47 protein-coding genes (2 of these 47 cut by a window edge) are annotated in these 57,671 nt (G+C 49.9%); 30 read left to right on the top strand and 17 right to left on the bottom strand.

All coding sequences use genetic code 11. The features are described from left to right. A protein-coding gene (locus tag P2W70_RS29160; RefSeq protein ID WP_276485108.1) for a hypothetical protein crosses the window boundary here: on the bottom strand, positions 1-440 show its 5' end (the start). The gene continues 1,183 nt to the left of window position 1, outside the view; only the first 440 of its 1,623 coding nucleotides appear in the window; its start codon is at positions 438-440; the stop codon falls past the left edge of the window. A 252-nt stretch (positions 441-692) separates the two neighbouring features. Here P2W70_RS29160 and P2W70_RS29155 point away from each other — a divergent pair, with 252 nt between their 5' ends. From P2W70_RS29155 to P2W70_RS29135, 5 genes are all read left to right on the top strand, one after another. Continuing rightward, positions 693-1,595: a decaprenyl-phosphate phosphoribosyltransferase gene (locus P2W70_RS29155; protein ID WP_276485107.1), complete on the top strand. Its 903-nt coding sequence runs from the start codon at positions 693-695 to the stop codon at positions 1,593-1,595. A 15-nt stretch (positions 1,596-1,610) separates the two neighbouring features. Then, positions 1,611-2,948 carry an FAD-binding oxidoreductase gene (locus P2W70_RS29150; RefSeq protein ID WP_276485106.1) on the top strand — a complete coding sequence of 446 codons (1,338 nt, stop codon included), beginning with the start codon at positions 1,611-1,613 and terminating at the stop codon, positions 2,946-2,948. Between the two features lie 10 nt (positions 2,949-2,958). Then, complete coding sequence (locus P2W70_RS29145) at positions 2,959-3,690, top strand: SDR family oxidoreductase (RefSeq protein WP_276485105.1); 732 nt, start codon at positions 2,959-2,961, stop codon at positions 3,688-3,690. After that, entirely contained in the window at positions 3,687-4,280 is a 594-nt protein-coding gene (locus tag P2W70_RS29140) for an HAD family hydrolase (RefSeq protein WP_276485104.1), read from the top strand. Before P2W70_RS29145 ends, P2W70_RS29140 begins: the two co-directional genes overlap by 4 nt. A 166-nt stretch (positions 4,281-4,446) precedes the next feature. Continuing rightward, complete coding sequence (locus tag P2W70_RS29135) at positions 4,447-5,589, top strand: hypothetical protein (protein ID WP_276485103.1); 1,143 nt, start codon at positions 4,447-4,449, stop codon at positions 5,587-5,589. A gap of 138 nt (positions 5,590-5,727) precedes the next feature. Here the strand turns inward: P2W70_RS29135 and P2W70_RS29130 are convergent, their stop codons facing one another. Further along, positions 5,728-7,638: a PKD domain-containing protein gene (locus P2W70_RS29130; protein ID WP_276485102.1), complete on the bottom strand. Its 1,911-nt coding sequence runs from the start codon at positions 7,636-7,638 to the stop codon at positions 5,728-5,730. Between the two features lie 472 nt (positions 7,639-8,110). Between P2W70_RS29130 and P2W70_RS29125 the strand changes: the two genes are divergently transcribed. The 3 genes from P2W70_RS29125 (at position 8,111) to P2W70_RS29115 (ending at position 10,758) form a co-directional block, all read left to right on the top strand. Then, a complete protein-coding gene (locus P2W70_RS29125) occupies positions 8,111-9,247 on the top strand; it encodes an MFS transporter (RefSeq protein WP_276485101.1) in 1,137 nt (378 codons plus the stop codon). A gap of 228 nt (positions 9,248-9,475) precedes the next feature. Next, the gene (locus P2W70_RS29120; protein WP_276485100.1) at positions 9,476-10,111 is read left to right on the top strand and encodes a DUF4136 domain-containing protein; all 636 of its coding nucleotides are present in this window, start codon (positions 9,476-9,478) and stop codon (positions 10,109-10,111) included. Positions 10,112-10,137: 26 nt separating this feature from the next. Then, the gene (locus P2W70_RS29115; protein ID WP_276485099.1) at positions 10,138-10,758 is read left to right on the top strand and encodes an outer membrane beta-barrel protein; all 621 of its coding nucleotides are present in this window, start codon (positions 10,138-10,140) and stop codon (positions 10,756-10,758) included. A gap of 196 nt (positions 10,759-10,954) precedes the next feature. Here the strand turns inward: P2W70_RS29115 and P2W70_RS29110 are convergent, their stop codons facing one another. After that, a complete protein-coding gene (locus P2W70_RS29110; RefSeq protein WP_276485098.1) occupies positions 10,955-11,506 on the bottom strand; it encodes a YqgE/AlgH family protein in 552 nt (183 codons plus the stop codon). Between the two features lie 300 nt (positions 11,507-11,806). On the opposite strand from P2W70_RS29110, the gene P2W70_RS29105 reads away from it, so the two are divergent. Beyond that, a complete protein-coding gene (locus tag P2W70_RS29105) occupies positions 11,807-13,204 on the top strand; it encodes a sensor histidine kinase (RefSeq protein WP_276485097.1) in 1,398 nt (465 codons plus the stop codon). Here P2W70_RS29105 and P2W70_RS29100 read toward each other — a convergent pair. Both P2W70_RS29100 and P2W70_RS29095 read right to left on the bottom strand, forming a co-directional pair. Further along, on the bottom strand, positions 13,155-14,396 hold the full coding sequence (locus tag P2W70_RS29100) for an S-adenosylmethionine:tRNA ribosyltransferase-isomerase (RefSeq protein WP_276485096.1): 1,242 nt from the start codon (positions 14,394-14,396) through the stop codon (positions 13,155-13,157). The genes P2W70_RS29105 and P2W70_RS29100 overlap by 50 nt on opposite strands. 32 nt (positions 14,397-14,428) lie before the next feature. Beyond that, positions 14,429-14,839: a hypothetical protein gene (locus P2W70_RS29095; protein WP_276485095.1), complete on the bottom strand. Its 411-nt coding sequence runs from the start codon at positions 14,837-14,839 to the stop codon at positions 14,429-14,431. 526 nt (positions 14,840-15,365) lie between these two features. On the opposite strand from P2W70_RS29095, the gene mraZ reads away from it, so the two are divergent. The 14 genes from mraZ (at position 15,366) to P2W70_RS29025 (ending at position 34,115) form a co-directional block, all read left to right on the top strand. Then, complete coding sequence (gene mraZ / locus P2W70_RS29090) at positions 15,366-15,836, top strand: division/cell wall cluster transcriptional repressor MraZ (RefSeq protein WP_276485094.1); 471 nt, start codon at positions 15,366-15,368, stop codon at positions 15,834-15,836. Between the two features lie 4 nt (positions 15,837-15,840). Beyond that, positions 15,841-16,797: a 16S rRNA (cytosine(1402)-N(4))-methyltransferase RsmH gene (gene rsmH, locus P2W70_RS29085; RefSeq protein WP_276485093.1), complete on the top strand. Its 957-nt coding sequence runs from the start codon at positions 15,841-15,843 to the stop codon at positions 16,795-16,797. A 147-nt stretch (positions 16,798-16,944) separates the two neighbouring features. Next, the gene (locus tag P2W70_RS29080) at positions 16,945-17,304 is read left to right on the top strand and encodes an FtsL-like putative cell division protein (RefSeq protein WP_276485092.1); all 360 of its coding nucleotides are present in this window, start codon (positions 16,945-16,947) and stop codon (positions 17,302-17,304) included. A gap of 116 nt (positions 17,305-17,420) precedes the next feature. After that, complete coding sequence (locus tag P2W70_RS29075) at positions 17,421-19,529, top strand: penicillin-binding protein (RefSeq protein WP_276485091.1); 2,109 nt, start codon at positions 17,421-17,423, stop codon at positions 19,527-19,529. A gap of 42 nt (positions 19,530-19,571) precedes the next feature. Then, positions 19,572-21,038 (top strand): UDP-N-acetylmuramoyl-L-alanyl-D-glutamate--2,6-diaminopimelate ligase, encoded by a 1,467-nt coding sequence (locus P2W70_RS29070; protein WP_276485090.1) that lies wholly within the window; start codon positions 19,572-19,574, stop codon positions 21,036-21,038. Positions 21,039-21,208: 170 nt separating this feature from the next. Next, on the top strand, positions 21,209-22,486 hold the full coding sequence (mraY, locus tag P2W70_RS29065; RefSeq protein WP_276485089.1) for a phospho-N-acetylmuramoyl-pentapeptide-transferase: 1,278 nt from the start codon (positions 21,209-21,211) through the stop codon (positions 22,484-22,486). A 200-nt stretch (positions 22,487-22,686) separates the two neighbouring features. Continuing rightward, positions 22,687-24,027 (top strand): UDP-N-acetylmuramoyl-L-alanine--D-glutamate ligase, encoded by a 1,341-nt coding sequence (murD, locus tag P2W70_RS29060; RefSeq protein WP_276485088.1) that lies wholly within the window; start codon positions 22,687-22,689, stop codon positions 24,025-24,027. 215 nt (positions 24,028-24,242) lie between these two features. Then, positions 24,243-25,448: an FtsW/RodA/SpoVE family cell cycle protein gene (locus tag P2W70_RS29055; RefSeq protein WP_276485087.1), complete on the top strand. Its 1,206-nt coding sequence runs from the start codon at positions 24,243-24,245 to the stop codon at positions 25,446-25,448. A gap of 54 nt (positions 25,449-25,502) precedes the next feature. Beyond that, positions 25,503-26,618: an undecaprenyldiphospho-muramoylpentapeptide beta-N-acetylglucosaminyltransferase gene (murG, locus tag P2W70_RS29050; protein ID WP_276485086.1), complete on the top strand. Its 1,116-nt coding sequence runs from the start codon at positions 25,503-25,505 to the stop codon at positions 26,616-26,618. 70 nt (positions 26,619-26,688) lie between these two features. After that, positions 26,689-28,113: a UDP-N-acetylmuramate--L-alanine ligase gene (gene murC, locus P2W70_RS29045; RefSeq protein WP_276485085.1), complete on the top strand. Its 1,425-nt coding sequence runs from the start codon at positions 26,689-26,691 to the stop codon at positions 28,111-28,113. 99 nt (positions 28,114-28,212) lie between these two features. Continuing rightward, positions 28,213-29,298, top strand: coding sequence for a cell division protein FtsQ/DivIB (locus tag P2W70_RS29040; protein ID WP_276485084.1), 1,086 nt, complete (start codon positions 28,213-28,215; stop codon positions 29,296-29,298). 215 nt (positions 29,299-29,513) lie between these two features. Beyond that, a complete protein-coding gene (gene ftsA, locus P2W70_RS29035) occupies positions 29,514-30,908 on the top strand; it encodes a cell division protein FtsA (RefSeq protein WP_276485083.1) in 1,395 nt (464 codons plus the stop codon). 200 nt (positions 30,909-31,108) lie between these two features. Continuing rightward, positions 31,109-33,010, top strand: coding sequence for a cell division protein FtsZ (gene ftsZ, locus P2W70_RS29030; protein ID WP_276485082.1), 1,902 nt, complete (start codon positions 31,109-31,111; stop codon positions 33,008-33,010). Positions 33,011-33,182: 172 nt separating this feature from the next. Continuing rightward, positions 33,183-34,115, top strand: coding sequence for a TIGR01777 family oxidoreductase (locus tag P2W70_RS29025; protein ID WP_276485081.1), 933 nt, complete (start codon positions 33,183-33,185; stop codon positions 34,113-34,115). A 72-nt stretch (positions 34,116-34,187) separates the two neighbouring features. Here the strand turns inward: P2W70_RS29025 and P2W70_RS29020 are convergent, their stop codons facing one another. The 9 genes from P2W70_RS29020 to P2W70_RS28980 all read right to left on the bottom strand — a co-directional run bounded on the left by P2W70_RS29020 (position 34,188) and on the right by P2W70_RS28980 (position 46,479). Then, positions 34,188-34,985: an ABC transporter permease gene (locus P2W70_RS29020; protein WP_276485080.1), complete on the bottom strand. Its 798-nt coding sequence runs from the start codon at positions 34,983-34,985 to the stop codon at positions 34,188-34,190. Between the two features lie 2 nt (positions 34,986-34,987). Next, positions 34,988-35,881 carry an ABC transporter ATP-binding protein gene (locus P2W70_RS29015; protein ID WP_276485079.1) on the bottom strand — a complete coding sequence of 298 codons (894 nt, stop codon included), beginning with the start codon at positions 35,879-35,881 and terminating at the stop codon, positions 34,988-34,990. Positions 35,882-35,923: 42 nt separating this feature from the next. After that, positions 35,924-36,586 (bottom strand): zinc metalloprotease, encoded by a 663-nt coding sequence (locus P2W70_RS29010; protein WP_276485078.1) that lies wholly within the window; start codon positions 36,584-36,586, stop codon positions 35,924-35,926. 276 nt (positions 36,587-36,862) lie between these two features. Continuing rightward, the gene (locus tag P2W70_RS29005) at positions 36,863-39,268 is read right to left on the bottom strand and encodes a 3-hydroxyacyl-CoA dehydrogenase/enoyl-CoA hydratase family protein (protein ID WP_276485077.1); all 2,406 of its coding nucleotides are present in this window, start codon (positions 39,266-39,268) and stop codon (positions 36,863-36,865) included. 353 nt (positions 39,269-39,621) lie between these two features. After that, positions 39,622-40,500, bottom strand: a complete 879-nt coding sequence (locus P2W70_RS29000) for an NAD(P)-dependent oxidoreductase (protein WP_476704114.1) — start codon at positions 40,498-40,500, stop codon at positions 39,622-39,624. 113 nt (positions 40,501-40,613) lie between these two features. Beyond that, positions 40,614-42,773: a methionine--tRNA ligase gene (gene metG / locus P2W70_RS28995; RefSeq protein WP_276485076.1), complete on the bottom strand. Its 2,160-nt coding sequence runs from the start codon at positions 42,771-42,773 to the stop codon at positions 40,614-40,616. A 128-nt stretch (positions 42,774-42,901) separates the two neighbouring features. Next, a complete protein-coding gene (locus P2W70_RS28990) occupies positions 42,902-44,878 on the bottom strand; it encodes a hypothetical protein (RefSeq protein WP_276485075.1) in 1,977 nt (658 codons plus the stop codon). Further along, positions 44,868-45,428 carry an RNA polymerase sigma factor gene (locus tag P2W70_RS28985; protein ID WP_276485074.1) on the bottom strand — a complete coding sequence of 187 codons (561 nt, stop codon included), beginning with the start codon at positions 45,426-45,428 and terminating at the stop codon, positions 44,868-44,870. The genes P2W70_RS28990 and P2W70_RS28985 overlap by 11 nt, the downstream gene beginning before the upstream one ends. A 184-nt stretch (positions 45,429-45,612) precedes the next feature. Then, the gene (locus P2W70_RS28980; RefSeq protein WP_276485073.1) at positions 45,613-46,479 is read right to left on the bottom strand and encodes a hypothetical protein; all 867 of its coding nucleotides are present in this window, start codon (positions 46,477-46,479) and stop codon (positions 45,613-45,615) included. 257 nt (positions 46,480-46,736) lie between these two features. Here P2W70_RS28980 and P2W70_RS28975 point away from each other — a divergent pair, with 257 nt between their 5' ends. From P2W70_RS28975 to P2W70_RS28965, 3 genes are all read left to right on the top strand, one after another. Next, positions 46,737-47,777, top strand: coding sequence for a S66 peptidase family protein (locus tag P2W70_RS28975; protein WP_276485072.1), 1,041 nt, complete (start codon positions 46,737-46,739; stop codon positions 47,775-47,777). A gap of 67 nt (positions 47,778-47,844) precedes the next feature. Continuing rightward, the gene (locus P2W70_RS28970) at positions 47,845-48,753 is read left to right on the top strand and encodes a S66 peptidase family protein (protein WP_276485071.1); all 909 of its coding nucleotides are present in this window, start codon (positions 47,845-47,847) and stop codon (positions 48,751-48,753) included. Positions 48,754-48,907: 154 nt separating this feature from the next. After that, positions 48,908-49,843, top strand: a complete 936-nt coding sequence (locus tag P2W70_RS28965; RefSeq protein ID WP_276485070.1) for a hydrogen peroxide-inducible genes activator — start codon at positions 48,908-48,910, stop codon at positions 49,841-49,843. 60 nt (positions 49,844-49,903) lie between these two features. Here the strand turns inward: P2W70_RS28965 and P2W70_RS28960 are convergent, their stop codons facing one another. The 3 genes from P2W70_RS28960 to P2W70_RS28950 form a co-directional block, all read right to left on the bottom strand. Next, positions 49,904-50,716 carry an alpha/beta hydrolase gene (locus P2W70_RS28960; protein WP_276485069.1) on the bottom strand — a complete coding sequence of 271 codons (813 nt, stop codon included), beginning with the start codon at positions 50,714-50,716 and terminating at the stop codon, positions 49,904-49,906. Then, positions 50,717-51,505: an alpha/beta hydrolase gene (locus P2W70_RS28955; protein WP_276485068.1), complete on the bottom strand. Its 789-nt coding sequence runs from the start codon at positions 51,503-51,505 to the stop codon at positions 50,717-50,719. Positions 51,506-51,640: 135 nt separating this feature from the next. Next, positions 51,641-53,629, bottom strand: a complete 1,989-nt coding sequence (locus P2W70_RS28950; protein ID WP_276485067.1) for a KUP/HAK/KT family potassium transporter — start codon at positions 53,627-53,629, stop codon at positions 51,641-51,643. Between the two features lie 459 nt (positions 53,630-54,088). Between P2W70_RS28950 and P2W70_RS28945 the strand changes: the two genes are divergently transcribed. From P2W70_RS28945 to P2W70_RS28930, 4 genes are all read left to right on the top strand, one after another. Next, positions 54,089-55,627, top strand: a complete 1,539-nt coding sequence (locus tag P2W70_RS28945) for a hypothetical protein (protein WP_276485066.1) — start codon at positions 54,089-54,091, stop codon at positions 55,625-55,627. Between the two features lie 18 nt (positions 55,628-55,645). Beyond that, entirely contained in the window at positions 55,646-56,629 is a 984-nt protein-coding gene (locus tag P2W70_RS28940) for a DUF6427 family protein (protein WP_276485065.1), read from the top strand. A 261-nt stretch (positions 56,630-56,890) separates the two neighbouring features. Further along, positions 56,891-57,346, top strand: coding sequence for a protein-disulfide reductase DsbD domain-containing protein (locus P2W70_RS28935; RefSeq protein ID WP_276485064.1), 456 nt, complete (start codon positions 56,891-56,893; stop codon positions 57,344-57,346). Positions 57,347-57,358: 12 nt separating this feature from the next. Next, positions 57,359-57,671, top strand: the 5' portion of a protein-coding gene (locus P2W70_RS28930) for a protein-disulfide reductase DsbD domain-containing protein (RefSeq protein ID WP_276485063.1). Its footprint extends 137 nt past the window's final position; the window shows 313 of its 450 coding nt (coding positions 1-313); the start codon lies at positions 57,359-57,361; its stop codon lies off the right edge, out of view.

Genomic DNA, 57,671 nt, shown 5'->3' with positions numbered 1-57,671 from the left:
GAGAAAATGTATTTCATCAGGAAGGCGAGGCCTACCAGCTCATACATGATCACGGTATTGTTGTACCAGGGCCAGTAATTGAAGAAGGTATAAGAGAGACAGAATACCAGTACCGCCGAAAACCGCACCGCGGGCTGCACGCCCATGCTCTTGAAAATGGAGCGAACGGCCAGGCCCGAACAGATATTGATAAAGGCCTGCGCTTTGATCAGGGTGATCATCTGCGGCCCAAAAATCTTAAAGAACATGGCCGGGATCACCCAATACATATACCCCACGGGCATCCCGAAATCCTTGAAAGGCGTTTGCCCCAGGTAGAGGCGGTAAGCACCCTCCCAGGATAAAAAGATGTTGATACGGTAGGGGAAACTGGCGAAAATGGGGATCAGGGCAACAATGACGATGATCAGGATCTCTCCAGTGGATAAAAGTCTTTTCATGTCGGTAGAATATATTGAGGCGTTACCGGCAGGCCGGGTTAAGGTTCTGCGAAAGTAGCCCATGCCCCACTAACTTGCAAAGTAATTGTACTTTGTTTTTGCGTATAAGCGATTGTTAGCGTGTTGCTAAGGGAGATTGGGTAAAAATCAGCCCAGGCAAATGAATTAATCGATAAATCATAGGCCCGGAATAGGGACGGGGCTTGCATGACAGGTTTTTGTGCAGTATCTTGTGCCCGGAATTGACTATCAATGCGGGATTATATTAAACTATTACGACCGAAAGATTGGGCAAAAAACGCTTTCCTGTTCATCCCCTCTTTCTTTGCAGGTAAACTGTTTGACCCCCTGGAGCTTCAAGAGCAATTCTTATTGCTGATCGGCGGATTCGCCGCTTTTAGCTTCCTTGCCAGTAGTATCTATATTCTTAACGATTACAGGGACATCGAAGATGACCGCAAGCATCCCAAAAAGTGCAAGCGGCCTATGGCTTCCGGCAAAGTAAAGAAAGAAGTCGGACTGACTATTTGCATCTTCCTGGCCATCGCTGGCCTGGGGCTCAGCTATTTGCTCGACCCTACCTGTAAGTTCTTGCTGATCACCGGTATTTATTATGTGATCAACCTGGGGTATTGTTTTGGCCTCAAGAACATCTCCATCCTGGATATCATCCTGGTTTCCACGGGTTTTGTACTGCGGGTAAAGGGTGGCGCCATCCTGGGCGGTATCCATACCTCCGAGTGGCTGATCATCATGACCTTCCTGCTCGCCCTGTTCATGGCCATCGCAAAGCGCCGCGATGATGTTATGCTGAAAGTGGCTACCGGCGCCGACATGCGCAAATCGATCAAGGGCTACAGCCTCGAATTTCTCAATACCCTGCTCGGGTTGTTCTGTGCGATCCTGATCGTAGCTTATATTAATTATACCGTATCCGGCGACCTGTACAAGCAGTTTGGTCACCGTTTATATTATACCTCCCTATTCGTGATCGCCGGCATCATGCGTTATTTGCAGATCACTTTTGTGATGAACCAGGCCGGGTCACCTACCGAAATCCTTTACAAAGACCGTTTTATTCAGCTTACCCTCGTTCTATGGATGGCCAGTTTTTATTTTATCCTTTATATGAAGGATATCACGGTGTTCAAATAAAAAAGGTCTGTTCGCATGAAAAAAGAAATCGCCAACTGGGGAAATTACCCGGTCATGGAAAGCAATGAACAACAGTTCAGCTTCGATGATCAGTTGCAGCAAATGGTAAAAGAGGCCGCCCACTTTATCCCCCGGGGCAATGGCCGTTGTTATGGCGATGCTTCCCTCGGAGGGCAAACTATTTCCACCCTCAAATACGACAAGATCCTTTCTTTCGATACGCAGGCCGGTGTGTTTGAATGCCAGAGCGGCCTGATGCTGGACAAGATACTGGAGGTCATTGTGCCCAAAGGTTGGTTCCTGCCTGTAACACCGGGCACCAAATTCATCACCGTAGGCGGCGCCGTGGGCAGCGATGTACATGGCAAAAACCACCATGTAGATGGCTCTTTCTCCAACCACATCGTCGACATGGATGTAGTACTGTCGGATGGACGGATGCTCACCTGCTCGCCCACCCAATACGGCGACCTGTTTGAGGCTACCTGCGGTGGTATGGGATTGACCGGCCTAATCAGTCGCGTGAAGTTCCGCCTCAAGAAAATTGAAACCTCGTACATCAAACAAAAGCAGATCAAAGCCGATAACCTCGAGCACGTGCTGCAATTGTTTGAGGAGTACAAACACTATACTTACTCCGTAGCCTGGATCGATTGCCTTAAGAAAGGCAAGGGCTTTGGCCGCAGCATCCTGATCCTGGGTGAGCACGCCAAAGTAACCGACCTCGATGCCCTGCAGGAGCGGGAACCGCTGAAGTTGCCCAAAAAGAAGCAGATCACCTTTCCCTTCAACCTGCCCTCCTGGGTGTTGAACACCTTCACGGTAAAAGCCTTCAACTTCCTGTACTACGGTAAGAACTTCAAAAAGGAGATCAACAACGTAGTAGGGTACGAACCTTTCTTTTACCCGCTCGACGCCATCCTGCACTGGAACCGGGGTTATGGTAAGAAGGGCTTTATTCAATACCAGTTTGTAGTGCCGATGCATGCCAAGCAGGGACTGATCGAGATCCTGCAGCGCATCAGCGACAAGGGCATCGGTTCCTTCCTGGCGGTACTCAAAGTGTTTGGTGAACAGGACAGCCTGATCTCCTTCCCCGAAGAAGGATACACGCTGGCCCTGGACATACCGGTACGCCAAGGGCTCTTCGAATTCCTCGACGAGCTGGACCAGATCGTGCTGCAGCATGGCGGTCGTTTGTACATGAGTAAAGATGCCCGTATGAAGCCCGGGGTGCTGGAAGCCGGCTACCCCAGGTTGTCTGCTTTTAAAGAGATCGTAAAGAAATATAACCCGGACGGTAAGATACGTTCTACCCAATCGGATCGCTTATTATTGACCACCAACAATTGAAACGTATCGAATGTCGACCGTATTGATCTTAGGCGCTGCGTCGGATATGGCTGTGGCCATCGCTAAAAAGTATGCTTCAGCAGGGCATGCGATACAACTGGCTGCCCGCAACGTACAAAGGCTGAAAGCCCTCGAATCGGATATCGCTATCCGCTACAATACCACCTGCACGGCCTATGAGTTCGATGCCCTGCAGTTTACCAGTCACCAGGCTTTCTTCGATAGCCTGCCTGTAAAGCCCGATATCACCATCTGTGTATTTGGCTACCTGGGCGAAAACGAAACGGCCCGTGCCAACTGGTCCGAAAGCGAAAAGATCATCCACACCAATTATACCGGCGCTGTATCGATCCTCAACGTGGTGAGCAACTACTATGCTGCCCAAAAGAAAGGAGTGATCGCAGGCATTAGTTCTGTAGCCGGAGAACGGGGACGTCAAAGCAATTATATCTACGGCAGCGCCAAAGCAGGTTTTACCGCCTACTTATCGGGCCTGCGCAACCGTATGTTTCACGAGCAGGTACATGTAGTGACGGTGCAGCCGGGTTTCGTGTACACCCGTATGACAGAAAATTTGACCCTGCCACCCTTGCTGACGGCGCAGCCCGAAGCAGTGGCCAATACGGTGTTCAAGGCAGTGGATAAGAAAAAGAACGTGGTGTATGTGAAATGGTTCTGGCGATGGATCATGCTGATCATTAAGTCGATCCCCGAATTCCTGTTCAAAAAACTGAAGCTTTGAGTAAGCCTATCGCCTTTTTCGATTTCGATGGTACCATTACCACCAAGGATACCCTGCTGGAGATCATCAAATTCCGGCATGGGAATGCTAAGTTCTACATGGGCTTTCTGTTGCACAGCCCTTACCTGGTGATGATGAAACTGGGGCTCATGTCGAACCAGGCGGCCAAACAGAAGATTTGGCAATGGTTCTTTGGCGGTATGAAGGTAGAAGACTTCAAAACCTACTGTGAGCAGTTTGCGGCAGAGGCGCTGCCTGCGCTGATTCGCCCCAAGGCACTGACGGAGATCGACAAGCTGAAGCAGTCAGGTGCCGAGATCGTCGTGGTATCTGCTTCTGCCGAAGACTGGCTGCGCCCCTGGTGCGAAAAGATGCAGGTAGGGCTGATGGGTACGCGCCTGGAGGTCGTAAACGGAAAGGTAACCGGCAGGATCAACGGTACCAACTGCCACGGGGAAGAAAAGGTGCGTCGTATCCGGGAAGTATACGACCTCTCCCAGTACAAAGGCATCTATTGTTATGGCGATACCAGTGGCGACAAGCCCATGCTGGCATTGGCCGATCATGCATTTTACCAGCCCTTTCGTTAAGGCAACCGGCGGTTGGTGGTGCACAGCTTGTACGGAAGGATCTACACAGTAACGAGTGCTGGTTCAAGCATCCTGACTGAACCTAAGGGCACTGCAGTCATTATCATTTATCCCAGTCCATTTTCCTCCCTGAAAGCCATATTACCGGATTAAAACAACCGTAAATATGTTTCAACCCTTATTGGCTGTCTGGCGTGGCCCCTGGTACAAGAAGCTGGTGCTGATTGTCAGTATACTCATAGCATCCGTGTTTCCGGTGCACCGCAACTTCGACCATGGTTTGGGCATGTTTCAATACTCCCGCCATGAAGCTTTCATGGATGGTAAATCGCCATTTTTCAACCCCTGGCAATACCGCGTGTTTTGCCCCTATCTGGTCGAAGGCACCAGGTGGGTGTACGATCATACGGTCGACAAAGTGATTCCCCTGGAGTCTGTTCTTCACCTGGAAAGCCATGCCACCATAGAAGGGCCTTCCGATGCATTCAAGGAAGTGACTTCCAGTAAGGATGGATTGATCACCACCATGATCTATGCGGGGTACCGCGTGTTGTTCAATATATTCATTTACCTGTTTGCCTTTTGCATTTTTGCGTACTATACCCGCAACAAATGGCTCAATATGCTCGGCATTTTCCTGGTATCGCTGGCGATGGGCAATGGGGTGTACAATGCTGATCTCTCACTCAATACCTACGTCGATCTGACACTATTCTTATGGATGGCTTGCCTGGTTTTGTACAAGGGCAATGCCTGGTGGATATTGCCGATCACGATCATCGGCATACTCAACCGCGAAACGGCGTTGTTGATTCCTGGCCTGTATTTCGTGGCGGCGGCCGTATATCCTGCCAATAAAAAAGGGCTGCTGGGTATATCCTGGTTACATACTCCCGCCGTGCGCACCTGGGTCATTACGGCGGTATCACTGGTGGCGTTCTTTGCGATCTTCATCGCGATCCGTATGCACTACGGATTCAGGCCTACGGGCATGGTGGAAGAGACCGGTATGCATTTTGGCTGGGACCTAATCAAATTCAATACTACAGGACGGTACGGTGTGCAAACCATCATCGAGATGTATGGTGTGTTGGGTTTTCTGCCACTGGCATGGTTGTTCTGCTTCCGCCATCTCTCGATGTTGTTGCGGGTTTGGTCGGTGTTGTTGCTGCCTTGCTGGATCGGACTGCATTTTGTGAGTACCCAGGCCGGCGAAAGCCGTTATTACCTGGTGACGTTGATCCTGGTATTGATACCGATGGTGTTTGAAATGATCAACCGGTCGGAGAAGCGGTTGGCCACCACATAACAGGGAGCCTGCGGCTGGTCATAAAACAGGCCAGGCCGCTCGAAGCGGCCCGGCGATTTCAACATTCATGGAGATGTCATTGATCTAAAAAGTACTTTATGTATAGGCCCGGGAAGCACTGCTTACCGGGCTTTTGTTTTATTGCTTCACAAACTTCCTGATCTCATGCAACTGATCGCCCATCGATACCTCCAGCAGGTAGATGCCGGGCTTCAGTGATTTTGTTTCCAATTGTAGCGTGCTCAATCCTTCCTTACGGTACTGTTGTTGCTGGCGAATGAGCCGTCCATCGAGGCTCAATACCCTGACCTGTAATTGGCCCTTACCCGCATGGTTGAGTTGCAGGGTCAGTTGGTCTTTTACCGGGTTGGGGTAGTATTCCAGTACGGTGCTGGTTGGTGTCGCGGCAATCCTGATCACCGCGGAATATTGCCTGGTGACGCCCTGCGCATTCACCAGTTTGAGTCGATAATAGGTGGTGGTAACAGGCGATTGCTGATCGCTGAAGCTATAGGGTTGCAGGGTGCTGCTGCGACCGGCACCTGGTATTTTACCGATAGTCGTATACTGCTTACCATCCAGGCTGCGCTCGATATCGAAATGATCGTTGTCTTCCTCCTGCGCCGTGGCCCAGGTCAGTAAGGTATGACCATTGCCGGCAGTGCCTTTAAAGAAGCTGAGTTGTGTCGGCAATAGAACGGCCGATGAATTGATCGATACGAAGTCGGTGGTTTTGGCCCCCAGGGCATCGGTAGTTTCCAATTGCAATTGATACGTACCTACCAGCAGGTTGGTAATATCGGGATTAGCGACTGCATCATTGGAGAAGGTGATGGTGGCTGGTCCCGACAATTTCGTCCATTTATAACTGAGGGTGGTGCCGTCGGGGTCGTACGAGTCGCCGCCATGGAGGGTGGCGCTGCCATATTCGATGGTCTGGTTGTCGCCTGCCTCGGTAATGGGAGGGATATTGGGCGTAGTGCCGGCTACCACATTGATGTTGACGGTAGCCGTGACCCAATCGGCGCGGTCGTCGATCGCCGTCAGTTCGTAGGTATAGGTACCCGCGGTAGTAAGACGGTTGATACGCGTGTTGCCATGGGTGGATACCGGTGTTACAACGGTGCTGGTGATGGGGCCTGCAATTTGTTTCCAGACATATCTTTCAATATGACCGTCCGGGTCTGAAGACCGGGCGCCACTGAGGAAAGCATAACCGGTGCTGCTGGAGATGGTGATATTGCTGCCGGCAACGGCCCGTGGGCGTATGTTGATGGGTTTGCTTCTATCCTGTCCCAACAGCCATTCGTATACGTTGGGGTTGTGCTGGCTATTGTCGTAGCTGAAAGCCTTGTTCCAGGCATTGTGTGCGCTGCCCGTATACATGCTCATATAAGCTTTTACGGCGCCACCACAACTACCGTTGATGCTGTTGACAATGGCTTCTGTACAATTGGCTTGTGTCACCGGATCTCCTTTGGCATGCGAAGCCCAAAGGGGGAGATCGGCATTGGCCACCTTACAGTAATCGTTCGACTGACAGGTAGGAGCGCTGGTCGCAATGGCGTTGAGCATCCTGCCATTGGTCACGGAGCCGGCGGCAAAGTCCCACACACCGCCACCACCCTGGCTAAGGCCCATCAGGGAGATACGGTTGGTATCGACATTCAGGTTGGCTTTGGCGTATTTGATCATTTCTTCCGTATAGAAATTATACCAGAAACTGCTGTTGCTCAGTTGGGGTGAGAGGACGAGAAATGTTTGCCATTTACCATTCCAGTAAAAGCGCATGGTAAGACCCTCACTGATGTACCTGGGGATACTCTCTTCTTTTACCTTGGCGAGTTGGGTGGTGCCGTTACCGATTTGTCCTCTTCCATGCAGGAAGATGATCAATGGGTATTTGGGACCGCGGGGATTGTAATCAGTGGGTGTGTACTGCAGAAATCCGATACGTTGGCCGTTGGCCGCGATAAGACTTTTTTCTACTTGCTGTGCTGTGGCGTATAGGCACACGAAGAGGCAGACCATGAGTAAACTGGTTTTCATAGTGGTTCTTTTTTGGGTCAAAAAGCCAGGATTATTATTGCCATGCTGTGCCTTCACCTGCATGGTGATCCCGGTACGGATGATCAGGGACGTGCCTGAAAATTCGCAATTACTATACCATATGCCGTTTTCGGGGGGTATCATTGCCGGATACCTGCAAAATCGAGTGGTTTTGCAGGGCTGTCGTAGAATCCCTATGAAAGCGGTGGTAGATCTATGAACCGGGAATACTGCAGCAGGTGATCGTAAAAGGTGGATGGGCCATGGGATGATGGGAAAGCTATAGAGCTGGAGGCCATCGGGCATCATGGCCATACTGGCGGATATTTGGTCGTCAGCCTGTTTCTTTGCAGGGAGCGGGTCGCGGCAACAATATTGGAGGCTTTCTAGCCGGCCGCTTGTTCCATAGCAAGGACCGGGTATCAGCAACAATTCGTCGATCTCATCGCCAGGCGATCTATCTTTGCGCTACATGAGCAATCATAAACCCTTAACGCACCGCGTGGCGGCTTCCTGCTTCTTCTTTGTATGCGGGTTTATTTTTGCGACCTGGGCATCGCGTATACCGGCCGTGAAGGAGCAGTTTCACCTCAATGAGGCGGAGCTGGGGGCGGTATTGTTCATGTTGCCCCTGGGCTCTCTGGTGGGATTGCCGCTGGCAGGATGGGCCGTGACCGTGGTGGGTAGCCGGTTGATCAACTATCTCTCTGCCATCTTGTATGCTGCGGTATTGTTGTTTATAGGCTACAGCAACTCTGTGGTGTCCTTGTCGGTAGCCTTGTTTCTCTTCGGCTTTTGTGGTAATGTGCTCAACATCTCTATGAATACACAGGCCTTGCTGGTGCAGGAAGAGTTGTATGATAAGTCTCTGTTGTCTTTCTTTCATGGTTTATGGAGTGTAGGGGCCATGTCGGGTGCTGCGCTGGGCGGTTATACGATGAAGACCGGGGCGAGCACCCAACAGCATTTCGGTATGGTGACTATTATTGTTGCCGTAGTGACGACCGTTGCGGTCTTTTACCTGATCCGCAAAGGCAAGCCGGCTGGTAGTCAGAAGATCTTTGCATTGCCCGATAAAACACTTTGGTTGCTGGGCGCTATTTGCTTTTGTTGTGCCATTTGCGAAGGGGCGATGGCCGACTGGAGTTCGCTGTATTATAAGCAGGTGTTGAATGATGTGCAAAAAGTCAGCACGACAGGGTATATGATCTTCGCGTGTATGATGGCGTTGGCACGGCTGATCGGCGACCTGGTCATTGGGCGGTTGGGATATAAAGGAGCTTTGCTGCTGGATGGTGTGTTGATCACGATCGGTTTGCTGGTAGCCACCTTGCTGTCGTACCCGGCATCGGTGATCATCGGTTTTGGGCTGATTGGTTTTGGTGTGGCCACGGTGATCCCGATCGTGTATACGTTAAGTGCCAAAACGACTACAATGAGTACCAGTGCTGCGCTCGCGGCGGTGAGTACGGTGGGTTTCTCGGGTTTCCTGGTGGGCCCGCCAATGATCGGTTTTATTGCCCATCAAACCGGCTTGCGGATCGCGTTGCTGCTGTTGTCGTTGCTGGGGCTGGTGATCCTCTTTTTGTGTAGGAAAGTTAAATCGTAACGCTTGCCTTTATCCTTGTTTTCTTCGCTGCTTTATTGACTCTCTTCCCTCGCCTCGATGCCTTATTGCCCATTTGCCTTTCATCCCTTGCTGTCTTGTTGCCTTCTTTCCCCAATTGCATCGCCTTTTTAACCGCCTTTTAATGAATGTTATAGCGGTGTTAAGTATGTTCCCCTACTCAACCGTGGCACCTTATTTTTCGTCAATAGAGGAGTAAACATCAACACAATGAAAAACGTCCTATTAACGATCAGTGCAGTTGCCTCGCTTGGATTGTTGGGTAGTTGTACCAAAGAACCTTTGAATAATCTTACGGAAGGAGAGAGCAGGATTTATATCACCAACTATGATAGTACTGCTTCTTTTGCCAGTTATAAAACCTTCAGCATCGTAGATTCGGTAGCGGTGATTTCCAATAACCGCCTCGAAGGAAAAGCAGTGTCCGATTATGATATAGCTATCATCGCTGCGTTGAAAAGCAGGCTGCAGCAACAGGGCTATACGCTGGTGAACAAAAGTCAGCAACCCGATCTCGGTATCAACGTCAGCCGTATTTACAACACCTCGACCGGTGTCATTAGTTATCCGGATTATTGGGGCAGCTATTATGGTTTTTATGATCCCTTTTATTGGGGCTATCCCGGCATTGGTTATGGATTCCCGTCGTACTATGGCACTTACTCCGTTACGGAAGGTGCTCTGTCGATCGATGCGCTGGACCTGAAAGATGCGGGTGCCGACAAAAAGATCGAAGGTGTATGGATGGGCCTGGTGCGTGGGTCGGGGGTATTCCGTGCTGCGAATGCGCCGGGGCAGGTCAACACGCTGTTTGACCAATCAGGTTACTTCAAGACGAATCAATAATTCCTGCACACTAAACGCTATCAACAATGAAAACCTCTTATAAGATATTTGCGGTACTCGTGGTGGGTTTATTAGCTGCCGGTACTGCCAGCGCTCAATACGGTCGCTTGAACCTCAACATCAATTATTCGATCAATACGCCGGTAGGTGATTTCAAGGATGTGGTCAATAAAACGTCCTATCGCTCCTGGGCCGCCAGCCTGCTTTATGGTATCAACGATAAGATCTCCGTGGGCCTGGGAACAGGTTTCCAGGACTTCTATCAAAAATATCCCCGTCAGGTATACAAACTGGAAGATGGTGGTGATATCTCGGCAGTGTTGACCAATTCGGTACAAACTATTCCAATCCTGGCGCAGGCACAATACAATTTTACGCCTGGTGCGGTGGTGCAACCCTATGTCGGTGTGGGTGTGGGTGGTAACCTCATCCTGTATCGCCAATACCTCGGCGAGTTTGGCAGCAGCGCCACCAAGTTTGGTTTTGCGGCGCGTCCCGAAGCGGGGGTATTTATTCCGTTCCGAAAAGGCGGACCGGCAGGTATTACTGTACGGGCCGACTACAACTATATGCCGATCGACTACAACGAACTGCAAGGCGTGAGCAACTGGGGCGCCGGTGTGGGTGTCAAATTTCCCCTGCAGTAACAATATTTTTCTGGTGCTGAAAGTTTGATGAGAGAAGGCCTCGCCCTGGTGGCGGGGCCTCGTTTTTTGAAAAAGGCAGCAACTGGCAGTCTGGTAAATTCAGTCACGTGTTTCTACCATGGCACCAAATAAAAAGCGATTGTATCGCATCGATACAACCGCTTTGGGTATCTGAGAGCTGGTGATCAGGCCAGCATTAATTCAATTGTGGATCGATGGGGAAATTGGCCATCATTTCATAATCGCCTCCGAGCAGTTTGAGGGCGTCTTTCCAGATCTCGGCCGTATTGCGGTGGAAGACCAGCTTCTGGTTGGCTTCTGCCGTAAGCCAGGAATTCTCCTTGAGCTCATCATTGAGCTGGCCGCTGCCCCAGCCGGAATAGCCGATGAAAAAGCGGATCTTGCTGGTATCGATGGAACCTTCCCGGATGTGTTGGATGGCGGTTTCAAAATCGCCTCCCCAGTAAATACCATCCTGCACTTCGAAGCTACCAGGAATGAGCGTAGGGTATTGGTGAAGGAAATGAATGGTGTCCATCTGTACAGGACCACCATAGAAAACGGGCAACTTCAGTTCATCCAGGTTGTTCATTAACTCGTTCAGCGTGTGCTCGTAAGCGCGGTTGATGACAAAGCCGAAACTGCCTTCCTCCTGGTGGTCGCAGAGAAAAACCACCGTGCGCATGAAGTTGGGGTCTTTCAAAAAAGGCTCTGCGATCAACAACGTTCCAGGTCCCGGTTTTATCATATTCCTAAATTAAGACTTATTTGCTGCTGGCAAAATGATTGTTCAAAAAAAGGGAATCGTTACACAAAACTTCATAAGTTAGCAGCCCGGCGGCACGAAGCCGACGGATGAATCGGGGAATTATACCTCGGATCTTGATAAAAGTTAGTTAAATACAAACGCCCGAACCCTTACTGGCAGTGGTTCTGTAGCCTGTTTAGTACATTTGCCGATTGAAAATTGTCTGCTGAGAAAATTGACGATTAACGACGGCTCTCGAGGAATAGGCAGGTAATGGACGTGGCGTTAAAATCATATCAGTTGCAACTACGGAAAATATTTCCCATCATCATTGTACTGATCAGTCTGTCGCTGATCGGGACCATTTATGTTCAATACAACTGGCTGAACACCATGCTTGTCGACAAGCAGGAAGATTTCAAGTATAAAATGACCCGGGCTATGGATGCCGTGGGTAAAACCTTGATGGAGCAGAAAGGCACCTTGCCTTCCTTGAAGAACTACCGCACCAAGCCCAATTTCAACTGGCCTTCCGAGCAATTCCAGATGGAGCTGATGAAGCCGCCTACCATCGCTCAAAAGTTTACAGAATTTGAAGTAGAAGAGAAGTTGCGCAAAGCATTCGATGCCCAGCAACTGAATAAGCTAAAGTTTGAATTTGCCGTCAACTCCAATGTGAACCTCATGTCGTACGAGCTGAAGTCGAGGGGCTTTATGAAGGCAGCAGAAGACATCGATACAGCCACCGGCAAAAACCTGGTATTCGTCTATTATTTCTCTCCCCCCAGTGGCAGTGACCTCGAGAACCTGGTGCCGGAGGAAAATATGATCGTTATTGTGCCAGACATCCGCAAGATCATCCTGCAGCAGATGCAGTGGATGATCGTAGGAGCGGTATTCTTTACCATCATGATCATTGCGGCTTTCTATATTACCGTGGCGGCATTGTTGCGTCAGAAAAAGCTGAGTGAGATCAAGAATGATTTTATCAACAACATGACGCACGAGTTCAAAACGCCCCTGGCGACGATATCGTTGGCGGTGGATGCACTACGCAACGATAAGGTGTTGCAGGACCGCACCAAGATGGACTACTTCAGTGGTATCATCAAGGAAGAGAACAAGCGGATGAACAAACACGTGGAGACGATTCTGCAGGCCGCGGTGATGGACCGGCAGGAGTTGCAGCTGAACAAGCAGCCTATTCATGTGCATGACCTCATTCATGAGATCATCGACAATTATATTCTGCAACTGGCAGATAAGAACGGCGAGGCCGACCTGAACCTGAGTGCCCGCCAGGATGCGATCGAGGCCGATCCGGTGCATTTCCGCAACCTGATCTCCAACCTGATCGACAACGCGGTGAAATACTCCAAGGAGAATCTGATTCTCAAGATCACTACGCACAGTACCAGCAAGAACCTTGTGATCCGCATAGAGGATAATGGCATCGGTATGAGCAAGGAAACGGTGCGCCGCATCTTTGAAAAATTCTACCGGGCACATACCGGCAACATCCACAATGTAAAAGGCTTTGGCCTGGGGCTCAGTTATGTGAAAACCATCGTCGACGCCCACCATGGTAAGATCAAAGTAGAAAGCGTATTGGGTAAGGGCTCGGCCTTTACGCTCGAGTTGCCGCTACTCAAGAACCAGCCTGTTGCCGAAACAACAGACACCCATCTCCATAGCTAAGGAACCGGAATTCATGGTCCAGTGCATACTGGTATAAGCTTTTCCATTGCGGCCCCACAAAGGCGGCCACCAGCAACAACAGCGTTGATTGCGGTTGGTGAAAATTGGTGACCAGGGCGCGGGGTATGCGAATGGTATACCCGGGGGTGATTAGGAGGCGTGTTTTGGTTATCAGTCGTTCCCAGTCCTGTGCCTGCATATAGTGCAGGAGTGCGGTAAGCGATTCTTTCACGGTTATTTGATCTGCTTTCAATTCATAAGCATCCCATTGTTGTACATCGAGTTGTTCCGGTTGAATGCCGGGATGGAGCATGGTTTTTACACCCAGCCAGTAGAGGCTTTCGACTGTACGCATGGAGGTGGTGCCCACTACGGTAATATGTTTCTCCGAATAATCGATTAGTTGTTGGATGAGCGATTGGGGTACGTCGATGAACTCGGCGTGCATGGGATGTTCTTCCATGGTATCGCTTTTTACGGGCTGGAAGGTGCCGGCGCCTACGTGCAGGGTGACATAGGCACGCTGTATGTTACGGGCCTGCAACCGTTGGAACAGGCTGTCGGTAAAGTGTAATCCGGCAGTAGGAGCTGCCACGGAACCTTCGGCTGCTGCATAGATGGTCTGGTAACGTTCGGAATCTTCCTGGTCGGCTTTCCTTTTTATATAAGGTGGCAGGGGGATCATGCCGGCGATGTGCAATACTTCGGCAAAACTGAGCTCCGCAGCTGACCATGATAGTTCTATCGCAAAGCTGTCCTGAATCTTTTCTACGTACCGGGCCTGCAGCAACAGCTTGCCGTCGCCATAAGGCAGGTGTTTTTCAAGCAGCTGTCCAGCTTTCCATTTGGAGAACCCGCCTACCAGGCACATCCAGGTTACTTTTCCTTTTTGCGACATGGCGGTGGTAATATCAGCGTAGGTGGCGTGTGGTTCAAGGCAAAAGATCTCGATGGAAGCGCCGGTGGGTTTCTGAAATAGCAGGCGCGCTGCTACTACCCGGGTATTATTAAATATCAGGAGTGAGTCGGTGGGTAGGTATTGATCGATGTGGCGGTAAACATCTTCTGTAATGTTTCCCTGCTGGTAGATCATCAGTTTGGATCCATCCCTTTCGGGCAGGGGGTAATGGGCGATGCGTTCATCCGGGAGGTCGTACGTGAAATCTTTAATGGCTAAACTCTTGGGGTGCATAATGGGTACGGCTTACAGCCGTTATTTTTAAATTATCGCTTTGCTTTGGGTACTACCAGTTTCAATCCACTCCATTGCTCGCTCACCGCACAAACCTTTACATCGACCAGGTCATTTTTTAAAGCGTAGTCCCGGATGATGTCTTCCGTGACATCTGTAGGGATACCAGCGCTTTTCTTGTACCAGCTGACCCAGGTAATAACGGATGAGTTGCTTCGATATACCTCTTTCAACTGTTGCATTTCCGTCAGTAATTGTTTTTTATTGGCAACAAACAGGTGTATAAGGTTAGGAATCTCATTTTTGTTTACCAATTGCGGGCCCAGGTCGTATGATAGTAATGCTGCATAGTTGTCTGGCGGATGGATCAGCAGCACCTTCATGTGTTCCTGAATGCCCAGTTTTTTCAAAAGCGGGGTTCCTGAATATCCTGCAGTTGCCATCGAAAGTGGGATTTAGTGGAAGGAAATCCGGTTTTGACAAAGGTACTGGCCATTGTTTATTCCACCCAAATGCTCCGGTCGCCCGCGGGCGCCTAAACTTCCCCCACTTTTTACCACCATTTTGGGCCTTTTACCCCGATTTCAGGACGCCTTTACCCCACGAGCACCCAAACGAGACATCTTCAATACTTCTTATAGGGCTTTTTAGTCAAAATTGCTTTATAATATGCTCCTGCGATGTAGTCTGCCTGCCAGGAAAATGGAAAATAGAAAGGATATGCCACCAGGAAAATTGGCTGTGCACACCTGGTAGGACTTTATGCACAGGTTTTACGGGTAAATTCACAGGTAATGCACACCCGTAAAGGCTCCCACTATAGCTGTTGCCTCTGAAATGAAGTGCTATGGCTAATTGTAATAAAATCAAGACCTGTGGAAAAAATAAACTTTCCAAATCCTCGTTTAAAAGTGGGAAAAAGTGTTATTTTGTGGTAATTAGAAGCGGATATGAGTTAAGTGATTAGAAATGAATGGTTTTATCGGCGAATACGAAGCTACTTTGGACTCAAAAGGTCGCTTCCTTTTACCGGCAGGCTTTAAAAAGCAGCTGTCGGAAGAGGCCGGGAACCAGTTTGTTATCAACAGAGGGTTTGAAAAGTGCCTTACGCTGTACCCCATGAAAAGTTGGGAGCCCATATTCGCTGAATTAGGAAAGTTGAATGATTTTGACCCCAAAGTTCGGGAATTCAGGAGATACTTCATGAATGGGGCGACGGTTTTGGAGTTGGATAGTGCGGGAAGGTTATTGGTGCCCTCCAATTTGAAAGAACATGCCGGACTGGAGAAAGACATTGTGTTGGTGGCGGCTATGAACAAAATTGAAATTTGGGATAAGGATAAGTACCAAAAGTTCTTTGAATCTTTTTCACCCGAGGCTTTCAGTACGATCGCGCAACAGGTAATGTCGCCTGGAAGTGGTCCGGCAATTCAACTGTAACAAGATGAGTGACCAGGACAACCATAGTGCTGATCTTTCTGCTGCATCAGGTAACGATGCCGGCTATCATGTACCGGTATTGTTGCAGGAAACAGTAGATGGATTAAACGTTCTGCCGGATGGCATTTATGTGGATTGCACATTCGGTGGTGGCGGACATTCCCGCGAGATACTGAAAAGGCTTGGACCTAATGGACGATTATTTGGATTCGATCAGGATGCGGATGCGAAGCGTAATTTACCAGATGATGGACGCCTGGTATTTGTGCCGCATAATTTCCGGCATCTGCAAAGGTTTTTGCGGGTTCATAAAATAACACAGGTAAATGGAATTTTGGCTGATCTCGGCGTAAGTAGCCACCAGTTTGACGAAGCTGATCGCGGCTTTTCTATTCGTTTTGAAGGTGATATGGATATGCGAATGGATATGCGGCAGGAACTTACGGCTTACGAAGTGGTGGATACTTACGACGAGCAAAGGCTGCACAAATTGTTTGAGCAGTACGGCGAAGTCACCAACTCCAAAACCCTGGCAAAGACCATTGTGCAGGTACGAAAACACGTATCGCTCAAAACAATCTCCAATTTTAAGCAGGCCCTGCATTCGGTGGTGAAAGGGAATCCCAACAAGTACTTTGCTCAGGTATTTCAGGCTTTGCGCATTGAGGTGAATGATGAATTGGGGGCTTTGAAAGACATGCTGCAACAAATTCCTTCACTATTAGCTCCTGGTGGCCGTGCGGCCATTATCACCTTTCATTCACTGGAAGACAGGATCGTAAAAAACTATTTCCGAAAGGGTGATACGGAAGAGGCTGCCGAGGCCGATCCGTTTGGGCGCAATGTTCCGGAAGCGCCACTGAAAGTCATCACCAAAAAACCAATCACTGCTGGTCAGGACGAACTGAAACGCAACCCGCGTTCACGCAGCGCGAAACTACGGGTAGCGGAAAAGGCATAAGTGTATTGGTACCGTCAATGTTGTAGTTCTTATCATCAATATAAAGGGTATAATTTCCAATGTCTATGTGTGAACCGCGTAGAACATTCAGCAATCTTATTAGCGGTTGAGTGGTGAGTAACTGCTCAGCCGCTGATCTTAACCACCATGAGCGAAGAAAAAGAACAAGAAGCGGCAGGTAAGGAGCAAGAGCAAAAGCGTGAACGGAAAAGATTGTTCAGCTATCGCTGGATCGTCAAGAATATCCCGTTCTTCCTTTTTCTTTCGGCATTGGCAGTGGTGTATATCTATAATGGTCACTATGCAGATAAAACGATCCGGGACATCAACAAAGTAAGCCGGGAGTTGAAAGAATTGCAGTACGAGTTCAAGACCCTGAAGAGTGAAGTGATGTACCGCAGCAAGCAGAGCGAGATGGCCAAAGCAGTAGAGCCTTTGGGTTTGAAGGAGTTGATCACACCACCTGTCATCCTGAGCGATACGGCGGGAAACAAAAAGGAAGAGTAAGGCGGTGATGAGAAACGGGTAAAGCACCGAGCTCATTTAAACGACAAGTATTAAAACAATCGCAAACTATATAGACAGCCTGTCTCTTGGAAGTCAAACGCGACATATTATGGAGAGTGTACCTATGCTTTATCGGCATAGTTGTATTCAGTGTGGTGATCCTGGGACGTGCAGTGTATATCCAGCAGGTGCAAGGCACCTATTGGCTGGCGCAGGCCAAGGCCCAGGAGCAGCGGTTTGAAGAGATCGACGCCGAACGCGGTACGATCTACAGTGAAGATGGAAGCATGCTCAGCACTTCCATACCGTTCTTTAACATATACATCGATTTCATGGCCGAAGGGCTTCGTGAAAAAGATGGAAAGCGTTTCCGGAATAACGTCGATTCCCTGTCGATTGCACTGGCCGACCAGTTCAAAGACAAAACAGCTGCCGAATACCGGCAACTGTTGCAGAACGGCTACCGGAAGAAAGACAGGTATTTCCTCTTCAAAAGGAATATCTCCTTTCAACAGTTCAAAGCCTTGCGTTCGATGCCCCTCGTAAAACAGGGTCGCGACAAGAGCGGGTTCATTTATGAAGTAAAAGACAAGCGCCTGAACCCTTTCGGCTTACTGGCCAACAGAACGATCGGATTGTCGCGTGAGTATGTAGATAGTGAAGGAAAGATCAGGAATACCAATGTAGGATTGGAAAAGACCTACGATACGATCCTGAAAGGAGCGAGTGGAAAGCGCCTGATGCGCAAAGTGGCAGCTGGTGTGTTTGCACCGGTCGATGGGTCGGAGATAGAGCCACAGAATGGTAAGGACATCATCACCACGATCGATGTGAATATCCAGGATATCGCCGAGAATGCACTGATGAAGACACTGGTGGCGAACGAATGTGAATACGGAACGGCCCTGGTGATGGAAGTGAAGACCGGTAAGATCAAAGCGATCGCCAATCTCGGACGCAGAAGTGATGGCACGTATTGGGAAGACATGAACTACGCGATCCGTGCCTCTGAACCGGGATCAACTTTCAAGCTGGCCACCATGCTGGCCTTGCTCGAAGATAAAATGATCAACCTCAACCAACACGTGAACCTCGAGGGAGGTGCCTGGACGGTGAACGGAAGAACAGTATACGATAGTGAGAACCACGGTTATGACGTTACGATAAAAGAGGCTTTTGAGATGAGCTCGAATGTGGGTATGGCCAAAATGGTGATGACCCACTACAGCAAGAAGCCCACCCAGTTTGTGGATCATTTAAAGCGCATGCGCTTTCACAAGTACTCGGGGGTGGACCTGCTCGGCGAAACAACACCGATCATCAAAGTGCCGAAAGACAGAACCTGGAGCGCCACATCATTGCCCTGGATGAGTTTTGGATATGAAGTGCTGGTAAGTCCCCTACAAACCCTGATGCTGTATAATGCCATCGCCAACGATGGAAAGATGATGAAACCTTACCTGGTCAACGCCATTAAAGAGAATGGCCTGGTGGTAAAGGAGAATCAACCGGAGGTGTTGGAGCAAGCTGTTTGCAGTCCGCAAACGTTGACATTGTTGCAGGAATTGTTGAAAGGCGTCTGTAATGATCCGCATGGTACCGGATTCAGCCTTTTCAAAGGAGCCCCTTATTCCGTTTCGGGTAAAACGGGTACTTCTTTGATGGCGAATGGAAACCGTGGTTATGCCGATCATATCTATCAGTCGTCTTTTGCCGGATACTTTCCCGCCGATAACCCACAGTATAGCTGTATTGTGGTGGTGAGGAACAAGCCTTTTGCACCGGTGTACTATGGTGCCAGGATTGCTGGTCCGGTGTTTAAGGAATTGGCTGATAAGCTGTACGCCGTCAATGCCGACAAGGATAAAAAGAACAATCCCAACGGTGTTATCAAAAAAGACAGTTCTTCTTATTTATATGCAGGTGCCTCCGAAGACATGCAGCAGGTGATGAAAACACTTGACTGGAAATACCAGGATTCGGTGGGGACCTATGAATGGACCCGGATGTATGCGGTGAATTACAGTCCGGTACTCGATGGGCAGCCGGTGTCGAAAAAGATGGTGCCCGATGTGCGGGGGATGGGATTGAAGGATGCTTTGTATCTGCTCGAAAACATGCAGGCGAAAGTGGTGGTGAGGGGAAGGGGTAAAGTAAAGAACCAGAGTGTGGAACCCGGAACTGCTTTTGTGAAGAACCAGGTAATTACGATCGATCTGAATTAATCAGCAATAAACAGGATGGCCCTGTATAAAGGGCAAAACGATATGGCAGTTTTACAGGATATATTATATAAGGTAAGGATGCGCGCTGTACAGGGTAGTACCGATGTACCAGTGAGCGGCCTCCGGATAGATTCCCGTAAAGTGGGTGCAGGTGATCTGTTCATTGCAATCAAAGGGGTAGCAGCAGATGGCCATCAGTATATCGATACGGTGATTGAAAATGGAGCGGTAGCGATAGTCTGCGAAGTGATGCCTGCTACGCTGAAAGAAGGAGTAGCCTATGTGCAGGTAGAAAACAGTGGAGAAGCGGCTGGTTTGATTGCCCACAACTTCTACGGCCAGCCTTCCGAAAAAGTGAAGCTGGTAGGAGTGACCGGCACCAATGGCAAAACGACCATTGCCACCCTGTTGTTCAAATTGTTTAGTGGTCTTGGCTATACATGTGGATTGCTGAGTACGGTAGAGAATCATATTGGTGACCAGGTGATACCGGCTACCCATACCACGCCCGACGCGATCAGTCTGAATGAGTTGTTGCATAAGATGGTGGAAGCGGGTTGTACGCACGTATTCATGGAAACGAGTTCACACGCGATCCATCAACACCGTATTGCTGGTTTGAAGTATGCGGCAGGATTGTTCAGCAATATTACCCATGACCACCTGGATTACCACAAAACGTTCGACGAGTACATCCGGGTGAAGAAGGCTTTCTTCGATGGACTGTCGGCTGATGCCTATGCGATCTCCAATGCCGACGACAAGCGGGGAGCGGTGATGTTGCAGAATACTGCCGCACACAAGTACTTCTATAGCCTGCGTACCATGGCGGAGTTCAAAGGCAAGATACTGGAGAACGGACTGACCGGCCTGGTGATGACCGTCAACGACCAGGAAGTGCATTTCCGCCTGATCGGAGAATTCAATGCTTATAACCTGCTGGCCGTATATGGCGCAGCGGTTTGCCTGGGGGAAGACAAATTTGAAGTATTGCGGGTGCTGAGTGAACTGACAGGTGCAGAAGGCCGCTTTGATTATATCGTATCTCCCAACGACAAGGTGATCGGGATCGTTGACTACGCCCACACCCCGGATGCGTTGCTGAATGTGCTGGCCACCATCAAAGGTTTGCGCAAAGGACATGAGCAGATCATTTCGGTAGTAGGTTGTGGGGGAGATCGTGACAAAACCAAACGCCCTGAAATGGCGGAAGTGGCCTGTGAGTACAGCGACCGGGTAATCTTTACGTCCGATAATCCACGCAGCGAAGATCCCGAACAGATCTTACGTGATATGGAAGTGGGATTGAATACGGCGGCGAAACGGAAATACATCGCGATCATCGACAGGAAAGAAGCCATCAAGGCGGCCATCAGTATGGCAGCTCCCGGCGATATCCTGCTGATTGCGGGTAAAGGTCACGAGAAGTACCAGGAGATCAAGGGGGTTAAACATCCCTTCGACGACAAGCAAGTGCTGGCAGAGATGTTCCAGCTTTTTGAAAAATAGATTATCACGGACGGTTCACTATAAAACCAGGAGTAAAAAAGAGTAGGGGAAGATTGGAGCAGACCAATGAAGATGTTGATCGTAAGATTAGACCAATTTGAAACCCTGAACGAAAGAAGCTTACCTCTCTTTTCTTTTTCTGCTCTTTACTCTTGGTCAAACAAACCAACATGCTGTATTCTTTATTCGAGTGGTTCAAGGAAATGGGGGTTAAATTCCCGGGTAGTGCACTGTTTCAGTTCATTACTTCAAGGGTATTGATTGCAGTGATCCTTTCCCTGGTGATCTCGGCCGTGTTTGGTAAAAGGTTGATCAAGTACCTGCAGCGGAAGCAGGTGGGCGAATCGGTGCGTGACCTGGGCTTGCCCGGCGAACAGCAAAAGAAAGGTACACCGACCATGGGTGGTCTCATCATCATCCTGGCGATCCTGGTACCTACCTTGTTACTGGCCGACCTGCACAAAGCCTATATCCGGGTGATGATCTTTACGACGGTATGGCTTGGGATCGTTGGTTTTGTAGATGATTACCTGAAGTTGCGTGCCAAGAAGATTGCGCAAAAACAAGGTATACCTTATAAGAAAGGAGATAAAGACGGTTTGGCAGGCTGGTTCAAAGTGGCTGGCCAGGTGATACTGGGTATTGTGGTGGGAACCGTTCTGATGTTCAATGATAACACCAAGGTGTGGCGCGAGTATACCGGTGTGGTGAAGCCAGGCGATTCTTCCATCATTGAAAGAACGCTGGACGGAAAGAAAAAGTATTTCGTAGAGGCGAATGAACCGATTACCACGATCCCTTTTGTGAAATCGCATGAGTTCAACTACTCGAAGTTGTTGCCCGAGGCGATGCGTGGGCTTACCTGGGTGCTGTATGTGATCATTGTGATCTTTATCATTACGGCCGTGTCGAATGGAGCGAATATTACGGATGGTATCGATGGACTGGCAGGTGGGGTGAGTGCGATCATTGGTGCGTGTCTCGGCATATTTGCTTATGCGAGTGGTAACCTTCGGTTTGCGGAATACCTGAATATCATGTACATCCCCAACCTGGGCGAGCTGTCGATCTTCATCGGTGCCATGATCGGGGCCTGTGTGGGCTTCCTCTGGTACAATGCTTATCCAGCACAGGTGTTCATGGGTGATACAGGTAGTTTGACGCTGGGAGGTATCATTGCGGCGCTGGCCATTATAGTACGGAAAGAATTGTTGATCCCGATATTCTGCGGTGTGTTCCTGGTGGAAGTGTTGAGTGTGACGCTGCAGGTGAGTTATTTCAAATACACGAAAAAGAAGTATGGTGAGGGGCGAAGGATATTCCTGATGAGCCCGCTACACCATCACTACCAGAAATTGGGTTACCATGAGGCGAAGATCGTGACGAGGTTCTGGATCGTAACCATTCTGTGTATCGTGTTTGCGATCGTTACGTTGAAGATCAGGTAGTAGTTTATAATAGTAGTATGGTTAGTCTCTGATCAGTTTTTGTTATTCAGTTCCTCTTACGAAAAACCAACCAATAGTGTGTAGTTGGAGAAAGTTCAAACTACCGAAGAACCCCCTTAATCCGATTCGTTGACAAAACCAATGAGCTGGCGGATGTATTATTCCGGCTGGCGGCCTATTAAATGACTTAGGACGAAACCATGAGCAAACGTTTGGTAATACTGGGAGCAGGTGAAAGTGGAGTCGGCGCGGCCATCCTGGGCCAGCAGCGGGGTTACGACGTTTTCGTGTCCGATGGTCAGGCCATTAAAGACAATTATCGCGAAGAGCTGGAGTCATATCATATACCTTTTGAGGCAGGGCAGCATACGGAGTCGCTGATCCTGCATGCAGACGAAGTGATGAAAAGCCCGGGTATTCCCGAGAAGAATGAATTGGTGAAGAAGATCAGGAAGCAGGGTATACCGATCATCAGTGAGATTGAACTGGCTTACCGGTACAAAGGCGATAGCAAGATCATTGGCATCACGGGCAGCAATGGTAAAACGACCACGACGGCGCTGACCTATCATATCTGTAAAACAGGTGGTGTGGATGCGGCCCTGGTCGGAAATATCGGGTACTCTTTTGCCAAACAGGTGGCGGTAGATCCCAAGCCTGTGTATGTAGCCGAGATCAGCAGTTTTCAACTGGACGATATTCACACGTTCAGACCAGATATAGCAATACTGACCAATATTACCGAGGATCATCTGGACCGATATGATTACCAGTTCCGGAATTATATCAACAGTAAGTTCCGGATTGTGGAGAACCAGACAGCAAACGACTATTTTATTTATTGTGAGGATGACCCTGTGACCATGCAGAACCTGGGGCATTTTACTATCAAATCTAACCCACTACCATTCACTATGAGCAGAGAAATCAATCGCGGCGCTTTTATTCAAAACGGCAAAATGACCGTCGCGACTGGCGACGAGAAGGTCCAGATGAGTATTTATGATTTTGCCCTGAAGGGTAAACACAATCAATACAACACCATGGCGGCAGGGATAGCGGGCGCAACGATCGGGATCCGCAAGGAGAAGATCCGTGATGCGGTACAAACTTTTGAGAGCCTCGAGCACCGCATGGAGTCTGTGTCGGTAGTGCGTGGGGTGACGTTCATCAACGATAGTAAGGCCACCAATGTCAACAGCACCTGGTATGCGCTGGAGAGCATGGAGAAGCCAACAATCCTGATCCTGGGTGGGGTAGACAAGGGTAATGATTACACTTTGCTGACCGACCTGGTGAAGGAAAAAGTAAAAGCGATCGTCTGCATGGGCGTCGATAACCGCAAGATCCACGAAGCTTTCCAGCATGATGTGGAAGTGATGGTCAATACCGGCAGCGCCCGGGAAGCTGTTCAGGCTGCTTTCCACCTGGCCAACAAAGGAGATGTAGTATTGCTCAGCCCTGCCTGTGCCAGCTTCGACCTGTTCAAGAACTACGAAGACAGGGGCGACCAGTTCAAGGCAGCGGTTAGAGAACTTTAGTGGATAGTAAAGTGAATACGGGTTTTTAAGTCCGGAGAATATATCAGTGCAGTGTGGATTGTGGAAGATGAGTTGATGCCATGTGGAGCAAGCAAGTGTAACAATAACAGGATCGGAAAGATCCTGTACGGAAGCAGGAGAAAAAGTAAATGAGCAACTCAAAAGATATAAGGTTTGACGAGATGGCTTCTATCGGGAGAAGCCCGGGAAGTCTTTTGAGCAGGACGAAGGGTGATAAGGCGATCTGGGCCATTGTACTGGTGCTGGCACTGGTGTCGATGCTGGTCGTCTATAGCTCTACGGGCCTGCTGGCTTATAAATACAATCGCGGGAATACAGAGATCTATCTGTTCAAGCAGATCATGTTCATCATTGTGGGCATGGCGGTGATCTACTTCTCGCATCGTGTGAATTACCAATTGTACTCGAGGGTGGCGAGGATATTGTTCCTGATATCCATTCCGCTCCTGGTGTATACACTGTTCTTTGGGGTAAAACTGAATGAAGGTAGCCGATGGATCAGGCTGCCTATCATCAATCTGACCTTTCAGACTTCCGACCTGGCCAAGCTGGCGCTGTTCATGTACCTGAGCCGCTTGCTGAGTAAGAAGCAGGACAAGATCAAGGATTTCAAGCAAGGATTCATACCGGTGATGTTACCGGTTGTTATTATATGTATACTCATTGCGCCTGCCAACCTGTCGACGGCATTGCTGGTGGGCGCCACGAGTATGTTGTTGATGTTCATTGGCCGGGTAAGTACCAAACACCTGTTGATGACGATTGGCGTAGTAGCTATTCCGGTGGTCTTCCTTGTTACCATTGCCGTAGCTTATTACGATAAAAGCGAAGGAAAAATGAAAGACCTGCCTGCTTTCCTGGAAGGGGGACGTATCCCTACCTGGATCAAGCGTGTGCAGAACTTTGTGTACGATAACAAATCGGCCGATAAGGACGATAACTACCAGATCAACCAAGCCAAGATCGCCATTGCCAAAGGCGGTATGCTGGGACTGGGACCGGGTAACAGTGAAACGAGAAATTTCCTGCCGCACCCTTATTCAGACTTCATCTTTGCGATCATCATCGAGGAGTACGGGATAGTGGGAGGGGCCTTCATCATATTGATCTACCTGCTATTCCTGTTGAGGAGTATCCGGGTATTCAGGAAATGTCCCTACGCATTCGGGGCCTTTCTGGCGTTGGGCCTGAGCTTCACGCTGGTGATCCAGGCGCTGATCAATATGGCGGTAACGGTAAACCTGTTTCCGGTAACCGGGGTCACGCTGCCGCTGGTGAGTATGGGTGGAAGTTCTTTCCTCTTTACCTGTTTGTCGATCGGGATCATCCTGAGTGTGGCGCGGAATGTGGAGCAGGCTGAAGGAAAGGCGATGGCAGAGGCGAAAGTGGCTGCGGAATAAATATGGTACTGGTTAATCAAACTATCATTTTGAGCACTGAACAATAGTAGCACATTGAACAAAAAGATCATTATAGCAGGAGGTGGTACCGGCGGGCATATATTCCCCGCGATAGCGGTGGCCAATGCCTTACGGAAAATAGACCCGGCTATCGAGATATTATTTATTGGTGCGAAGGGTAAGATGGAGATGGAGAAAGTGCCGCAGGCTGGTTACCCGATCGAAGGATTGGATATCGCCGGGTTCAACAGAAGTTCTTTGCTGAAGAATATCGGGCTGCCTTTCAAACTCCTGAAGAGTTTTTTCCAGGTACGTAAGATCATAGCTGATTTTATGCCCGATGCCGTGATGGGGGTGGGGGGCTATTCGAGCTTCCCGGTACTGCGTTATGCGCAGTCCAGGGGTATACCGACTTTTATTCATGAGTCGAATTCTTTTGCCGGCAAATCGAATATGATGCTGGGCAAGAAGGCGACAAAAGTATTTGTGGCCGGGGATGGTATGGAGAAATTCTTTCCTGCCGACCGCTTCCTGATCACGGGTAATCCTGTGCGCAGTGTGATCGCGGCCAACAATATTTCACGGGAGAAAGGCATGGAGTTCTTTGGATTGGATGCCAGTAAGAAGACGGTGTTGGCCACGGGCGGCAGCCTCGGTGCCAAAGGCATCAATGAAGCACTGGACGCGCAGATCGAGCTCTTTGCCAAAAACGATATTCAGCTGATCTGGCAAACCGGTAAGCCATTTGTGGAAAAGGCGAGTGAGCGGGCTGTGGAGAACCGGAACATCTGGGCCAATAGTTTTATTACCCAAATGGAGTTTGCCTATGCAGCGGCCGATGTCGTGATCTCACGCTCTGGCGCCATGGCCATTGCCGAGTTGTGTGTGGTGAAAAAGCCGGTTGTGCTGGTGCCTTTCCCGTTTGCGGCAGAAGACCATCAGACGGTCAATGCACAGCACCTGGTCGATAAGCAGGCTGCCATCCTGGTGAAAGACAGTGAGGCGAAAGATAAACTGGTAAATACGGTGATTGCCCTGGCAAAGAATGAAGCCCAGCAGGCCGTATTGCGGGAAAATATCGGCAAACTGGCCGTTACCAATGCCGACGAAGTGATTGCCCTGGAGATGCTAAAAGTGGTGGAGGCGAATATAAGGCAACAAGGAAACTAGGCAGCGAGGAAAAGCAAGAAAGGCAACAAGGAAAAATGAAGTGCAAACGGTCTTTTATAGATAGCCAATTATGATCGACTTTAAAGATATTCAGAAGGTTTATTTCATTGGTATTGGCGGTATCGGGATGAGTGCGCTGGCGAGGTATTTCAAGTTTCATGGCCGCTCGGTGAGTGGTTATGATAAAACGGAAACGCCGTTGACCCGTAAACTGGTGGAAGAAGGAATTCCCGTACACTACGAAGAAGACCTGTCGCAGGCGCCCACCGATGTGCAGTTGGTCGTGTATACACCGGCTGTGCCGAAAGCGCACAAAGAGTTGATCTATTACCAGGAACAACAATACCCCTTGCTGAAACGCAGTGAAGTACTGGGGTTGATCACCAATAGTTCTTTTAATATTTGTGTGGCAGGTACGCATGGAAAGACGACAGTCAGCACCATGACGGCCCATGTGTTGCGCGATAGTGGCTACGGTTGTAATGCTTTCCTCGGTGGCATTGCTGTGAACTACAACAGCAACTACTGGAGCAACGAAAGAAACGTGTGTGTGGTGGAAGCTGATGAGTATGACCGAAGTTTTCTGCGCCTGAGCCCGGATGTGGCCGTGATCACTTCTATGGATCCCGATCACCTCGATATCTATGGTACGCCGGAAGCGATGGAGGAAGCCTTTATCGAGTTCAGCGGAAAGGTAAAGCCAGGTGGCTGGTTGCTGAACAAGTTCAGCCTGGAGCGTTCGGGGGAGCTGAAGACGGCTAACCGGCTTTCGTATAGTTTGACAGATGACCGCGCCGATGTGTATGCTACGAATATCCGTAACCAGTATGGCAGTTATGAGTTTGATGTAGTGATGAAAGACTGGTCGTTGAAAGATATCGTGCTGAATATGGGCGGACTGCACAATATCGAGAATGTGATCGTGGCGATTACGGTCGCGCACAAGCTCGGCATTGAAGACGAGAAGATCAAAGCGGCGGTGGCCTCTTTCCGTGGTGTGAAGCGCCGGTTTGAGTACATCGTGAAAACGCCGGAAGCCACCGATCACGAGGCGATCGTTTTTGTAGACGATTATGCCCATCACCCGGAAGAGCTGAGAGCGTTGATCACTGGTGCCCGTAATCTTTTTCCGCATATGCACAGTACGGTGGTGTTTCAACCGCACCTGTTCAGCCGGACCAGAGATTTTGCAACCGAGTTTGCTGCGACGCTCGACATGGCAGATGAAGTGATCCTGTTGCCAATCTACCCGGCCCGGGAGCTGCCCATGGAAGGAGTGACCAGTGCGCTGATTCTCGGATCGATGAAGAATAAACACAAGCAGTTGCTCAGCAAAGAGGAGCTGTTGGAAACGATAAAAACAAAACTGGCGGGCGGCAACGCAGGCCAGGGTGCTACGGGCGGAAAGCGCGGTTGGCTGTTGATCACAGCCGGCGCCGGTGATATCGATGCCCTGGTGCAACCCATTAAAAAGATCGTTGAACCAAAGTCTTGATCCCGGGACTGCCGGGACAAATGGAACCCATCACCTGACCAGTTGGTTGTTGATGGGCACTTTGAATAGAATATGAAAGGGAAGCGTCATATCAGGAGGATGTTGATTTTCGGTGGCTGGACCATCGTGGCAGCCGGCGTGCTGGTGCTGCTGGTAGCGGCTATCCGCAACCGCAAAGAGAAGGTATGTGCCGGATATGAGATCTCGCTGGCGGGTGGAGATGGTCAGTGGTTCATGAATAAGAAGGAGGTGGTAGAGATACTATCGAATAACGGTTCGGTATCCCTGAAAGGTCGTGCCCTGGAGCGCTTCGACCTGCGCAAGATGGAGGACAAGTTGCAGAAGAATGTATGGATCCGTGATGCGGAACTGTTCTTTGATAATAACCAGGTATTGCAGGTGAAGATCACCGAACGTGAGCCCATCGCACGGATCTTTACTGCTGGCGGGAACAGTTTTTATATAGACAGCAGCTGTGCAAAGCTTCCGTTATCGGATAAGGTGTCGGCGAGGTTGCCGGTATTCACTGGTTTTCCTTCCGACAAAGAGCGGTTCGCTAAATCAGACAGTTTACTGGTGCAGCACATCAAACAGGTCAGTCTGTTCATTCAGCATGATCCTTTCTGGATGGCGCAGATCGCACAGACCGATATCCTCCCTGATAAAAGATTCGAGATGATGCCCATGGTCGGCAGCCACGTCATCGAGTTTGGGGATGGCAGTGATTACGAAAAGAAGTTTGGCCGATTGCTGCAGTTTTACAAGTTGGTATTGAGCAAGACCGGTATGGATATATATGATCGCCTGAATGTTCAGTTTGACCGTCAGGTGGTGTGCATCAGGAAAGGAACTTATGTGGCCCGCATCGATTCGGCCCAGGCCGCCAGAACCATTCAGAGTCTGGCTACCTCTGCCCAACGGGCCATGAGTGATTCAGCAGCGCGGCAGCCCACGAGCGGACAGGGCATGTTGACATCGGTGAATACTTCACCGGCCAAAAGTCCGACGACTGAAAAACCACCCATATCCGTAGCGAACGTATCGAAGCGAACGAACAACTCCCCGAAAACCCCTCCTGTGAAAGGCCGATCCTATGAAAACAGTAAGAGCGCCAAAAAGAACAATGTGGCGAAGCCGGCAGCAGGCAAGAGACAGGCGAAAGCAGTGATGCCGAAGCGGGCGTAGGAAAGTCTGAAGGAGCGCGTAAGAACAAAGGAAGTATCCTGGTTACTCTATGAAAACAACGGACCGCGACGACCGGGGTCCGAACGGCAGGCCCTCCCTGTATGGACAGGAAGCCCCGTAATAAACCGACGTCGGGTTACCCGCAGGATCTTGGATCCCGTGTGCAGCAGGAAAGTGCAACTAATCAATATACCAACAACTAAAAACAGGATAGCATGAACAACGAGCAACAACCCATCATTGTCGGCCTGGACATCGGGACGACGAAGATCGCAGCGATTGCCGGCCGGAAGAACGAATTCGGCAAGCTGGAGATCATTGGATTTGGCCGCGCCAACTCCAATGGTGTGAAGCACGGACAGGTATTGAACATCGACGAAACCATCAAGGCCATTCAAATGGCTTTGGACAACTGTTATACTTCCAACCCCAACCTGGAGATCAGCGAGGTGTATGTCGGTATTGCAGGTCATCACATCAAAAGCCTTCAAACCCGTGGTGATATCGTACGTCACCAGACCGAGGAAGAAATTACGCAAAAGGAGATCGATCAATTGGTCGGTGACCAATACAAAACTTATATCCCTGCCGGTGATCAGATCATCGATGTGATCCCGCAGGAGTTTACGGTAGATAATTTTCAGAACATCCCCAACCCGATCGGGTATGGTGGTGTGAAGATCGGTGCCAACTTCCACATCATTACCGGCGATAAGAATGCTATCCGCAACATCAGCCGTTCGGTAGAGAAGAGTGGCCTGATCACCAAGGACCTCGTGTTGCAGCCTCTGGCTTCTGCCGCGGCCGTTATGGGGCACGAAGACCTGGAAGCGGGTGTAGCCATCGTTGATATCGGTGGTGGTACTACCGATCTGGCTGTTTTCTACGAAGGTATTCTCAAGCACACCGCGGTGATCCCGTTTGGTGGAGAGAATATCACCAATGATATCAAGACTGGTCTGGGTGTATTGAAAACGCAGGCAGAACAAATGAAGGTGCAGTTTGGTAGTGCGCTGGCCAATGAGGCCCGCGGCAATGCCTTCATCACCATCCCTGGCCTGCGTGGTATGCCTGCCAAAGAGATCAGTGTGAAGAATCTGGCCAATATCATCCAGGCTCGTATGAGTGAGATCATGGACTTTGTAACCTATCACCTGAAGCAGGTAGGACTGGATCACCGCATGTTGAATGGCGGTATCGTATTGACCGGTGGTGGTTCTCAATTACGTCACCTGATTCAGTTGACTGAATATGTAACCGGTCTCAATGCCCGCATCGGTTTCCCGACGGAGCACCTGGCAGCCGGTCATATCGAAGAGCTGGCCAAGCCCACTTACTCTACCTGTATTGGTCTTATCCTGAAGGGATACAGCGATTATGAGCACAACCGCAAGCAGTTTGAACATCGTTTCCGTAAGGTAGAAGTGCCTGAAGGATTGCGCAAGACTGCCGAGGTAGAGGTAGAAGTAGAAGAAACCATTGTAACAACAGAAGAAGAAACACGGATAGAAAAGGTTAAGAACAACAGGAAAGGCATCAAAGATTTCTGGGGCAAATTCAAAGACGGCATCATCGACCTGTTTAAGGAAGAAGAAGATCACGCATTGTAAGATGCGTAGCTGTTAAGCTGGGTCAACCAGCTTTGCCAACGATTCTTTGAGCAAGGATTTCTGAACCGACCCCTACGTTAACAACATTTGGAGTGGTTATTGTTCCGGTACTCCTTGATTTTTTACTAACCTGTTAAATTCATAAGTCTCTGGATGGGCTTTCGGGAGAGCAAGGCCTGGTGAGACAAAAATAGAAAGCTATGATTCATTTTGATTTACCAAAGGAAAAATCATCCATCATCAAAGTCATTGGTGTTGGTGGTGGTGGTAGTAATGCAGTGAACCACATGTTCGCACAGCATATTGAAGGCGTCAACTTCATTATCTGTAATACGGACGCGCAGGCCATTGCACAAAGCCAGGTTCCTAACAAGATACAACTGGGGCCGCACCTTACCCAAGGGCTGGGTGCAGGCGCCAATCCGGATATTGGCCGTCAGGCTACTGAAGAGAGCCTGGAAGAGATCAGGCGTATACTCGAAGTGAACACCAAGATGGCGTTCATTACGGCTGGTATGGGTGGTGGCACCGGAACGGGTGGTGCGCCCATCATCTCCAAGATCTGCCGCGACCTCGGCATCCTGACCGTTGGTATCGTGACCACGCCATTCTCTTACGAAGGCAAGAAACGTCAATTGCAGGCGGAAGATGGTATCCGCGTGATGAAGCAATATGTGGATACCCTGCTGGTGATCAGCAACGATAAGTTGCGTCATCAATATGGTAACCTGAAAATGAAAGAGGCATTCAATAAGGCCGATAATGTACTGGCCACTGCTGCCAAATGTATCACAGATGTAATCAACAGCACTGGTCAGATCAACGTTGACTTTGCGGATGTATGCACCGTTATGCGCAATGGTGGTGTGGCTATCCTGGGTAATGCTTCTGCGGGTGGTGAAGACAGGGCACAACGTGCGATCGAAGACGCTATGAACTCTCCATTGCTGAACGACAACGAGATTAGTGGCGCCAAATGGATCCTCATCAACATCAACTCTGCCGAAGGCGAGCATGAGTTTACGATGGATGAGGTGGATATCATTCAAAACTACCTGTTGTCGCAGGCTGGTGAAGGCACCGATGTGATACTGGGTATGGGCTATGATAATTCTCTGGGCGACCAGATCGGTATTACCCTGATCGCAACCGGTTTTGAATACAAGGACCCTTTTACGAAGCGCGAGGCCAAGAAGACGGTGCCGAAGGCAGAGGAGAAGATCGTATTGTCTTTAACGAATCAGCCCGATCCAAAGGCTTTGGCTAAGCCTGCCGCTGAACCCAAAAAGGAGAAGCCGGCTCCACCGGCTATGCCTGAGATCAAAGAAGAACTGGCGCCTAAGCTGGTAGATCCGGAAGTGCCAGAACAGCCTGCGCAGAAGTTTACGCCATTGGAGCTTTTTACGAGCGATGAGCCTAGTAAAAATACTGTGGACAAAAAACCTGTGGTCAATCAGGAGTCGGAAAGGATCGAATGGGTACTTTCGCAACCATCCAAACCTGCCGAAACACCCGCAAACGTACCCCCACCGACAAATTCCAGTGCACAGCAAAGCCAACAGGCTTTTAAAAATAATTCTTCGGCGTCTGCAGCGTCCGGAGGATACCTGGCCAGGCCTACCAATATTTATGCAGAACCTAAGTCAGAAGAATCCATCCAAGAACATGCCCCTGTGAAGGAACCGGTCTTGCATACGAGTTCAAAACCAACCCAGGAAGCAGATCCTTCCAATGACATGCAACTCGTGTTCAAAGACGACATTCCAGCGGCGGAGGAGCCTGGGGCCCATCAAGCTCACCCAATTGTTATGGCGAATTCATCTGTTGAGGACCCTGCGCCGCAGGACGAAGCAGACGAGCAAAAACGCCGGGCGGCCGAGCGGATACAGAAATTACGTAATCTGTCATTCAACATCAACGGCGCCGATCCTAACAATGAGTTTGAAACTGTGCCGGCTTACATCCGCCGCAATTTGGAATTGTACAATACCATCAACAATGTAGAAAGCTTCTACAGCAATTACGAAGTCAAGGCCGACGAAAATAATAACGGGCAGATTTCTACCATCAATACTTTCCTGGATGGTAAGAAGCCTGATTAATTCTGTTCTGTACCTCAAGTCCCTGCAAAAAATAAAGTCTATTTAAACATGCAGCGATTGTTGTTTTTAGTTGTTTCCCTCCTGATTCCTCAGGAGGGATTTTTTTTAGGGGATGTCGAGGCGTAAGTTTTGTACCTTGAACCGCAAACCGTATTCACCAACTTTAGACCTTATGGCTACGATTCTCATAACCGGCGGAACAGGATTGGTCGGGAAGGCAGTGTCTCAATTATTGATCGACAAGGGGCATGATGTCATCGTGCTTTCCAGAGGCCAGGCTACGGCGGCCAAAGATCACTACCGGCAGGCGCATTGGGACCCTGATAAAGGGTTGATCGATGTGGCGGCTGTGCAGCAATCTGATTTTATCATTAACCTGGCAGGTGCCGGTGTGGCGGATAAACGTTGGTCGAAGAAACGTAAACAGGAGATCATCGACAGCCGGGTGCGTAGCGGCGAGTTGCTGGTTAAGACGCTGAAGGAAAATGACAACCAGGTCAAAGCGGTCATCAGCGCTTCGGGTATTGGCTGGTATGGTGGTGACGAAAAGCGGCCGCGCGATAAAGCTGCTTTTACCGAAACAGATCCTGTCGATCAGGCGTTTCTGGGTAAAACCTGCGAGCTGTGGGAGGGGAGTGTAGCCGGGGTTAAAGAACTGCCAGGTAAACGGCTGGTGATATTTCGGATTGGGGTGGCGCTCAGCAAACAGGGAGGTGCCTTTAAGGAGTTTATGAAGCCCGTACGGTTTGGTGTGGCAACCATCTTTGGCCATGGCCGGCAGGTCATTAGCTGGATCCATATCGATGACCTGGCGCGGTTGTTCCTGTTTGCCATCGAAAACCAACAGGTAGATGGGGTTTACAATGCTGTTGCTTCGCAACCGGTCACCAACAAGAACTTCATGCTGAAACTGGCGGAAAAAGTGAAAGGGCGTTTCTACATTCCTTTTTATGTTCCTTCGTTTGTATTGAAGATGGTCGTTGGTGGGTTGAGCATCGAGGTTTTGAAGAGTGCTACGGTCAGTAATACGAAGATCAGCCAGGCGGGGTTTCAATTCCTGTATCCGACGATCGAGCCAGCGCTGACTAACCTGACAAAAAAATAAACGACAGCGCTGTTGTTGTGAGGCACTGCCGTTATATATCTATAAGTGATGCCCCGAGCGGGGCATTTTGTTTTATAGGTCGTCCGTTTCGAATTTGCGGATGGAGAAGTATACATACGCAGAGAGATACACGAGCACCAGTACCAGCATTACGGTCGGGTTGGCGGGCTCAAATACACGCTTTTGTACATTTTGCAGAATGGGCAAGGGGATCAGCTCATCGCTGGATTGCAGTGGCAGGAACTGCCCCAGGTTGTCTCCTCTGAAATTCAGGAAAACACGGATCACGTTTTCAATGATCAGTGAGTACAGGAAATAGATACCGATGGCGAGTCCGCCTCTTTTAACGATCACGGCGATGAGCAGCGCGACCATCGTATAGCTACAGGCCTGCAGGAAATAATAGGGAATGTATTGAAAGCTATCAAAGCTTAGCGATGAACCACTGGCAAAACCAAAGATGGCAGCGGTAATCGTCACAAAGACGGTGGAAACCGCCGACAAGATGAATGCCAGCGCGATCTTGACCGAGATGTATTCCCGCCGGTTCCATCCGTCGATGATATTTTGCCGGTGCGTACGAAAGCTGTATTCATTGGTGAGACAGATCACCAGCAGCAGGCCGGGTATGAAGAGCAGAAAGCTCGATACATATGCTGTCATTTGCCAGGTGATCGGAAAGGAGTAGGGGGTGCGGCCCAGTATCATCTCTGCCATGCCCTGGCCTTCCTTGGCTTCATATATGGTTTGCTGTATCCTGAATACAATGAGGTTGAGACCGAGTATGCTGAAGATGTACAATCCGGACAATATCCAGAACGTACGATAGTTCTTTAGCTTCAGCCATTCTATTTTGAGTAGTTGCAACATGATCAATTCTTGTTTTGGGTAAGTTCAAAGAATTTGGCTTCCAGGCTCTTTTTGCGCAGGCGCAGGTGATTGAGCGTCACCCCTCTTTCAAAACAAAAGCGGTTGATGGCTTCCAGGTCGGCGGTGCCTGGCGAGAAAGCTACTTCCAAATGTCCGTTGAGACTTGTTTTGCCGCCGCCGGGATATTGCTGTAGGATCGATAGCAATTGGCTGCTATCCGCCGCACCTGCTTCCACGATGTCTTCCTGGGCCAGTATCTCATCGACATGACCATGGGTGATGAGGGTGCCTTTCTGCAGGATGGCCACATGGGTACACACTTTCTCTACTTCATCGAGCAGGTGACTGGCCATGATGACTGTCTTTCCTTCTCCATTCAGTTTCTTGATGAGTTCGCGGGTTTCGGCGATGCCTACGGGGTCGAGGCCGTTGGTTGGCTCATCGAATATCATCACTTCGGGATTGCCCAGCAGGCAGGAGGCCAGGGCCAGCCGTTGCTTCATCCCCAATGAATAGGTACTGAACTTATGGTATTTGCGCTGGTCGAGGTTGACCAGTTGCAGTACCCGGTCTATATCCTCTTTACCATGCCCTTTGATGGCGGCGGCAATTTCGAGGTTTTGTACTGCATTGAGGTAATGGTAGAAATTGGGTGTTTCGAGGAAGGTGCCGATCCGCTTGCGGTGTGTTGGATTGGGGACTTCGTCGAATAGTTTGACCGAGCCGGAAGTTGCCCGCAGGATATCGACGATGATGCCCAGCAGGGTGGTTTTGCCGCTTCCATTGGGCCCCAGGATGCCAAATACGGAACCCTTTGGTACGGTAAAGCTCACGCCTTTGAGGGCCTGTACATTTGTATAGGTCTTATGCAGGTTCTCGACGGTAAGTATGGCCATGTAAATACTGTTTGTATATAAGTTGCTGATTATCGGATAATGTTACACGTCTTCGGGCCGGTGTTTTTGGTGGTACAGGCTGGAAAATGCTCCCACGAGGGCTCGGTCACGGTGATCGAAGTCGAGTTTATGCAGTTTGAGGGTGTCGATATCTGCCTGGTACACTTTGCGGTATTGCGGATCGAGGGTGCCGCCATTGGTACCCGCGGCAGCGGCGGGATTGTATTGGAAATTCGGATCACACAGGGTGCCGCGTGGGTACATGATGCCCGGTAAACCGCCTCCGCGCAGGTCCAGCACACGGGGATGGACAAGGCCAAGGGTATGTCCGTATTCATGTGCAATGGTCGTTGGTGTTTGCAACAGATTGGCCAATTTCAGGTATCCTGTGTTGCTACCGATCTCATCGACATACGAAATATCGCCTACCACAAAGTTCTCTATCCGGAAGTAGTTGAGTCGTGGCTGGTCGTTGTACCAGACCTTTTCGGGATCGAGGTCGGGCGCGTAGTATCCTTCTACTTCGAATTTAACCAGGTAATCTTCATGCCGGATCTTTGCCGTGCCCCGGGGTTCATTCCAGCAACGGGCGATATCATCTGCTATCTGAATGGCGAGGTTGGCGGTAGCCTCCTCTCCATAGAAATAAAAGGCGGAGCGAATGATCAGCTCCCGGGACGATCGAATTAGTTCGGCTTCTCCCATGGATTGGCACTTTGGTGTGGTTGGGCGATAAAGGTCTTCCAAGATATTGATAATCTGTGCAACCGCCAAGTAAACAGGGATAAAGGGTAGGCGAGTGACCCTACCCTGGCCTTTTTCTATCCTACGGATACTCCCAAGGAGTACTCCTCTATAAGTACTCTATAACTTTTATCCCCGCCTGGGCAGTGTACGCACAAAAAAAGGGCGTAACGGTGATCGTTACGCCCGGGCTTTCTCATGTGACCCTTTGTAATGGAATGTGTAACAAAGTCGTATTTAGTTGCGTACCGGCTTACCGCCTTTGAGTACGCTTTGTATTCTTTCGAGTGTCTTCTTTTCTCCGCAAAGACTCAGGAAAGCTTCTCTTTCCAGGTCGAGCAGGTACTGTTCGGAAACCAGAGATTGCTCGCTCAGGTCACCTCCGCACATCACGTAGGCCAGCTTTTTGGCTACGGCTACATCATGGTCGGTTGCGTATCCGGCGCGCCACATACCGTTGATACCGGCATACAGGGCTCCCAATGCTGAACGGCCCAGTACTTTTACATCCGTACGTTGTACAGGTGTTACGTAGCCACTATCATAAATTTCGAGAACACTTTTTTTAGCTTCTGCAATGCGGCGACCCTGGTTCAGGACTACTTCGTCATGTCCTTTGCGCAATATGCCGAGATCAAAGGCCTCGGCGGCAGAAGTGGCTACTTTGGCTGTAGCAATCGTGAGAAAGCGGTTTTTCAAGGTAATGGTTTCCGGCTCATCTTCGTGCATTTCGTCGGCCGCACGAAGGGCGAATTCTTTGGTACCACCGCCGCCGGGGATCAATCCAACCCCGAGTTCTACCAGGCCGATATAGGTTTCGGCTGCAGGACAAACTTTGTCGGCGTGCAGGCTCAGTTCGCAGGCGCCTCCCAGTGATAACGCATGGGGAGCAACGACTACCGGAATCGCTGAGTAACGGGCCCGCATCATCGTATTCTGGAAGAGGCGGATGGCCATGTCAAGCTCATCGTATTCCTGCTCGATGGCCAGCATGAAGATCATGCCCACATTTGCACCGGCGCTGAAGTTAGCACCTTCATTGGCAATCACCAAACCCTTGTACTTATTTTCTGCGAGTGCAATGGATTTTTGTATCCCTTCCAGTACTTCTCCGCCGATGCTGCCCATTTTGGTATACCACTCCAGGCCGAGTACATCGTCGCCCAGGTGGTAAGTACGGCAGGAGCTGTTTTTCCAAACGGTCTGGTTTTCAAAGTTTTTCATGACCAGGAAGGCTTCTCCGCCAGGTATGGCTTTGTACCCCTTCGAGGCGATATCATAATAAAGCCTTTTGCCATTCTCTACTTTAAAGAAAGTTTTAATGCCGGCAGCCAGCATCTCCTGTACCCAGCCTGCTACGGAGTAACCAGCATCCTGCATTTTCTTAGCAGTGCTTTCTACACCCAGTACATCCCAGCTTTCGAAGGCTCCGATCTCCCAGCCAAAGCCCGCCATCATGGCGTCGTCGACCCGGTAGATGTCATCGCTGATCTCTGGTATGCGGTGGGAGATATACGAGAATAGACCGTAATGGAACTGGCGAAAGAAGTCGCCCGCTTTATCCATACCGGTACACAGTGCTTTCAGTCTTGTTTTGAGATCGTCGATGGGTTTGGCCGCTTCTACCGTAGCAAACTTTGGTTTCTTGCGGGCTTCGTACTCCATCGTCTGCAGGTTGAGTACGAGGATCTCTTTTTCGCCGCCACCGCCCTTGGTCTTTTTGAAGAAGCCTTGTCCGGTCTTGTCGCCCAGCCATTTGTTCTCGACCATTTTATCGAGCCAGGCGGGGATCTCAAACGACTTACGGGCCTCGTCGGCGGGGCAGTTCTCGTATACACCTTTCGCTACTTTCACCAATGTATCGATACCTACGACATCGGCTGTGCGGAAGGTGGCCGATTTGGGTCTGCCGATGATGGGACCTGTAAGGGCATCGATCTCGTCGATGGTGAGTCCCATTTTTTCTACCAGTCCGAAGATAGCCATGATACCGTATACGCCAATACGATTGGCGATAAAGGCAGGCGTGTCTTTACACAGCACGGTTGTTTTGCCCAGGTACAGGTCGCCGTAATGCAACAGGAAGTCGACCACGGCCGGGTCTGTATGCGGTGTTGGAATTATCTCCAGCAAGCGCAGGTAACGTGGCGGGTTGAAGAAGTGGGTGCCACAGAAATGTTTTTTGAAATCTTCGCTCCGGCCTTCTGCCATCAGGTGGATGGGGATACCGGAGGTGTTGGAAGTGATGAGGGTGCCGGGCTTGCGGTATTGTTCTACTTCGGCAAATACCTGTTGTTTGATATCGAGCCTTTCTACGACTACTTCGATCACCCAATCACAGTCGGCAATATCCTTCATGTTGTCGGTGAAGTTGCCGGTCTTTATTTTCTTCAGTGCATCTTTAGTATAGAGGGGAGAGGGATTGGATTTGACAGCTGCCGTGAGGGCATCGTTCACGATCCGGGTCTTCACGGCCGGATGATCGGCGGTCAGTCCCTTGGCTTTTTCGGCGTCTGTCGGCTCCTTGGGGGCAATATCCAATAAGAGCACTTGCAATCCTATTCCTGCAAAATGACACGCAATCCTTGATCCCATGACGCCACTACCCAATACGGCGACCTTCTTGATGAGGCGTTTTGACATAGAATAATTAGTTAGTTAAACAACTATTTTACCCGAAGATAATACAATTGCCCGAATAATAAAGGGGTGTTCCCGAGGCTTAATATGGCCTGGTGGTGCTCGTTTTTTCCGCTCCGTATTCATTGTTGAACCCCTTCTTCACCCCGGCGGCCGGGGACGAACAGCGGACCTACACTGGACCTATACCGGACCTAAAGCGCGGCATGTGCTCGGCACTGGCTCGGCACCAGCTCGGCATGAGCTCGGCAGTAAATCGGAGGGCGCTGGCGACCTACTTTGTATCATTCTGATTATCAGTATACATCGCTAGCTTTTACGCTCTCCGGACAGGTCGGCTTTCGGCAGTCTGAAGCTTACCCTCCGCTACTGATTCCGCCCTCGGCGACAGCACTCCAGTCGATCTCACTTTGTCCGCTACTGACGAGCTGTGCCAGGTGGCTTTTCAGCAATTCGGCCAGGGGAAGCGATTGGCCGGTTTTTGTACCCTGGTCCAGTACCAGGTTGAGGTCTTTGAGGCCGAGGCGTGCCGTGAAAGCGGCCGGTTCATATTGCTTGTTGAGGATGATCCTGCTGTAGTTCTGGTAAATGGGGGCGTTGAAGATCGTTTGGCCAAACATCTCCCACATCTTGTGCGCATCGATGCCACTGGCCTGGGCCAGGCGGATGCTTTCGCCAATTGCCTCCATCGCTGAAGCAATGAGGAAGTTGCCACTGATCTTGATCGTATTGGCCGTGAGGATATCATCACCAAATTCCCACACCCCTGCACCACCGGCGGCTTTCAACAACGGGGTAGCTGTTGTCCGCGCATCCTGTGGACCGGAGATGACGAAGTTGAGTTTGCGGGCGGTGGCTGCATCGGGGCGTCCGAATACGGGTGCCGATAAATAGTGCTGGCCTTTTGCCTCGTGCAGGGCTGCCAGATCACCAGCTGTTTGAGCCAGTATCGTGCTCATAGATATATGCAGGCTGCCGGCGCGCAGGTGTTGCAGCAGGCCATCTTCACCGGTGGTCACCGCCTTCAGGGCGGCATCATCGGCTACCATGGTGAATACGATGTCGCAGGCTTTCGCCAGTTCGGCTACACTGGTGGCGATCTTCGCGCCTTTATCCGCCAGCGGTTGTGCTTTGCTCGCTGTGCGGTTGTACACGACCAGCGTATGACCACTGTCGATGATGTTTTGTGCGATGGGAGTGCCGAGGCTGCCCAGTCCGATAAATCCGAGTTGCATAGTGCTGTGTTTAATGCGTAAAGTACTAAAATGGGTATTGACAGATGAGGCTACCAACAAAAAAAAGCCCTGCTGGTTGAGCAGGGCTGTATAAGAGATGACACTTTATACGATTAACTTACTCCTGATCCCTCATCCACTTTTGTGTTGGGGTTGACAAAGTGCAGTTTGCCGGCTTTGTCTTCTGCCATCAGGATCATGCCATTGCTCTCGATACCCCTCATTTTACGAGGCGCGAGGTTGGTAACGACGACTACTTGCTGACCTACGATGGCTTCTGGCTGAAAGTGCAGCGCGATGCCCGATACGATGGTGCGTTTTTCAAAGCCCAGGTCTACTTCCAGCTTCAGCAGTTTATCGGCCTTGGCGACTTTTTCGGCAGCCACGATGGTCCCTACTTTCAGGTCGATCTTTGCGAAATCGTCGTATACGATCTCTGGCTTCACCGGGCTGGCGGTTTCTTCCGTGCTGGTAGCGGTTGCTTCCGTGGTGGCTTCTTTATCAGCTGCCTTGGCAGCATATTTGGCATCCTTGGCGGCCTTCTTCGCAGCAGGATCTACGGTAGCAGCTGGTTTCACCATATTGGCTTTCAACTTTTCGATCTGTGCTTCTATTTCAGATGCTTCTATTTTGCGGAACAGCAATTGCGGTTCGCGCAAGCTATAGCCTACGCTCAGTAATTTGGTTTTACCGGCGTTTTCCCATTCGAGCATCTTGTCTACTACCTTCATCATGTGCAGCATCTTCTTTGCCGTGAAAGGCAGGAAGGGGTTGATCATGACGGCGAGGTTGGCGGTCAACTGCAGGCAAATGTGCAGGCAGTTATCGATCAGCTTTTGCTTTTCGGGATTCTCTGCGAGGCTCTTGGCAACGATCCAGGGTTCTTTGTCCTGCATATATTTGTTGCCTTTGCGCGACAGGTCGATCACTTCAAAAAGGGCTTCGCGGAATTTGTATTGTTCCAGCAATGTTTCTACCCTTGTTTTGGTTGCCTCGAATTCGGCCAGCAAATCCTGGTCTGCTTTATCCGCGACATCTGCATGTAAGGGTGGTACTTTGCCGCCACACAGTTTGTGCATGAGCACAAAGGCACGGTTTACAAAGTTGCCGAAGATGGATACGAGCTCGCTATTGTTTCTTTCCAGGAAATCTTTCCAGGTAAAGTCATTGTCTTTTGTTTCCGGTGCATTGGCACAGAGCACATACCGCAACACGTCCTGCTGATCGGGGAAGTCTCTCATGTATTCGTCTACCCACACGGCCCAGTTGCGGCTGGTAGATACTTTCTCGCCTTCCAGGTTTAGGAACTCGTTGGCAGGTACGTTCTCGGGTAAAACAAAATCGCCGTGCGCTTTCAGCATCGCCGGGAAGATGATGCAATGGAATACGATATTGTCCTTGCCAATGAAATGCACCAGCTTGGTATCGTTCTGTTGCCAGTAATCGGCCCATTGTTCTGTCAGTTCCTTGGTGGCGCTGATATACCCGATGGGCGCATCGAACCATACATACAATACTTTTCCTTCTGTATCGGGCAGGGGTACTTTTACGCCCCAGTTGCTATCGCGGGTCATGGCACGCGGCTGCAGCCCATTGTCGATCCAGGATTTGCACTGGCCATAGACGTTGTTCTTCCATTCCTTATGTCCTTCCAGCAACCACTCCTTTAGCCAGGGTTCATAATTCTGCAGCGGCAGGTACCAATGTTTGGTTTTTCTTTTTACCGGCACGGCATCGCTGAGCGTACTGCGTGGGTTAATCAGTTGTTCGGGACTCAGTGTCGATCCGCATCGTTCGCACTGGTCGCCATAGGCATTTTCATTGCCACAGATGGGGCAGGTGCCTACGATATAGCGATCAGCGAGGAAGGCATTGGCCTTCTCATCATAATACTGTTCGGATTCCTTTTCCTCGAATTTGCCTTCATCGTACATCTTTTTGAAGAAGTCAGAAGCCGTTTGGTGGTGAACGGGATTGGAGGTACGGGAATAGATATCGAACGAGATACCCATATCGCGGAAGGTATCTCCCATGAGTTTGTGGTATTTGTTGACGACGGCCTGTGGGGTAGTGCCTTCGCGCATTGCCCGGATCTGGATGGGTACGCCGTGTTCATCACTGCCACAAATGAATTTGATATCGCGTAAGCGGGCGCGCTGGTAGCGCACATAAATGTCGGCCGGAAGGTAACAACCTGCCAGGTGCCCGATGTGGATGGGGCCGTTGGCATAGGGTAATGCGGCGGTTACCAGGTATCTCTTAAAGTCTGTCATTGTCAAATCGTCTTTTACTTCATAAAATGGGCATGTCCCCTACGGACTGTCGTGGTTGCCGCAAATGTCCGCAAAAATAACTATTTGACAGGTAATGGGGAAATGGGGTGTGGTATTGCCCCACTGCGTTATGGCAGTGCGGCGGATAATGCCTGTAATTGTTGTTTGAATTGGTCGGGCGTGGTTTCTTCAAACGTCATGGAGGGAATCTCGTCTTTATTGGTATTGAAATCCTGTATACACGACATGACCTTTCCGTTTTTTACCCCCAGGCAAAGCAGCTTTACCGGCTCATCCTTTGGAATGCGGCCAAAGTTGATCTTGTTGCCCTTCGGCGTGCCATTGAGCACCGATTTGTACCGTGTGAAGATGAGGTGGGTAACCATTGTGCTGGTTTCAAACCCCTTCCCTGGATTGAAGGCGAAAAGCATATTGGGGATGGTCCGGCGGCTGTATTTATCGCAGTTGAACCAGCCGAGGGAGTTGATGGTGAATTTATATTTATTGATTATCTGCGGTGCATTTGCCCGGCGCACACTGTCTGCACGTAGTTTTTCCAGCATCATCAGGCTGTCTGCCGGCGCCAGCAATTTTTTGCGCAATGCCTGCCGGAAGGTCATTTCTACCGAATCTCCCGCAATAGCTGCCAAATCCGCGCCATACCGGTATCGCGCCACGGGTGTTGGATCCACCCGTTTGATCTTTACCCTGTCATAGTACCCATTGCTATTGTCGATGATCAGTTTCTTCATCTCTTTGTCGGATCGGGGGCACCGTTTTGACACATACATATAGGCGGTGAACCGCCTTTTGCCATGGTGTACTTTATAGGGGTCACCATAGGGATTGAATACCTTGATCGTTTGCTCCTGCACATGGTAGTTGAACAAAGACGATTGTAGCTGCCCTTCCGGTATCCAGTCGATATTCCCGTTCTCATCGGCTTCCAGCTTCTTGAAATGTACGGTATCGATCATACGGTTTTCGACAAAGGCAGCTCTGTACGCATCCTTCAGGCTGCTGCGGGTACCGCGAAACAATTGCATTTCGGGGTCGAAATGGGGAGCAGGCATTTCCAGCTGAATAGATTTGCCGTAGGCGATATTGACAGGCTTGCCGTTGCTGTGCGCCGTGAGCTTAACCATACCATTTGAAATCAACTGTTCTTCGCCGCTGGTGGTGGTCAGCTTCGCTGCCAGCATGTCTTCGTAGGTGTAATACTCTTCCAGAACCAGGGTGACCAATTGGTTTTTCAGCATTCCTGTATTGGTGGCAAATGAATGCGGAGGGATGATCAGTCTCGTGCCTTCACGACCGTTTAAAACCGTCTCCTTTTCCACATCCACCGTAAATACAGTGGCAGGCTTCGCCATGGTTTTGTAGAATGCATTGATCTGCTCGGCAGCCACGGAGGGTTTTGCGACTCCCTGTTCCACTGCTATTGCAGGGATCAGCTGCCCGTTGTTGTTGGTGGCTGCTGGTTCCAGGCGAATGGGCAATGGGTTGTTGTTGGTGACCGGTGGTTGCTGGTTGATGGTCAAATGTGCTGTCACGGTCTGGTTGGTCTGTTTGTCGAAAGGTGGGGCGGACAGATTCGGTTCAGATGCCGCTCCATGGTTGCGCACCTGCGCAACCGTTGCCCTGTTGGTATTGCCAGCGGGCTTTGCGGCGGGTTGACGACCGGCCATGGGGGTGCCCGATGAGGAGGGCTGTCGCACGCTGCCGGCATTTGATGATGTTGACTTACTATTGCTGGGGCTGCTCGCTTTTTGAGCCGGTATCGGGTTGGCGACCACAGTGCCCCGTGAGGATGTATTGGCTGTGGTAGCTGCCACCGCCTTGGTACGGGGTGTAGCTGCTTTTTTAGTTGACCGGACTGCGGTGATGGTTACCAGTGTAATGACCGTCACGATGGCAAATCCACCAAAGTATTTAACCACATGCCGGGATGACAACCAGCGGAACCCTCTGGGAGCGGGTTGTAGGGGTGGTGCCAGCAGCCCCCGCATGCGTTCCCATTGGATACCGGCGTCACCGGTATCGTGCTGGTATTCCTCTTCTTTTTTACGGAAGAAGTCGTCTATATTTTCCTGTTCAGATTGCATTAGAGTAGATTTCTTTTTTCAATAATGTATCGAGTTTATGTTTCAACAGGCGCCTGGCTTCATTGAGGTGCCATTTGGAGGTGCCGATCGCTATGCCGAGCATTTGTCCGATCTCTTCATGTTTGAAGCCGTCGAGCACGAAGAGGTTAAAGACAAGTGCGGTATTGCGGGGCAGCTCCTGTAGTAAGCGCATGACGTCGCTGGCAGAAAGCCGGTTATAGATGTCGGGATCGATGGCGTTGTTGTCGCCGGATACGATCTCCAGTGGTTGGTGGTTGAATTTGGCCTGCTTGCGCAAGTGATCGATGCAGGTATTGACCATGATGCGGCGTACCCATCCCATCCAGTCGCCCCGGCCCTGGTATTGGTGCAGGGTATTGAACACCTTGAGCATGCCTTCGTTAAACAGGGAGGCTGCTTCATCGGCATCCCTTGCGTAGCGGGTGCACAGTTTGATCATCCCGGTATAGCAGGTCTTGTACAGCGCCTCCTGGCTTTTGGGATCCTGCTTTTTACAGCCTTCTATGATGTCATCCCGGTTTGTTAACACGATTGGTGTGGATGGTTGGTGATGGTTGCGGGTTGCGCCTGGCACACGGTAGTCGGTCCTCTATCTATTGACGTAAGGCAGGAAGGCAATGGTTGGGAAATGACGAGAAATTTGGCCGGGAGGCAAAAAGAACGGTCTGGCCAGGGGCCAGACCGCATATTATCGTTGCAGGAAGCGCTGCCTCCTATTGTATTTTACTATCCAGTATGCTGGTACTTGTCTTCTTCGCAAACTCCTTGTTGTGCTTGCCGGTGGGCAGGGTAAAGCCCAGGTTGAGGATCAGTTCGTAGGTGCCGAATGCCTGTTTGGCGCGTCCCTCGTATACTTTCAGGTGGCTGTAGCGGGCATAGTCGAACTTCTGGGCAAACTCGAGGTAGGCATAGCGGAAGGCTGTCAGGCGAAAAGCCGTCTCGATGCCGGTATTCCAGCCCCCGATCTGAAAGCCGGGTTCGTTGGCCTGTCCAAAAAAGCTGTTTTCCACGTGGGGGATAACGGGACCTACACCTGCCTTGGCCAAGAGGTCCAGTTTCAGGTTGTTGGCAGGACCGGGTTGCACCAGGCGAAAACGCTTTACCAGGTTGAACAGCAGGAAGTTGGCCCCGTTGTTCAGGTAGTAGTAGGATCCGGTTGCTTCAGAAAATTCCCGTTGGCCATTGACTTTCTGACCGTTGATGGTGCCTTTCACGTTGACCTGCTGGCCATCGGTGATGATATACTTGGTGTGGTCGAAGTTGATTTCCAGCGCGAGGTCTTGCTTCTCATTGAAGAAATAACCTATGCGGTAATTGTATTGCGGAATGGTCATGGGTTTAGAGAACAGACCATCGTCCCAGCCTGGCCGGTCATGCGCTTTTACATGTACGAGCTTATAATCGTTGCCCAGGGAGGGTTGTTTAACGTGTACGGTGGAGCGGGTATACCATTCAGTATTGTACCCCCAGCTGAGGTAAAAGCTGCCATTTTTTACAAATTTCCAGTTGCTCTGCGCAGTTGCTGTTTGTTGGATGGCGGCCACCAGTACGGTAAGCGCTATCAGATACTTCCTTGCCATAGATTCGTTCGGTTCCTTACTAAAATAGAGTTTGGGTGTGCAAAGCTATATTGAATTTCTTTAATCCGGACTGCGTTAACATGTCAATTACGCTTCAAATCATGTCTGTTTTGCCGGACATGTCAGGTTTGGTGGACTAACAACTAACTGACAGAAATGTTAAACTTTATTTTTTCCGGTAGTAAATTGTGACCTTCCTGCGCAAAGCGGGTCAATCATTAGAAACGGCCTGTAGTGCCGGACGTAAAATCACTGACATGAACCGTAAGCATTTTCTTTCTTCTATATTGGCTACAGGTGCTTTGTTGCCAGCCATTCCGGGTGGAGCAACGCCCGCATTGTCGGGCGACGGGGCCAAAAAGCCGATAATACCCCCTTACCTGAAACCAGGTGATACGATCGGCATCACCTGTCCGGCCGGGTATATCTTGTTGAAAGACATCGAGCCAGCGATTGCCCAAATGAAAAGCTGGGGTTATAATGTTAAGGTAGGTAATACCGTCGGGCAGCGTGATGCTACCTTTGGCGGCACCGACGCAGAAAGGGCGGCTGATTTTCAGCAGCTGATGGATGACCACGAGGTGCAGGCGATCATGTGCGCCCGGGGCGGTTATGGTTTTGTGCGGATCATTGACCGGCTCGACTTTTCCCGCCTGGAATCAAGGCCCAAATGGATCATCGGGTTCAGTGATATCACAGTGCTGCATTGCCACCTCAGTCATCAATACGGCATTGCCTCCATCCACTCCAAGATGTGCAATAGCTTTCCGGACGATTGGTCCAAAGCTGACCCAGTGCAGATCGATACGATCCTTTCTATTAAAAAGGCTTTGTCGGGTGAAACCATGAAATATACAACAGGGCCTAATGCGTTCAATCGCGTGGGGTCGGCTACCGGCGTGCTGGTGGGCGGGAACCTGAAGACCATCGAAACGCTGGCGGGCAGTAAATCGGACTTGTTAACCGCTGGCAAGATCCTGTTCGTAGAAGATACAGGCGAATACCTGTACAGCATCGACCGGATGTTCTGGAACCTGTCGCGTACCGGTAAACTGGATAAACTGAAGGGACTGATCATTGGTGGGTTTAAAGTAAAGCCCGATGATCCGGGTGAAGAGTTTGGTCGTACAGTACCCGACATCGTGCTGGAGAAGGTCAAAAACTTCGACTATCCCGTGTGTTTCGATTTTCCGGTTGGGCATCAGAAGAACAATTTTGCTCTGAAGAGCGGGGCTGTACATACGCTGGAGGTAAATACGGAAGGCGTTACGCTGGTCGAAAACCGGGCTAAATCCTGATCCTATATCCGGTAATGCATGATTGACATGAAACTGATAGCGCCTCGATCCTTAACTTGCAACTAGTATGGTAAAAACTCCTCCTTATTTAGTACCGGGTGATACGATCGGCATTACCTGTCCCGCAGGTTATATGGATGCTGACAAAGCGCAAACCTGTATCGACGTTTTGCAACAATGGGGATACACTGTAAAAGTGGGCAAAACCCTGGGTAGTGATTCAACCAATTATTTCTCTGGTACGGATGAGGAAAGGCTGGCAGATTTTCAGGCCATGCTGGATGATGATTCGGTAAAGGCGATACTATGTGGCCGCGGTGGATATGGCATGGGGCGCATCATCGATCACATCAACTTCAAAGCATTCAAAAAGCAACCCAAGTGGATCATCGGGTTCAGTGATATTACCGTGTTGCATGCACATATTTACAGCAACTACAATATCGCTTCTTTACATGCCCCGATGGCAGCAGCCTTCAACGATGAAGGGTTCAAAAACGAATATGTACAGTCGCTGAAGCATGCTTTTGAAGGCAAAACGGCACGCTATCATTGTGAACCGCATGAATACAACCAAAAAGGAGAAGCGATTGGTGAACTGGTCGGTGGAAATCTTTCGTTGCTGGCGCATATCGTTGGCACCCCTTCCGATGTCAAGACTAAGGGCAGGATCCTCTTCCTGGAAGATGTAGGCGAATACAAATACAATGTCGACAGGATGTTGTACCAATTGAAGCGGGCTGGTAAGCTCGATAAGCTGGCAGGTCTTGTCATTGGAGGGTTCACCGACAATAAGGATACCGAGCGTCCTTTTGGCAAACCCATCTACGACATCATTCACGAGATCGTACAAGAGTACGACTATCCGATCTGTTTCAACTTTCCCGTCAGCCACGAGGCGCCCAACTACGCCCTGAAGGTAGGAGTAGGGTACAAGCTTAAGGTAGGCAAGCAGCGGGTTTCACTGGAGGAGTAAAAAAAATGGACGCACCAGACCTCTCCGATGCGCCCTCCATTGTGTAACCTATATAACCAATCAGCCAAGCCAATTCGATTATTAATGCAAAACTTCGTTTATTTTGCCGATAAATCTAATTGATTAATCGAATCGACTCATAGAGGGACTCTATATGACATTTGTACAACTGGAATACGTCGTGGCGGTAGATATCTGCCGGCATTTTGCCATGGCAGCCAACCGGTGTTATGTAACGCAACCCACCCTCAGTATGCAGATCCAAAAACTGGAAGAGGAGTTGGGTGTCAAGATCTTCGATCGAAGCAAGCAACCTGTAGTGCCAACAGAAGCCGGTGTGGAGATCATCGAACAGGCACGAAAGATCCTGGCCGAGAAAAACGTGATCCAGGAGATCGTGCAAAACAAGAAAGGAATCCTAACCGGTGAGCTGCGCATCGGTATCATCCCCACCCTGGCGCCTTACCTGCTGCCCCTCTTCGTGCAAAGCTTCGCCAAGAAATATCCCCATGTAAAGCTGATCGTGCAGGAAATGCTGACCGAATATGTTATCAGCCGGTTAAGAGAAGGACGTATCGATGTAGGTATTGTGGTGACGCCGCTCCAGGAAAAAGGGATCAAAGAGCATGTATTGTTTTACGAAGAGCTGCTGGCCTATGTGGCGAAGAAGAATGTTGCTTATAAAAAAACGTATGTGCTGGCGCAGGACATCGATCCGGAAAAGCTGTGGCTCATGGAAGAAGGGCATTGCTTTCGATCACAGATCGTGAACCTATGTGAATTGCGCAAGTCGAGCGAAATGAGCTCCCATTTTGAATATGAAGCTGGTAGTATTGAAGCCTTGCGCCGGATGGTGGAGTTGAATGATGGGATCACTATTTTGCCCGAGCTCACTACCCTCGATATGGACCCTAAGCGGCTGCAAATGGTCCGTCATTTTCAGAAGCCGGCGCCCATGCGGGAAGTAAGCCTGGTGGTGCACCGTGATTTTGTGAAGAAGCGGCTGATAGAAGTGCTGAAAGAAGAAGTGCTGGCGGGCATGCCCGATAAGATCAGAAAGAATAAGAGCGCCAACGTGGTACCTATCTAAGGATACAAGTGATCTTCTATACCGACCGCACCAGGCAAAGCCCGGTGCGGTCTTTTTTTTTTAACGGCTTAGCAGGGAGTCGAGCGCCTGCTGATAGGGTTTGAAGGCCGACAGGTCGTTGTGGCTGCCGCCTTCTATCTCGATAAACCGGTCATTTGGCTTTAAGTATGGCTGCAATCTGCGGGCATTGCTGATCCTGATCACACCATCATTGGTACCATGGAATATTGTAACCGGTGCGGTCACCTTTTGCATATATTGCCAGGTAGGGATCTTTAGGCGGATCAACCTTTCGTAGGGGTAGATGGGCAGGTAACTGGACATGATGGAAGGAAAGCTATAGTAAGGTGCTTCGAGCAGCAGGTATTTGCAATCGCGTATGGATGCCAGCTGCGTCGCTATACCAGAGCCCATCGATCGTCCATACAGTACAATGCTATCGGGCGTGTAGCGGGCACGGGCCAACTTATACAAGGTGAGGGCCCAATCGTACAAACCTTGCTCAGTGAGCGTTCCGGAGCTTTTACCGTATCCGGGATAGTCGATCATCCATACTTCATAGCCGTTCCTGGTAAATGCCGGAGCCTGGTTGGCATAGTGACCAATGTTTTGCTTATTGCCGTGAAAATACAATACCACGCCCTTCGGTACACTATCCTTCGTCGTGAACTGTATCACATTCATATTTACGTCGGCCGCATATGGGATATTGACTTCCCGGTAGGGATTGGGGAAGGCGTAGTTGCTGTCGATGCTGACCGGCTCAGGTTGCAACATGATCTTTTCCTGCCCATAGTAGATAACAATGCCACCGAGGCAATAGACCATGATCAGGATGCTGACCCAACTGGGAATTCTACTCTTTTTCTTCATTTAATATTTCAGGATGTCCCGGACAAAATTGTGGTATTCGGGGAACGAAGGTAAGTTATTATGCATTCCACCATGAATGCGGATGAGGGTGATCTTTGTTGGGTTGATGGCCTGCAGGTTTTCGCTGTGGCGGATGGGAATTAGCCAGTCTTTCGTACCATGAATGATGTAGGTATGGCAGTTGACATACCGTATCCAGCGATCGGAGCGTAGATGGTACCGCAGTACATACCGTACGGGCAGGATGGGCAAAAAGCGCTCTACTACCTTGCGGAAATTATAATACGGGGCGTCGAGGATCAGGTAACGGGGCTTGTTGTCTGCGGCAATTTTACAGGCAAAACCGCTGCCGATGCTGCGGCCGTACACGATGATGTGATGTTCCGGGTAGTCTTTCGTGAGGGCGGTATACACAAACTGCATATCTGACAGCATTTCTTTTTCGCTGCGTTTGCCGGTGCTTTTGCCAAATCCGCGGTAGTCGACCATGACCACATCGTAGTCGTACCGGTAGAAGTCGCGGGCGTATTTCGCCCAACCTTTGATGCTGCGGGAGTTGCCGTGGAAGTAAAGAATAAGCCCTTTGGGTGCTGCGCGGTAAAAGTGCAGGCCATTGATGCGTACGCCCGGTTCTACGTCAAAGAACAGCTCATGGAAAGGAACGTCAAATTTGAATTTGAAATCGGCCGGTAGTCGCTCTGGTTTGAAAATGAACCGGTCTTGCAAGAGCCAGGCGGCTATTGTCAGCAACGCAATTCCTCCCAATATGTACCAGACGATGACAGGCAAGGCGATGACCGGTTTTGGTGTGTCGTAATAGAGCCTTGTCTGAAGATACAATAAACCCCTGAGTGTTTGCTGTTGCAAAAGCCCAGGGGTTGATGAGGTGCAGGCAGCTGGCGGTGAGCCGGTGGCCTGGTATCTTTAAAATTGTTCGTCGGGGTCGTACACCCGTTTGAGGTTCGGGTTGTTGACAGGGGCCACGATGAGCGGAAATTTCTCGACCGTTACGTTGGCCGTATCCAATCCGAATCCGCGTTCTTCCGAGAGGCTCCAGTCTTTGAGGGTGAAGTGTAGTTTCATGATCAGCCTTTCGATGAAAGGCAGTTCATTGTCCTGGCTCAGGTATTTTTCCATCACGATGAACTGGAAGTCGCCCACCACATTGTTCCTTTCCAGGCTTTCGTAGCGGCTGGTGATGTTTACTTCTTTGTTGGCTACCAGGTCGGCCACAACTTTCCGGAACATGAGGTTGATGCGTGGCTCCATGCGGAAACCTAGGCGGAACTCCACCCGTATGATATCGTTGGGGATGATATGGTCTACTTTGTACTCGCAGGTGTACGGATCATCGAGTGTGTCGACATGTACAAACCAATAGATATCGGCCCTTTTGGGCTTCTTGTTGAGGATCGAGTAAATGATCTTGTGCTCGATCTCCTTAGGATTATTTGCACTGGTGAGGTATACCAGGTGGGTAGCATACTTGGGAACGGTTTTGTCGTTGCTGAGCTCCTGGATCTGGGGGATATAATGCTCCAGCCGTACAAACTCCACATAGCGGTTCTTGATCTTGCGGCTGCGGAACCAGATGTACATCACGGCAAACATGATACCGCCAACAATGAGGGTGATATAGCCACCGTGGGTGAACTTCTGCAGCAGGGCGATCAGGTAGGTGATCTCGATGGCGATGTAGCCCGCGAGGTAAATATAGATATAGGTCGACTTGACCCGTTTGGCCACCAGGTAGTTGGCAAACAGAATGGTCGTGGTGAGCATGGTGAGGATGATGGCCAGGCCATAAGCTGCCTCCATGCGGGAGGATGTCTGGAAGTAGACGACCATGCCGACACAGCCAAGGAACATCATGAGGTTGAGGCTGGGGATGAACAGCTGCCCCTTTTCTTCGGAAGGGTAGCGGATCTTGAATTTGGGCCACAGGTTGAGGCGCATCGCTTCACTGATGAGGGTGAAGGAGCCGGATACCATGGCCTGGCTGGCGATGATGGCGGCGGTGGTGGCGATCACCACTCCTACGATCACAAACCATTGAGGCATCAGGTCGTAAAAAGCATTGATGCCAAGCGTCTTTTTGACTTCCGCCGTTATTTGTAAACCGGTGTGGTGCTTCAGCAAAGAAGCGCCCTGACCGAGGTAGTTGAGTAATAAACAGGTCTTTACAAAGATCCAGGATACCCGGATATTGCCTTTTCCACAATGGCCCAGGTCACTGTACAGGGCTTCCGCACCCGTGGTACAAAGAAAGACGGCGCCCAGCAGCCATAATGCGTTCGGGTAGGTATGCAGGAACTCGATACCATAGTAGGGGCTGAAGGCCCGCAGGATCGTAATATCGTCAAACAGGTGCCAGGTTCCCAGAATGGCGAGCATGGAAAACCAGATCAGCATGATGGGGCCGAAGAGTTTGCCGATAGAGGCGGTACCAAATTGCTGGAGGAAGAAGAAGAGCGCCAGGATGGCAATAACGATGTAAATGATGTAATGGTCTATTTTGCCTTCCAGTGCGGGTATCTTTTGAAGGCCTTCGACGGCGGAGGTGATCGAGATGGGCGGGGTAATGATACCATCGGCCAGTAGAGCTGCCCCGCCGATCATGGCCGGTATGACCAGCCATTTTCGCTGCCTCCTGACCAGCGCATACAGTGCGAAAGTACCCCCTTCCCCCCGGTTGTCGGCTTGCAATACAAGTATTACGTACTTGACGGTGGTTTGAAGGGTGATGGTCCAGATGATACAGGAAAGCGCTCCGATAATGAGGTCTTCGTTGATCACCCGGTCGCTGATAATAGCGTTGAAAACGTAGAGCGGGGATGTGCCAATGTCGCCATATATAATACCTAATGCAACTACCAGCCCTGCCGCGGTCACTTTGTTAATCTGTTTGCTCACTGTAGTGTAGCTTATCCCGTTTCAAAGGGTTTAACAATATCGTCAATTACAATGCCGGGTTACAGGAACCCGGCAGAACAAAGGTATACGTAAATAAATGAATTGTCTGCATCATTTATTGTGGGGCGATTTATGCAATACGCTGTACCGGCACATCCATTGACCAGAACCGCGAAAAGTACATCGGGTCCAGGCCGTTAGGAAAAGGCCGGGAGGTCGGCCGGGTTTATCGTTTTCTTATGCCAGGCGGGGGGCTGGCAGCCTTTCTGTGTTTCTATCCGTCTATAGGTTGGTGGGGGTGCCTCACAGGACGCAAGCCGGAGCGCGTGTCCCGAATGCTTTCATCCACCAGCAATTACCACAAATACAAATACTTAAAATTATATGGAAATTTTGGGCAGGCGTACTACAATCCTTAATTTGGCATGCAAGAATGTGCTAATGCATTGCAACTCCACGATGAAAAATCAACTAATTGGCTCGTTGCTGGCCTTTGTCCTGATCGCCTGTTTTCCGCTGATATCTTCTGCTCAAAGAATTTATTATTCAGAATCGGAACGCGACGATAGCCGTCGTACCAACTTCGAGATCATTGGCAAAGTGGGCAATAATATTCTGGTGTTCAAGAACAACCGGACAGATAATGCTATCAGTGTATACGATAACGAGATGAAACTGGTGGAGCGGGTGAAGCTCGACTATATGGACGACCGGTGGATCAATGTCGATTTTGTACCCTTCACCGATCACCTGTGGATGATCTACCAATTTCAGCGTAAAGGAGTGGTATACTGTATGGGCGTAAAACTGAACTCCCAGGCCAAAATGCTGACGGATCCTGTTGAGCTGGATACGACCCGCATTGGGTGGGCAGCCAGCAATAAGATCTATACGACGGTATTCAGTGATGATAAGAGCAAGATCCTGGTGTTCAAGATCAACAGCAAGAATCCCAACAACTTCCTGTTCACCACCCTGTTGTACAACAATGAGCTGCAGTTGCAGCAAAAGCACCGGATGTCGCTGGCCATGGAAGAGCGGAACGATTATTTCACAGATTTCCTGGTCGACAATGATGGGGATATGGTGTTTGGCAAGTATATCCGGAAAAGTGGCAGTGATTTCGTGTCGGATGTGCGGCTGATAAGGAAGAAAGCAACGGAGGAGCAGTTTGTGATTTCCGACCTTAAAATCGGAGAAAAAGTGCTGGATGAGGTAAAGATCAAAATAGATAATACCAATCGGCGTTATATATTCACTGCCTTGTACTATAAGCAGAAGCGGGGGAATATCGAGGGATTGTATACAGCGGTCTGGGACAAAAGCTCCGATGCGCTGTTGCGGGAATCGAACCTGGCCTTTTCGGAAGACTTGCGCCGGCTGGCGAAGGGGCCTGATGCCAACCTGCGACTGGCCTTCAACGATTATTTCATTAAGAATATGATCGTGAAGCGCGACGGCGGTTTCATCCTGATCGGAGAGTCGATGTACACGACTTCCCGCGGTGGGGCTTTTAACCGGTGGGATTATTACAACTGGAACAGTCCCTGGGCATCCCCGATGTATTATAATTATTATTCCCCCTATTACAATTCCTGGGGGTCACCCTGGAACCGGTGGGGGAATGGATCGCAGAACACCCGCTATCATGCGGAGAATATCATGATCCTGTCGTTCGATAAAGACGGGAACCTGGAGTGGAACAATGTGATACCGAAGAGCCAGTTTGATGATGAGGGTGAAGGATTGGTATCACACCAGATTATGAATACAGGTGGAGAGTTGCATTTTCTCTTTAATCTGTATGAGCGTCGTACCTTGCTGCTGAATGACCAGAGCATCGGACCCGAAGGTCAGATCACCCGCAGGCCAACCCTGAAGGGGCTCGACCGGGCGATCGAGTTCATGCCGCGTTATGGCAAGCAGATCAGTGCCCGCTCTATGATCATTCCCTGTCAGTATCGGAATTATTTAACGTTCGCCAAAGTTGATTTCTAACCCTTCTATCCATATCCAGTGACTGGCCTTTTTAAACAGAAGAATTCCGGCAACATCCTGGTGTTGCTGATTTATGGTCTCGTTCTTAAGTTTGGTATGCTGCTGCATCCGATGCCTCCCTTGCGGCAGCCAGACGATCATTTCGTGTATATCTGGTTATTGGATTTCCTGGCGCCCTTGCATTTCCCGCCCATCATTTATACCCTGATCACGTTTTTCCTGCTGTATAGTCAGGCCATTATGTTCAATAAGGTCTGCAATGAACAGAAGATGATCGCCCGGCCCAATTACCTGCCGGGCATGGCCTACCTGCTCATTACCACGTTGTTTATCGAGTGGAACCATTTTTCGGCGCCGTTGCTGATCAACTCGTTGCTGATCTGGATCTACTACCGGGTGAGTGTTTTGTACAACTCCAACAAACCGGGGGCGGCCATTTTCAATGTGGGCCTGCTGACCGGGGTGGTGACGCTCATGTACAAACCTGCCATCGTGTTTGCCGTCTTTTTGCTGGTGTCGCTGTTTATCATGCGCCCGCTGCGGGTACGCGAATGGCTGATCGGCATACTGGGTATTACAACACCATATTATTTCCTCGGAATCGTCTTGTTCCTGACCAACCAGTGGGATTGGAAAAAGATACAGCCCAATATTTCCTTCAACCTGCCGGTGATGCCTTCCTCCATCACCGTAACGGTGAGCATAGCCTTGTTGATCTTTCCTTTTATTATTGGCGGCTTCTTTGTGCAGAATAACCTGACGAAGATGTTGATCAACGTGCGCAAAAGCTGGAGCCTGTTGTTGGTGTTCCTCATCGTATCGATGCTGATCATCGTGGCCAATGGGGGTAACAACTATGTAAACTGGCTATTGTGTGCCGTACCGTTGACGGCCTTTCATGCTGCTGCCTATTTTTATCCCACGCGTACCTGGTTTGCTTCGGCATTGCATTGGATTATTTTTGGATGGGCTCTGTATATTGGCTACTGGACGCAGGCCTAAGTCGTATTCAACTTAATGTAAATCAGCTACTTGCATTTTCTGCAGCGTCATTTGCAACAGTTGTCGTTTTGGGCAACCCCAGCTGATTCGTTCTGTAATGGATTCGTTGTGAATCCATTCCGGTGCTGGTCAAAGACCTGGGTATCCGGGAAAGGTTACTGCCTATAACGGGTTAATCGCAGGAGACAGAGTCATTTTAAAGAAAAATTAAGATAACCTTTAGTACATTGCTCCTCATTTTCTGTCTTAATAGAAACATTCATGATGAAGAAATACCTGTTACTCGTTTTGGCTGTTGTTGGTTTTGCTGGTGCTTTTGCGCAGGAGAAACCTGTTAATTGGACATTTACCGCTAAGAAGATAGCCGATAAGACCTATGAGGTACACCTGACCGCCACCATTACCGGCGACTGGCATATCTATTCTCAAAATGTAGGCGTTGATGGGCCAGTACCGACGACGTTCTCTTTCAACAAAAATCCCTTGCTGACAGTAGATGGCAAACCCAAGGAGTTGGGCAAGCTGATCAAGAAAAAAGAAGATGTTTGGGATGGTGTGGTGAATTACTACGAGCATACCGTCAACTTTGTACAGGTCGTAAAAGTAAAGGGAGCCGCCAAGACCAACCTGGCTGGTAAAGTGGAGTACATGGTATGTAATGATGAAAAATGCCTTCCTCCTGCTGAGATCAACTTCTCCGTAAACATCGGTGGATAAGCAGCCTGACATATGAAAAAACAACTACTTTCCCTTTTTGCTGTTATGATCGCTACTGCTTCGCTGGCCCAGGATAAAGTAAACTGGGTGCAGAGTGCCCGTAAACTGGCCGACGGGACTTTTGAGGTCCATCTTAAGGCTACGATCGATGCCGGCTGGCACCTGTATTCTCAAAATGCGGGAGCAGATATGCCGGCGCCCACACTTATCTCCTATACCAAAAATCCTTTGCTGACGCTCAATGGCAAAACCAAGGAGGCTGGTAAGTTGATCACCAAACATGAAGACGTGTTGGACGGGGTAGTGAACTACTACGAAAAGACGG

This window comes from Paraflavitalea pollutisoli (genome assembly GCF_029360705.1).
Taxonomy (GTDB): Bacteria; Bacteroidota; Bacteroidia; order Chitinophagales; family Chitinophagaceae; genus Paraflavitalea; species Paraflavitalea pollutisoli.
This window is presented reverse-complemented; position numbering and strand designations above follow the sequence as displayed.

Bases quoted from the DNA above. Each gene is read 5' to 3' on its own strand.
- metG (WP_276485076.1), bottom strand. From the start codon at position 42,773: ATGACAGACTTTAAGAGATACCTGGTAACCGCCGCATTACCCTATGCC.
- ftsA (WP_276485083.1), top strand. From the start codon at position 29,514: ATGAACAACGAGCAACAACCCATCATTGTCGGCCTGGACATCGGGACG.
- P2W70_RS29125 (WP_276485101.1), top strand. From the start codon at position 8,111: ATGAGCAATCATAAACCCTTAACGCACCGCGTGGCGGCTTCCTGCTTC.
- P2W70_RS29155 (WP_276485107.1), top strand. From the start codon at position 693: ATGCGGGATTATATTAAACTATTACGACCGAAAGATTGGGCAAAAAAC.
- P2W70_RS28945 (WP_276485066.1), top strand. From the start codon at position 54,089: ATGAAAAATCAACTAATTGGCTCGTTGCTGGCCTTTGTCCTGATCGCC.
- P2W70_RS29005 (WP_276485077.1), bottom strand. From the start codon at position 39,268: ATGTCAAAACGCCTCATCAAGAAGGTCGCCGTATTGGGTAGTGGCGTC.
- P2W70_RS28990 (WP_276485075.1), bottom strand. From the start codon at position 44,878: ATGCAATCTGAACAGGAAAATATAGACGACTTCTTCCGTAAAAAAGAA.
- P2W70_RS29025 (WP_276485081.1), top strand. From the start codon at position 33,183: ATGGCTACGATTCTCATAACCGGCGGAACAGGATTGGTCGGGAAGGCA.
- P2W70_RS29095 (WP_276485095.1), bottom strand. From the start codon at position 14,839: ATGGCAACTGCAGGATATTCAGGAACCCCGCTTTTGAAAAAACTGGGC.
- mraZ (WP_276485094.1), top strand. From the start codon at position 15,366: ATGAATGGTTTTATCGGCGAATACGAAGCTACTTTGGACTCAAAAGGT.
- P2W70_RS29135 (WP_276485103.1), top strand. From the start codon at position 4,447: ATGTTTCAACCCTTATTGGCTGTCTGGCGTGGCCCCTGGTACAAGAAG.
- P2W70_RS29120 (WP_276485100.1), top strand. From the start codon at position 9,476: ATGAAAAACGTCCTATTAACGATCAGTGCAGTTGCCTCGCTTGGATTG.
- P2W70_RS28970 (WP_276485071.1), top strand. From the start codon at position 47,845: ATGGTAAAAACTCCTCCTTATTTAGTACCGGGTGATACGATCGGCATT.
- P2W70_RS29145 (WP_276485105.1), top strand. From the start codon at position 2,959: ATGTCGACCGTATTGATCTTAGGCGCTGCGTCGGATATGGCTGTGGCC.
- P2W70_RS29070 (WP_276485090.1), top strand. From the start codon at position 19,572: ATGGCAGTTTTACAGGATATATTATATAAGGTAAGGATGCGCGCTGTA.
- P2W70_RS28980 (WP_276485073.1), bottom strand. From the start codon at position 46,479: ATGGCAAGGAAGTATCTGATAGCGCTTACCGTACTGGTGGCCGCCATC.
- mraY (WP_276485089.1), top strand. From the start codon at position 21,209: ATGCTGTATTCTTTATTCGAGTGGTTCAAGGAAATGGGGGTTAAATTC.
- P2W70_RS28965 (WP_276485070.1), top strand. From the start codon at position 48,908: ATGACATTTGTACAACTGGAATACGTCGTGGCGGTAGATATCTGCCGG.
- P2W70_RS28960 (WP_276485069.1), bottom strand. From the start codon at position 50,716: ATGAAGAAAAAGAGTAGAATTCCCAGTTGGGTCAGCATCCTGATCATG.
- P2W70_RS29010 (WP_276485078.1), bottom strand. From the start codon at position 36,586: ATGGGAGAAGCCGAACTAATTCGATCGTCCCGGGAGCTGATCATTCGC.
- P2W70_RS29080 (WP_276485092.1), top strand. From the start codon at position 16,945: ATGAGCGAAGAAAAAGAACAAGAAGCGGCAGGTAAGGAGCAAGAGCAA.
- P2W70_RS28935 (WP_276485064.1), top strand. From the start codon at position 56,891: ATGATGAAGAAATACCTGTTACTCGTTTTGGCTGTTGTTGGTTTTGCT.
- P2W70_RS29015 (WP_276485079.1), bottom strand. From the start codon at position 35,881: ATGGCCATACTTACCGTCGAGAACCTGCATAAGACCTATACAAATGTA.
- P2W70_RS29115 (WP_276485099.1), top strand. From the start codon at position 10,138: ATGAAAACCTCTTATAAGATATTTGCGGTACTCGTGGTGGGTTTATTA.
- P2W70_RS29000 (WP_476704114.1), bottom strand. From the start codon at position 40,500: ATGCAACTCGGATTTATCGGACTGGGCAGCCTCGGCACTCCCATCGCA.
- P2W70_RS29150 (WP_276485106.1), top strand. From the start codon at position 1,611: ATGAAAAAAGAAATCGCCAACTGGGGAAATTACCCGGTCATGGAAAGC.
- P2W70_RS29110 (WP_276485098.1), bottom strand. From the start codon at position 11,506: ATGATAAAACCGGGACCTGGAACGTTGTTGATCGCAGAGCCTTTTTTG.
- rsmH (WP_276485093.1), top strand. From the start codon at position 15,841: ATGAGTGACCAGGACAACCATAGTGCTGATCTTTCTGCTGCATCAGGT.
- murC (WP_276485085.1), top strand. From the start codon at position 26,689: ATGATCGACTTTAAAGATATTCAGAAGGTTTATTTCATTGGTATTGGC.
- P2W70_RS28975 (WP_276485072.1), top strand. From the start codon at position 46,737: ATGAACCGTAAGCATTTTCTTTCTTCTATATTGGCTACAGGTGCTTTG.
- murD (WP_276485088.1), top strand. From the start codon at position 22,687: ATGAGCAAACGTTTGGTAATACTGGGAGCAGGTGAAAGTGGAGTCGGC.
- P2W70_RS29130 (WP_276485102.1), bottom strand. From the start codon at position 7,638: ATGAAAACCAGTTTACTCATGGTCTGCCTCTTCGTGTGCCTATACGCC.
- P2W70_RS29100 (WP_276485096.1), bottom strand. From the start codon at position 14,396: ATGCACCCCAAGAGTTTAGCCATTAAAGATTTCACGTACGACCTCCCG.
- P2W70_RS29020 (WP_276485080.1), bottom strand. From the start codon at position 34,985: ATGTTGCAACTACTCAAAATAGAATGGCTGAAGCTAAAGAACTATCGT.
- ftsZ (WP_276485082.1), top strand. From the start codon at position 31,109: ATGATTCATTTTGATTTACCAAAGGAAAAATCATCCATCATCAAAGTC.
- P2W70_RS29040 (WP_276485084.1), top strand. From the start codon at position 28,213: ATGTTGATTTTCGGTGGCTGGACCATCGTGGCAGCCGGCGTGCTGGTG.